The sequence below is a fragment of the Flavobacterium sp. KMS genome (assembly GCF_000813005.1).
Lineage (GTDB): Bacteria > Bacteroidota > Bacteroidia > Flavobacteriales > Flavobacteriaceae > Flavobacterium.
The window spans coordinates 115,344-159,998 of the sequence record NZ_JSYP01000008.1; the positions used below are offsets into that span (position 1 = coordinate 115,344).

Below are 44,655 nucleotides of genomic sequence, written 5' to 3' on the forward strand. Positions count from 1 at the left end.
AAATCAACATCTTTATACAATCTTGGTAAAAGGAATTTCATCCTTTAATGCTTTTAGAATAAAATTATCTTCTAGTCCGTTTACAATCCAGGTTTCGATATTTGCTGCTTTGGCGATTGCCGCTGCTTCAATTTTTGATTGCATTCCTCCTGTTCCGTGTGACGATTTAGATTCTCCTATTTCTTTTTCTAAAAGCCGCAGATCATTTACTAAAGTTATCGTTTCTGGCACTTCATTATGTATAGATTCTTTCGTGTAAATTCCGCTTGTATTTGTGGCAATTATCAAGATATCTACATTTAATAAAACTGCCGTTAATGCTGCTAATTTATCGTTATCTCCAAACTGAATTTCGTCGGTTGCAACGGTATCATTTTCGTTGATAATCGGAATGTAATTATTCTCGACCAAAACATTAATTGTGTTTACAATATTGATTTTGGATTGTTCTTTTTCGAAATCTGAATAGGATAACAAACATTGCGAAGTCAGCAATCCCAAATCACTGAAGTTCTCATGGAAAATCCGCATTAAATGAGGTTGTCCGATCGATGCCAAAGCTTGTTTTACAATAATCTCTTTGCCTTTGCTCTCTAATTTCACAAATTGTTTCGCCGCTGCAATAGCTCCGGAACTTACAATTACAAATTCGTATTTGTCATTTAAAGCAGCAATTTGCATTCCAATATCTTCAATCTTTCCTCTGGAAATATGATTGGTTTCTTTGGTTAGTGTATTGCTTCCTATTTTTAATAAAATCCTTTTTTTAGTCATTTTTTTTAAGTGGCTAAGGTTCTGAGTTACTATCCCGAAGCCTCGGGACTAAGTTTTTATATTGTAAACGTTTTACCGCAAAGGGCGCAAGGTTTTATATTCTGTTTGTGTTTACAAACGCTGAGTTCGCAAAGCTATATCTATAGTTAAATTCCAAATTTTAAAATCCAAATTCCAACAATCGAGAATCATTAATCTATCCCGAAGCCTCGGGACTTAAATTCTAAGAATCTAAGATAGTCTAACAATCTAAGAAGTCTAAATTACCTAATTTGCCCTTCTCCGTAAATATACCACTTATTGGTAACCAGATGTTGCAATCCGATTGGTCCTCGCTGATGTAATTTATCTGTGCTTATGGCTAATTCTCCGCCTAAACCAAGTTGTCCTCCATCGGTAAATCGAGTTGATGCATTATGATAAACTGCTGCCGCATCTATAGATTCCATAAATTCCTGAGCAACATCATTATTTCTTGTAATAATCGCAGCCGAATGTCCGCCACAATACTTATTTATTTTTGCAATAGCATCTTGTTCTGAATCGATTGTTCCTAATACAATTTTATAATCAAGAAACTCTTCATACCAAATATCTTCATCTTTCAAAACACTTGTATTCGCAAAAGATTCTAATGTTTTATCTACAATAATCTCAACTTTCGATTCGCCTAGTTCTTCTATTAAAATGGCTAGAAAACCTTCAAAATTTGGTAATCGTGAATCTACCAAAACTTTATCTACAGCATTACAAGCTGAGATTTTGGATGTTTTTGCATTCAGAATTACTTTTAGAGCAATATCTGTATTTGCTTCTTTATGAACGTAAACAAAATTATTTCCCCGTCCGCTTACGATTACGGGACAAGTAGCATGCGCTTTTACAAACTCTATTAATTTTTCGCCTCCACGTGGTACAATTAAATCTACTTTTTGTGTTGGTTTTTCTAAAAAAGCTTGTGTTTCTTCTCGAGTGAAACTTAGATATTCCACCCACTCTGTCGAAACATTATTTTCTGCTAAAGCCTGATGCCATAAACTCACAATCTTTAAATTAGATTTTAATGCTTCTTTTCCGCCTTTTAGCAAAATTTTATTTCCTGATTTAAAGGCAATTCCACCAGCTTCGATAGTTACATCGGGTCTTGATTCGTAAATAATCAATATCGTACCAAAAGCTGCTGTTTTATTACTGACTTTAATTCCGTTATCGTGTACAAAATGAAACCTTTCCACGCCAACTGGATCTTCCTGAGAAGCTAATTGATTCAATGATAAAATCATTTCGTCAATCTTGGCGTTATCTACTTTTAAACGTTCTTCCATTGCTAGATCTTCGCCATTGTAAGCGGCTAAATCAGCTTGATTCGTCAGAATAATTTGGTTTCTTTCCTCCTCGACAAGCTTTGCCATCGAGAGTAAAACCAAATTTCGCTTTTCAATTGATAAATGGTGGTTCATAATTTTTGTAGTTGGTTGTTTTTGGTTGTTTTCTAAAATCTAGTTTGTGTTGAGAGATATAAATCTGCGTATAAAACTCCATAATAAAATAAAATATTTACTACTATCCATACTCTCCTTTTTATACTATTATCCGAGGAAAAATAAATTCTTGAAATCTGCATTATCAATATTATAACAGAAGATAATCCAATTAAAAAATATACAAAAAAAAGAATTAGGTTTATCATTTCTATATGCTTCCAAATAACAAACAAACTTTGAAAGCTACTAATTAAAATCGCCCAAAAAATGATAATCAAATATGCTAATGATTGATATTTGAGAAACAAATCTGAAATCAAAAAATTATTGTTCATGTTCTTTAATTTTAAATCCATAAACTATTTTTTTTGGCTCATTTTCCTTTACTAAATTATATTTTTTAGCTAAAGCATTTTCTTCATTAGGCTGAACTTTATCTTCTTTCAATTTATAGGTGAATATTAAAGAATCATAACATTTACAACCTATTTCTTTCTCAATCAAAGGTGCGTATTTATTAATTTTTTCTTTAATAAAAGAATCACTTTTAATTTCTGAAAGTTCAATTTTAAAATTATCTAAAGAATCTAGCTTTAGATTCTCGCAATCTCTCAAATACCATAAACTAGGTTCATTATTATAAGTATCAATCTCTATGTCTTCTTGTTCATTGATTTCATTTTGCATTCTTCCTAAAACTTTTTCAAGTCCAGCAGAAGGAATATATTCAGGGGCTCTTCTCATTCCCCACGCAAATGGATTCAGAAAAAGCAACATTGGTAGTAAAACACTAATTACCAATACAACGCCCCAAATATTCTTTAATACTTTCATTTAATATTGAAGCTCTTCTAAACTTTCTTTTAATGCAACGATAAAGGTATCAATATCAGATTTCTTCACAGTTAATGGCGGCAAAATTCTCAATAGATTTTTGTTGTTGGCACTTCCTGTAAAAATGTGCTTTTCGGTAATTAATTTTTTACGAAGCGGACCAATTTCAAAATCGAATTCTACACCAAGCATTAATCCTTTTCCTTTTACTTGTTTAATTTGAGAAACTTGCTTGATTTGCTCAAAAAAGTAAGCAGAAACTTCGTTTACATTATCCTGTAATTTCAATTTTTCGATTACATCCAGAACCGCAATTCCTGCGGCACAAGACAAATGGCTTCCTCCAAAAGTAGTTCCTAATAATCCGAAACTAGCTTCAAATTCCGGCGAAATCAAAATGGCTCCAACTGGAAATCCATTCCCCATTCCTTTTGCAACCGAAATAATATCGGCTTTTATATTGTGATGTTGGTACGCAAAAAACTTTCCGCTTCTTCCATAACCAGATTGTACTTCGTCTAAAATTAAAACTGCACCGTATTTTTTACAAGCTTTTTCTAAAGCCTGAAAAAACTCAGTTGTTCCTTCATCTAAACCTCCTACTCCTTGAATTCCTTCAATAATTACACTCGAAACATCTCCTTTTGCTAGTTCAGCTTCTACTAATTCGATATTATTAAGAGGTAAAAAAGTAACAACTTGTTGTGCATTTATTGGAGCTACAATTTTTTTATTGTCTGTAACTGCAACTGCTGCCGAAGTTCTTCCGTGAAAAGAATTATCAAAAGCTACAACTCTTGATTTTCCGTTATGGAATGAAGCTAGTTTCAAAGCATTTTCATTCGCCTCAGCTCCTGAACTACATAAAAACAGTTCATAATCTTCTAATCCAGAAAGTTTCCCTAATTTTTCAGCTAATTCTACCTGCAAAGGATTCTGAATTGCATTGGAATAAAAACCTAAATTATCTAATTGATTTTTAAGTTTTGCTACATAATCTGGTTGTGTGTGTCCAATAGAAATTACCCCATGTCCACTATATAAATCTAAATACTCTACTCCGTTATTATCTGTAATAGTACAATCTAATGCTTTTACAGGTGTTATGTCATAAAGTGGGTATACGTTAAATAAGTTCATTCTTTTAATTATTTAAAGATTTAAAAATTGAATAATTTAAAGATTCTGCGAGATGAATTAATTAAAAAGATTAAACTTTGAAATAATTTTTTAATCTTTTAATTCTTAAATCTTTCAATTTCTTTAAAATCCGCTTGGTTTCAAATGTAAACCTGTCGTTTCTGGTAACCCAAACATTAAATTCATGTTTTGAATTGCTTGCCCAGAAGCTCCCTTGGTTAGGTTATCGATTATTGAAGTAATCAATATCCGGTTTCCACTTTTCGTTAAGCTTATAATACATTTGTTCGTTTGTACCACCTGTTTCATATTGATATTGGTAGTCGTTACGGTTACAAACGGTTCGTTTTTATAAAAATCTTCGTATTTCGTTACGATTTCATCTAAACTTTCTTCGACAGTTGTATATAAAGTTGCAAAAATTCCTCTTGCAAAATCTCCTCTGTTCGGAATAAACAACAATTCGTTTGAATAATCTGCCTGCAATTGATTTATACTTTGGTTTATCTCTCCCAAATGCTGATGATCAAATGCTTTGTAATGTGACATATTACTTAATCTCCAACTAAAGTGTGTCGTTTCTGAAGGATTTACTCCAGCTCCTGTACTTCCTGTTATTGCATTAATATGTACATCATTATTTAAAAGCTCATTCTTTGCCAATGGTAATAATGCCAGTTGAATTGCTGTTGCGAAACAACCTGGATTAGCAATAAATTGTGCTTTTTTGATAGCGGTTTTATTCAGTTCTGGTAAACCATAAATGAATTCCTTTCCATCAAAATTGGCATCTTTGTTTAATCTGAAATCATTTCCTAAATCAATAATTTTAGTATGACCCGCAAATTCATTTTCTTTAAGAAACGAAATCGATCTTCCGTGACCTAAACATAAAAATAACACATTTACGTCTGGATTAAGAACATCTGTAAAATCCATTTCGATATCTCCCAATAAATCGTGATGCGCTACATGAAGTGGCTTTCCAGCATTGGTTGTACTGTATACAAAATCGATGTTTACATTAGGATGATACATCAATATTCTTATCAATTCACCAGCTGTATAGCCTGAACCACCAATTATTCCAACATTAATCATAGTCTAAGTGATTTACAGATGAAAATATATTTTGAGCATTTCCTAAAATCTTAATAAACCCTTTAGCATCGTCTGATGTCCATGCATTATTCATTTCTCCGTATTGACCAAATCCTGTATTCATTAAATCATTATCTGATTCGATTCCGTCAAGCGAAAAATGATATGGTTTAAGCGAAACAGTTACAACTCCATTAACCGTTTTTTGCGTGTCTTGTAAAAATGTTTCGATGTTACGCATTACTGGATCTAAAAACTGACCTTCGTGAAATAACATTCCGTACCAGTTTCCTAATTGCTCTTTCCAATATTGTTGCCATTTACCAAGTGTATGTTTCTCTAATAAATGGTGTGCTTTGATGATAATTAACGGCGCAGCAGCTTCAAATCCTACTCTTCCTTTAATACCTATAATAGTATCACCTACGTGAATATCTCTACCAATTGCATATGCATTTGCTAATTTCTCTAGTGCTACAATATTATTTGATGGTTTATCTGTTTTACCATTTATTCCAACTAATTCTCCTTGCTCAAAATGTAAAGTCACTTTTTCTTCACCTTCTTTTTGCAATTGCGAAGGATATGCTTCACTAGGTAATGGTGTACCAGAAGTTAAAGTTTCTTTTCCTCCTACACTTGTTCCCCAAAGTCCTTTATTGATAGAATATTGTGCTTTTTCCCAAGAATAATGAACGCCATTTTTAGACAAATAATCTACTTCTTCTTGTCTTGACAATTTTAAATCTCTAATTGGAGTAATTATTTCAATCTCTGGAGCAATTGTCTGGAAAATTAAATCAAATCTAATTTGGTCATTTCCTGCTCCTGTACTTCCGTGTGCAATTGCCTCTGCTCCTACTTTCTTAGCATATTTTATTGCTTCAATAGCTTGAAAAACACGCTCAGCACTTACAGATAATGGATAGGTATTGTTTTTTAATACATTTCCAAAAATCAAATATTTTATAGCTTTATCATAATACTTATCTACGATGGTAAGATTTGCATGTTGTGCACTTCCTAATTCGTAAGCTCTTTCTTCAATAGCATTTAATTCTTCTTCATCGAAACCTCCTGTATTAATAAGTACAGTGTGGACTTCATATCCTTTTTCATTTTTTAAATATTTAAGGCAATACGAAGTATCTAATCCTCCGCTATAAGCTAATACAACTTTTTTCATAATTTTATTTTTTTAAGAAAAGGGCTTGTTTAATTGATTTTAATCTATTGAGTACTTTTACATTAAAAGGATGTTTTGGCGGATCCTTTTGTTTTTCTTTTGGATCATACAACATTCCTGTACATAAGCACATTTTATTTTCTTTACTTTTTAATATTTCATAATTCGTACAAGTTTTGCAACCTGCCCAAAAGCTTGGATCACTTGTAAGTTCTGAAAAAGGAACTGGTTTGTATCCTAAATCTGAATTAATTTTCATTACTGCCAAACCAGTTGTGATTCCAAATATTTTAGCATCTGGAAATTTTTCTAATGAGTAATCAAAAACCTTAGATTTAATTTTTTTGGCTAAACCTAAATTTCTGTAATCTGGATGTACTATCAAACCAGAATGAGCCACAAATTTGCCATGTTGCCAACTTTCGATATAGCAAAAACCTGCAAATTTACCATCTACCAAAGCAATCAATGCATCTCTGTTCTCCATTTTTTTCTGGATATATTCAGGAGTTCTTTTGGCAATTCCGGTACCTCTCAATAAGGCAGACGACTCTATAGTATCGCATATTTCTTGCGCATATTTATAATGTTCTTCTTGTGTTACAACAATAGAGATCTTCATTTCAATAGTTGAAGTTAGGGTTAAAAAATAAGACATGATTTTTCTTCTGAAACCCAAGAGTTGCTTCAGCAAAATTAAATAAAAAATACATAAAACCCTTAATATCAAAAAGATGACATTGAGATAATTTTAAATAAAATGTACTTGTAGGATGTGTTTGTCCAAAGGACAACTTAGGTAATTTCAAAACAAAAAAATGAATATAAATACATACGACGAAAAACTCTTGTGAATGCTATAGAGATAGCATCCGTACTTCGGGAGAAGTAACAGGCAAGTTTGTCCGTGAGATAGAAATTATATGTAAACTCATTTTATTCATTGGTGCAAATTTACATCTTTTTTTTAATTACAATACATTATTGATAATTTGTAACATTTTTTTAATATTATGTTGCTTTTATCCATTTATCTCATTTCTACACTTAAAAAATCAACTAAAAATTAAACTTTTAATAAAAAATCGGCTATCTGAGTTAAACTCAAATAGCCGATTTTGATTATTTATATCTTTATTGCTCTTTAAAAAAGCCTAAAAATTATAATTTTTATTGAATATTTATCTATTCAAATTATTCTTTCGTAAATTCTAATACTTGCGAATTTTCTAAAATTGTCATGTTTAATCCAGTTTTAGTAAATGCAAATCTTAATCCAGCTCTCACCGATTCAAAAGTATCTGCCGCATTCGCAACAGGCTGAACTGGAAATTTAGGATAATTAGGAAGCTCTACAGTTAAAGCACTATTTTTTTCGGTAAAAGTGATTTTTAAAGGTGTTTTTTTACTAGAATAAGTCCCTAAATAAGGGTCTAAAACAACATCTTTTTCTAATTTACCACTTCCTGCAGTCCATATGTTGTTTACCTCATTACTATCAGGAAAAACGTGATCAGGATCTATAGTAACACTTTCGATTTCTTCTGTTGAGTCAAACTTGAAAGACCATTCTACGTTTCTTTGCCAGATTTCAACTGGTAATTTCACTCTGGAAACTTTTCCGCTTTTAGTTTTCACATCAATTACAACAGGCATTACCATTTTTTCAAAGTTCTCAATAGTAATAATCACTCCTTTTGCAGGGTCATTTTTCACATATTTAATTGAGTTAATACCTTGGTCAAAACGCCAGTTGTTAACATACCAACCTCTCCAGAACCAGCTTAAATCTTCTCCTGCAACGTTTTCCATTGTTCTAAAGAAATCATCTGGTGTAGGGTGCTTATAAGCCCAACGATCTATATAAGTACGGAAAGCTGTGTCAAAACGCTCTTTTCCTAATACTTGTTCTCTTAAAATTACCAAACCTGAACTTGGTTTAAAATAACATAACATCCCAATATTTGCCTCTTTCATATTATCTGGAGAACTCATAATAGTTTCTAACTTAGGATTTGTAAATGCCTCAGCCATTTTATGCAAATCCTTAGGTGCATCTTTATATTCACCTTTATTAAATTCGGCAGAACTCAATGAATTAATAAATGTATTGAATCCTTCGTCCATCCATCCAAATAATCTTTCGTTTGAACCTACAATCATAGGAAACCAGATGTGTCCAAACTCATGATCTGTAACACCCCATAAATCTTCTCCTTTTGATTCCCAACTACAAAATACAATTCCTGGATATTCCATACCTCCCTCATTCCCTGCTACGTTTGTTGCAACTGGATAAGGATATTCAAACCATTTATTTGAGTAATTTTCAATTGCTCCTTTAGTATATTCTGTCGAACGTCCCCAAGCAGCATTTCCATCACTTTCAACAGGATATGCAGAAAGAGCCAATGATTTTTTCCCGCTAGGTAAATTAATCTTAGCACCATCTAAAATAAAAGCAGCTGAAGATGCCCAAGAGAAATCACGTGCATTTTTTATTTGATAATGCCATGTTTTTTCTCCATTTCCATTAGCTTTTGCTGCAGCAACTTCTTCAGCAGAGCGAATCATAACCGTTTTATCACTTAGTGCAGCATCTTTAAATCGTTTTTGTTGTTCTGCGGTATATACTTCTGGAGCATTTAATAATTCTCCAGAGGCAACTACAAAATGATTAGCAGGAACTGTCAACTTCACATCAAAATTACCATATTCTAAGTAAAATTCCGAAGCACCTAAATACGGATGTGTATTCCAGCCTCTTACGTCATCATACACGCACATACGCGGATACCATTGTGCTATTGTAAATATTTTACCGTTTTTAGTTTCAAGAACTCCTGTTCTATCTGATCCTTCATTAGGAGCTATATAAGAAAAATCAATTTTAATTTTAACGCTGCTTCCTTTTGAGGCTAACTCTTCTGGAAGAAAAATTTGCATTCTTGTATCGGTTACAACATATTTAGCATCAACTTCAACCGATTTTTTCTTACCAAGTATAGTAACTTTTACCGATTTAATTTTATTTCCACCATCAAAAACCTGTCCTTGAGCACCATTACGACTTCCTGTTAATGGCACTACAGCATTTCCTCGTGAATCTTCTTTGAATAGATTTTGATCCAAATTAAGCCAAACAAATGACATTTTATCTGGGCTATTGTTGGTATATGTAATCTCATCAGTACCAATAATTTCATTAGTAACCCCATTTAACTTCGCAGTTATCTTATAATCTGCTCTGTTTTGCCAGTACTCTGGACCAGGCTGACCACTTGCAGAACGGGTTGTTGTTCCGTTTTTAGAATAAAATAATGGAGAGAATGCATCATAATAATCATATTTAGAAATAGGATTAGTTGTCGCAGTAGGAACTTGTTGTGCCCAGGTGGCCGAAATTCCAAACAATAAAGCCATCATTAACAAGGCTTTTAAAGAGTGTTTTTTCATTTTTGTTGCTGTTTATCTAGCAAATTAATGAAAAAAAAAGCTATTTATGAATTAAATCCTACCGGTTAATACAATTTTATCAAAAAATATTTCATCAGCTTTTTTACCTATAAATTAAATTTATAAATATATTTACAACTCATTCTTAAACCATTCAAAAACTAAATTTTGACTACAATTATTTCAAATTCAAAACTTACTGCTTCTATTAAACATGCCGGAGCCGAATTATTTTCATTAAAAAATAACGATAATAAAGAATTTATTTGGGAAGGAAACCCAGATTTTTGGGGTAAACACTCCCCTGTCTTATTCCCAATTGTTGGTACCTTAAAAAACAATACTTACGTTATTAATGATACATCGTATCACTTGCCACGCCACGGTTTTGCAAGAGACATGGAGTTTAATCTAGTTTCTAAAACCGACGAAAGTGCCATTTTTTCGATTCAATCTAATGCAGAATCGTTGAAAGTATATCCGTTTGAATTTGAATTACAAATAATTTATACTCTGATAGATTCCCAATTAGACATCCAATATAAGGTAATCAATAAAGATGATTCTAAAATGCCTTTCTCTATCGGTGCACATCCTGCAATTGCGTTACCAGGAAATTTTGAGAATTACGCTTTAGAATTTGAGAAACAAGAGTCTCTAAAATATTCATTGCTCGAAAATGATTTGATATCCAATAAAACAAAGCAATTAGAAACGAAAGAAAATCAAATTGAGCTAAATTATCAACTATTTGAAAATGATGCTTTAATTTTTAAATCATTAGAATCTAACTCCCTAACAATTTTAGAAAACAATAAACCATATGTAAAAGTAGATTTTGCAGATTTTCCTAGTTTAGGTATTTGGACAAAAGAAAATGCTCCTTTTATTTGTATCGAACCTTGGTTTGGTTATTCTGATACTCCTGAAAACACAGGAAATCTTTTCGAAAAAGAAGGAATAGTAACTTTAGATGCAAATCAAACATTTAATTCTAAATTTAGTATCGAAATCCTATAATCTTATCTTGATATATTATGTTAACATTTAATTTTTCTCCATTTCCAGTACTCGAAACGGAACGCTTAATTATTAGAAGAGTAACCAATGAGGATGCAAACGAAATTATAGCACTTCGTTCTAATCCTGAAACTATGAAATACATTCCAAGGCCACTCACAAAAACTACTGAACAGGCATTAGAACATATAGCTCAAATTGATAGTACAATTGAAACTAACGAAGGAATCAATTGGGGAATAACACTAAAAGGCGATTCCAAAGTAGTTGGAATTATTGGCTATTATAGAATAAAACCAGAACATTATCGTGCCGAAATTGGCTATATGCTATTACCTGAACTTCACGGAAAAGGAATTATTCCTGAAGCAGTAAAAACAGTAATTGATTATGGTTTTAATGAAATGAAACTACACTCAATCGAAGCAGCCATTGACCCTGATAATTTTGCATCAGAAAGAGTATTACAAAAAATTGGTTTCGTAAAAGAAGGGCATTTTAAAGAAGTCGAATATTATGAAGGCAATTTTTTAGATAGCGTAATTTATTCGTTATTAAACAAAAAGTAATTCATAGCAATATCTTTTTTTATTGATTCTTGTTAAATTTTAACTTTATAACAATACAACATATTTCATTCCGTTATATTTGCACCCAAAACTAGCAACCCAAACTAACTTATTGCTAGTAATTACTAGATTTTATGAAAAATTTATTTGCCCTAATCGTTCTACTATTTTCAATTCAATCCCAAAGTCAAACTTATATTAAAGCAAATGCACTTACCGCTTTAGTAGCAATTCCAGATATTGCTGTAGAAACAAGCATTGGTGAGAAATTAACCCTGAATGTTGATTTAATGGCTTCTTTTTGGGAATCATTTGATGGAAAAAGCCCAATGAAATTTGTCACCTTTACTCCGGAAGTTCGTTACCATTTTAATGAGAAATTCAATGGTTTATACCTTGGTGGTCATATTGGAGGTGATATATATCAAATTCAAAAATGGAACTACTGGGATAGTAACAATTACGAAGATGGTTTTGGATACAGATTGGGAGCTACGCTAGGATATCAAAAGAAACTAAATGATAAATTCATGCTAGATTTTTTTGTTAGCGGAGGGTGGCACCAAGGTTTTTACAAAGGCCTTTATAATGACGGTACACCTGGTCGTTATGAAAAAGCCCATGATTACAACAAAAGTGGAGAATGGTTACCTTACGGTGGTGGTGTAATGATTTCGTATAAATTAAATTAATTTATACGGGAAATTTAGGAATTGATTTTATATATAAATCTTCTACCTTTTTTCTAGCCCAATCAGTTTTTCTTAAAAAAGTCAAACTAGATTTTATACTAGGATTTGAAGAAAAACATTTAATCGGAATTAATTCTCCCAAAGTATCAAATCCATAATACTCTACTAGTTTTTCTATTATTGTTTGAAGGGTGATTCCGTGTAGAGGATTTTTATCTTGATTTTGCATTTAATATTTTTTAAATAAATAATAAAAAGACCGTACTATGAAAAGTACGGTCTTTCTTTTTTACAAAATTACTAAATTGAAATTTAAATAATCTCCTAAATATTAGAATATGAATTTAAATCCGAAAGAAAGTGGAGAAGTTAAATTTGGATTACTTCCTCCTAATGCCCCATTATAATAAGAATCAACATTAGCCACATGTGCTAAACCAAAATTAGTTACAGTAGTTTTAGAACCATCTTTAGGATCTAAAGTCGTAGATGTAAAATTAGCTAAATCATAAGAAAACTCAACTGAGAAATATTTTGTCACGAAGAAATCAAATCCACCAGATAAAGACAAACCAAATTGATTTACTTTTAATTCACTTTCCTTTTCTTTTCCAGTGATTATTGGAGCTGCCAATTGTCCGAAGAAATATAAAGAACCAGCAACATTCCAATATTTTCTAGCTAAAGGCTGAATAACTATTAAATTAGAATTTGCAGCAGTTCCTTTATCTGAATCTGCTTTTATATTAATATATCCAAGCCCTGCTCCAACAGCTACAGATGGCGTAATAAATTTACCTACAACTGGCATTACTAATAAATTTGTGCTTTTTACATCGTCTGTTTTAGTTTGTTGGTAACCAAATTGCGATGTTACAAACCATGCACCTTTTAGACCTTGATTTGCTTCCTGAGCTTTTACCGTTAAGCCTACTAACACAATACTAACTAATGTTAAAATTTTTTTCATGTTTTTAAGTTTTTGTTATAAATTATTTAACAAACTTAAGCGTAAGGTTTTTCCTGAAGAATGATTAAAATCATAGGTTTAAAAAAATCTTTAATTATCTTTGATTTCATTAAAGTTTTTCTTTTTTATTCTACATTTGCAATCCTATGTTAAAAACTGTCAATATACTCAATAAGAGAGCCCGTTTCGATTACGAAATAATAGATACCTATACTGCTGGAATTGTTTTAGCGGGAACCGAAATCAAATCAATACGTCTTGGTAAAGCAAATATTACCGAGAGTTTTTGTGAATTTAGTGGTAATGAACTTTTTGCCATAAACACTTATATAGAAGAATACGCTTTTGGAAATCAATTCAATCATAAGTCAAGAAGCGAAAGAAAATTGCTTTTGAATAAAAAAGAATTGAAGAGTCTTCAGAAAAGTGTACAAGCAAAAGGACTAACAATCATCCCTTTGAAACTATTTACTAATGAAAAAGGATTAGCAAAACTGCAAATCGGACTTTGTAAAGGAAAGAAAAACTACGACAAACGCGAATCTTTAAAAGAACAAGATACCAAACGTGATTTAGATAGAATTAAAAAAGCTTTCTAATTTTTAATCCTCTTTTAATAAGAGTTATTTCTCGATTTTTATACTTATTTTTACTACAATAAATTCTAAATTTCAAGTTTATGAAAAGAATATTTGTTGTATTAACCGTCATCTTACTTTGTGGTTGCGGTACTAGTTCTACAATTGTTAGTAGTTGGAGAGATCCCAAAATAACAATTAGTTCTGAAAATTTCAAAAAAGTATTAGTCGTAGCTTTAGTCAAAGATGAAGAAACACGAAGAATTACGGAGAACAGAATTGCTGCCAGCAGCCCTATCTTCCATACTTCTTATCAATTCTTAAATCAGATTAATAATGATCTTACAAATGATCAGAAACTAAAAATATTAAACGACGAAAATTTTGATGGTGTAGTTACCATGCGCTTGGTAAGCAAAGAAAAACAAACTGATTATGTCCCAGGAATTGATACTAGTATTTATTACGGTGGCTATAATGGTTTATATGGAGGTGCTTTTGGTGGTTGGTACGGCATGTACGCAACTGATTTCTATTCTCCAGGCTATTATGTCGAAAACACATTTTATATTGTAGAAACCAACGTTTTCTCTTTAAAACACAATAAATTAATCTGGACAGGCACCACACAATCATCAGATATAACAGATATAGGTGCAACAGTAGATGATATCATGAGAACTGTAGTAAACGAAATGAAAAAAGACGGAACGCTTCCTAAAAAATAATTTCTTCTAAAATAAATCCTAAAATAGCATCGAATTAATTTGATGCTTTTTTTATTAAAAAAATAATGACTAAACTTGTCTTGACAATTAAAACCTGCTTTTTAAAATGAAAACGATTCTTAAAAATGCCAGAGAGAAAAAAGGATTTAAAACCCGAGAAGTAGCGCAGTTATTAGAAATTGACCAAGCTTTAATAAGTAAATTTGAAAGCGGTACCCGAAAACCCACAAGGGAACAAATCGTTAAACTTGCCTCATTGCTTGAAATTGATTTTGAAAACCTATTAATTCTTTGGCTAAAAGAAAAAATAATACACGAAATCGGCCAAGAAGAATTTGCACTTAAAGCACTACATCTTGCAGAAATCGAAATTCAAAATAACAAAAAAGTAGTTGCTTCGGTAATATTATCAACGCTACAGAACGTTTTGGATGAAATTGAAATTTTAAAAAAGAAAGTTCAATCGTTTCAGCAATTTGAACTACATCGAATTTCAAAAATTCTTGAGCTTGAATTTACATACGAAAGCAATCGTCTCAACGATAACTCATTAACATTACAAGAAACCAAAGCGGTAATTAATGAAGGGTTAACAATTGCAGGCAAAACCATGCGGGAACACCTAGAAGCTGTAAACCATCATGAAACCATTTCTTATATCAAAGATTTGACTCAAAAAAACAGCCCTGTTAACGAAAAAGAATTATTGAATATCCACAACTTGATTTCAAGAGGAATTAAACCTGACCATGCAGGAAAATATAAAAATGACGCCCTCATTATTCGCGAAATGACTTCCTTTTTTAGCTGGTTTGAAACGAATAAAAACAGCTTACATCCAATATTATTAGCTTCTGAGGTACACTTAAGAATTATAAAAATTACCCCATTTGAAAGTGGAAACACACAAATAGCTCATTTATTAATGAATTGGATATTAATACAAAATGGCTATGTCTTTGCAACAATACAAGGAGATACAGAACATAAAAACGAATACCTAAGCATTCTTGAGAAAAGTCAAAATCAAAATGATGAATCTATTTTTATAAACTATGTTGCACAAGTAGAAAAGAAAAATTTACAGCATGCCATCCAATTGGTTTCACAATAACAACATTGTTAAATTTTAAACATTTATTTTTTTACCATTAAGAGATTAAGAAAAATTAAGTTTAATCTAAAATAAAACTAAGATACTTAATCGAGAAATCATTTTAATCTGAAAAATTTGAGACATAAAAAAACCATTAAAAAATTTAAAGCTTTGTAAAACTTAATTTCTTAATGGTAAAATTCTTTACTTTTTGGCTAACAATACCAAAAATATTTTAGTTTTTATCTTCTAATAAAGGAACGAATCTAAATTCTCCAAACTCATGTTTTTCAAATTGTGTTTCGTTTTTACGAATTAACAACGTCATAATCTGAACGTCTTCTCCTAGCGGAATGACTAACCTTCCTCCTATTTTTAATTGTGCCATTAATGGTTGCGGAATAAATGGCGCTCCGGCAGTTACAATTATACTATCAAATGGTGCATAAGTAGGTAATCCTTTATAACCATCTCCAAAAGAAAGGTGTTTCGGACGAATTCCTAATTTAGGAAATAAAACAGATGTTGTTTTAAACAGTTCATTTTGTCTTTCGACACTAAATACCTTGGCACCCAACATATATAATACTGCAGTTTGATACCCTGACCCAGTACCAATTTCTAATACTTTATGGTCTTTTTTAACTTCTAAAAGCTGCGATTGAAACGCAACAGTGTAAGGTTGAGAAATAGTTTGCCCCGCACCAATCGGGAAAGCCTTGTCCTGATAAGCATAATCTTCAAAGCTAGAGTTCAAAAAAAGGTGTCTTGGAATTTTTTTTATCGCTTCCAAAACAGCTTTATCGGTAATTCCCTTTTGTTGTAAAGTGCTTACTAATTGATTCCGAAGTCCTTGATGTTTGGCAGTGTCTTTCAATGTTTATTATTTAATTTTTGGTAAAAATAAGAAAGTAAATAGTAATTCAAATATTGATTCTTAAATATTAAATTACTAAAACTTTAAAGCATTCACTTTCACTTTCAACAAATAAATTATATTTTTGTTAAAAATACATTCTCATGTTAAAAGTAGGAGTTTTAGGTGCTGGTCACTTAGGTAAAATACATTTACGTTTATTACAACAATCTGATAAATATGAATTAGTTGGTTTTTATGACCAAAATCAAGAAAACGCCGAGAAAATTTCCAAAGAATTCGGTTATAAAAATTTCAATACAATTGCCAAGTTAATACACGCTGTAGATGTAATTGATATTGTAACCCCAACATTATCTCATTATAAATGTGCTAAAGTTGCCATAAAATCAGGAAAACATATCTTTATCGAAAAACCTATTTCGAATACTGTTGAAGAAGCTGAAGAAATTATCGCTTTGGCAAAAGAATATAACGTAAAAGGTCAAGTAGGACATGTAGAACGCTTTAATCCAGCATTCATAGCGACAAAAAACATGATTGAAAATCCGATGTTTATAGAAACACATCGTTTGGCCGAATTTAATCCTCGTGGTACAGATGTTCCAGTAGTTTTAGATTTAATGATTCATGATATCGATGCCATTTTAAGCGTCGTAAAATCTAAAGTAAAAAGTATCAATGCTAGTGGAGTTTCAGTTATTAGCGACACTCCAGATATTGCCAATGCCCGAATTGAATTTGAAAACGGTTGTGTTGCCAACTTAACAGCAAGCAGAATTTCGATGAAAAACATGCGTAAAACACGTTTTTTCCAAAGAGATGCTTATATTTCAGTTGACTTTTTAGAAAAGAAGTGTGAAGTTGTTCGTATGAAAGATGCTCCTGAAGTTCCAGGTGATTTTGATATGATTTTGCAAAATGCTGAAGGTGTAAAAAAACAAATCTATTTTACAAATCCAGATGTAGAGCAAAACAACGCAATTCTTGATGAATTAGAATCTTTTGCAAATGCAATCAATACAAATACAGCTCCAGTGGTAACTCTTGGACAAGCAACAGATGCTTTAAGAGTAGCTTACCAAATTATTGACTGTTTTAACAAATAAAATAATCTTAAAAAAAGTTAGCCATAAATTCACGAATTAATTTGTGAGTTTATGGCTAAAATTATAAAATATAGTACTTAAATAATATGAAAACAATTGCTGTAATCGGTGCAGGAACAATGGGTAACGGAATCGCTCATACGTTTGCACAAAGTGGTTTTGTAGTAAAACTAATTGATGTTTCCGAAAAATCGTTGGATAAAGGAATGGCAACTATTGCCGCTAATTTAGACAGAATGCTTGCAAAAGGAAGTATTACTGAAGAAGAAAAAGCTAAAACAATAACTAATATTATTACCTATACCGATATTAAAGATGGTGTTGTAGGTGTTGATTTAGTTGTAGAAGCTGCAACAGAGAACATCGATTTAAAACTGAATATCTTTAAGCAATTAAACGAAGCTTGTTCGCATAATACAATTTTAGCGACCAATACTTCATCTATTTCTATAACACAAATCGGAGCTGTTGTAACTCATCCAGAGCGTGTTATCGGGATGCACTTTATGAATCCGGTGCCAATTATGAAATTGGTAGAAATCATTCGCGGTTATAATACTAGCGATGAAGTTACCAAAATCATCATGGAATTATCTGTAAAGCTAGGTAAAACTCCAGTTGAAGTAAACGATTATCCAGGTTTTGTGGCAAATAGAATTTTAATGCCTATGCTAAACGAAGCAATCGAAACGTTATATAACAAAGTGGCTGGCGTTTACGAAATAGACACAGTAATGAAACTAGGAATGGGACACCCGATGGGACCTCTTCAACTAGCCGATTTTATTGGTCTTGACGTGTGCTTAGCAATCTTAAATGTAATGTACGACGGTTTCAAAAATCCTAAATATGCACCATGTCCTTTATTGGTAAATATGGTTAGAGCTGGGAAATTAGGAGTGAAATCTGGCGAAGGATTCTATGATTATAGTGAAAGTAAAAAAGCAGAGAAAATCTCAAAGCAATTTATCATTTCATAAAAAACAAAAAGACAATGTCTATTAAAGTAAATCTAAGTACCATAAAAGCTTCTCTACCAGAACATGTAACATTAGTTGCGGTTTCTAAAACCAAACCTGTTGCCGATTTAATGGAAGCCTACGAAGCAGGTCAGCGTATTTTTGGAGAAAACAAAATCCAGGAAATGACAGACAAATGGGAAGAAATGCCAAAAGACATCCAATGGCACATGATTGGACACGTACAAACGAATAAAGTAAAATTTATGGCTCCGTTTGTAAGCTTGATTCATGGTGTTGATAGTTTAAAATTATTGCAGGAAATCAATAAACAAGCGTTAAAAAACAACCGAGTTATAGATTGCCTGCTTCAAATGCATATTGCCGAAGAAGAAACAAAATTTGGTCTTGACGAAAAAGAACTCACATCACTCCTAGCCTCAGAAGATTTTCATAATATGAAAAACATTCAAATTTTGGGTTTAATGGGAATGGCAACTTTTACAGAAAATCAAAACCAAATAAAAAAAGAATTCACACATTTAAAGTCTATTTTTGACTCTTTACAAGCTACAAAACCTGTAAACTGTAAACTGAATACTGTTTCGATGGGAATGTCCGGAGATTACCAACTTGCCATAGAATGTGGAAGTACCATGGTTAGAATTGGAAGTAGTATATTTGGAGGGAGATAAATTTCAAAAATCAATATCAATTGCAAAAAACAATACTTAATGGAAAAAATATTCAATTTTGAAGATAGGTTAGTTCGTTTTGCAGGAGAATGTATTTTCTTTACAAGGCAATTGGAGAGATTATTTGAAAACGAATACTATAAAAATCAATTAATCAGATCATCCGGAAGCGCTTCCTTAAATTTTGGAGAAGCTCAAGGTACAATTACTGATAAAGATTTTATTTTTAAAGTTTCATTAGTAGCAAAAGAGTTAAAAGAATCAAGAAACTCATTAAAAATTCTGAATTATATTAAAGAAGGTGATAACGATAAAAGAAATAAACTTCTAATTGAAGTAGAACAACTTATTGCAATTTCATCAAAAATGATAATAAATAAAAACAGTCAATAACAATCACAACGCCAATAGTAATTTTAAGAATTATTATTGACTTTGATATTGAAATTGATTTTTGAAATTGACATTGATAATGTACGCAATACTAGACATAGAAACAACTGGAGGACAGTTTAATGAAGAAGGAATTACCGAAATTGCCATCTATAAATTTGATGGTCATGAAGTAGTCGATCAATTCATTAGTCTGGTGAACCCGGAAATCCCCATTCAGCCATTTGTTGTAAAGCTTACAGGTATTAGTAATGCAATGTTACGTTCAGCACCAAAGTTTTTTGAAGTTGCTAAACGAATTATCGAAATCACTTCCGATTGCGTTATCGTAGCACACAATGCCTCTTTTGATTACAGAATCTTACGCACAGAATTTCGCCGTTTAGGATATGATTTCGAGGCCAAAACGCTTTGTACAGTCGAACTAGCCAAAAAATTAATTCCAGAACAACCTTCTTACAGCTTAGGAAAACTAGTTCGCGCACTAGGAATTCCAATGGCCGACAGACATCGTGCCAATGGTGATGCAATGGCAACAGTAAAGTTGTTCAAAATGCTTCTGGAAAAAGATACCGAAAAAACAATCATAAAAGACTTCATAAAACTAGAAGTCGAAAAAGGAATTGCGCCAAAATTATTAGATATTGTAGCGCAAGCACCTACAAAAACAGGTGTATACTACATTCATAACGAAAGTGGGAATTTAATATACATTGGTAAAAGCCGAAACATAAAAAAACGCATCAATCAGCATTTTACAGGAACAAATACCAAAAGCAAAAAAATCCAAGCCGAAGTATTTACAGTAACTTATGATGAAACAGGAAGCGAACTTATTGCGCTTTTAAAAGAAAGTGAAGAAATAAAAGTCAATAAACCCAAATACAATCGTTCGCAGAAAAAAACTATTTTTCCGCTTTCATTATACGCCGAAAAAGACAAAAACGGTTATCTAAACTTAAAACTTCAGAAAACCGACGGACGCAAAAAAGAAATCACCTCTTACGGAAGTTTACAAGAAGGAAAAAACGCTTTGTTTTTCATCACCGATAAATACAAATTGTGCCAAAAACTGACTGGTTTATATCTCACTAAGAAAGAATGTTTTCAATATAAAATAAAAGAATGCGACGGTGCCTGTATCGGAGAAATCACTCCCGAAGAATATAATGCAAGAGTTCAAAACTTTATTACCGATTATAGTTTCGAAAACAAAAACATGATTTTAGTAGACCGTGGGCGAACTATAAACGAGCGCAGTGCAGTATTAATAGAAAATGGTGTTTATAAAGGCTATGCTTTTTACGATTTAAACTATCAGATTACCAACATCGAAATCCTGAAAAACATCATAATTCCGATGCAAAACAATCGTGATGCCAAAAGCATAATTCAGAATTACATGAGAAAAAGCAAATCATTAAAAGTAATTCATTTTTAATACATATTAACTTTCAGTATCTTCGCAGATATGTCAAGAATAAAATCCAAATACGACCTTTTTAGGCAAAAAACCCAAATCATCCTTTATGGTACCAATACCGTTTTAGGGCGCTTGTTCGATTTGGTACTTCTAGGACTTATTTTACTAAGCGTATTATTGGTTATGATGGATACCGTAGAAGGAATCAATCAAAGATACCATACACAACTTCTTATTTGCGAATGGATAATCACCGTATTCTTTACCATAGAGTTCATTCTACGTATTATTTCGATACAAAAACCCATAAAATATGTTTTTAGCTTTTATGGAATCATCGATTTAATGGCGATATTACCCATGTATTTATCTATATTTTTTCCTGCTACAAATGTTTTAACAATTGTGAGGGTGCTACGTTTCTTCCGATTGTTTAAGATTTTACATATCCCACAAATCTCACAGCAATCCATACAGCTTCGCGAAGCAATGGAAGCCAGTAAAGAAAAAATCCTTGTATTCATCTATTTTGTAGTTATTAGTGCAGTAATTATTGGCTCATTAATGTACGTAGTCGAAGGCAAAGAAAGCGGCTTTACCAGCATCCCAATGGGTATTTACTGGGCAATTGTAACTCTAACAACCGTTGGTTATGGTGATATCTCGCCTGCATCGCCAATAGGACAATTTTTAGCCTCATTGGTTATGATTATGGGTTACGGAATCATTGCCGTTCCTACTGGAATCGTAACAGCCGAATTTGCCAAAAGCAGCCTGAAAAGCAACTCTATCAGTACAAAAAAGAAATGTCTAAAATGCAATTCCCAAGTTCATTTTGATAATGCAAAATATTGCTATGAATGTGGCGAAACATTACCCGATAATTAATTTATGAAGCCATTTCCAGCTGTGTACTACAACTCCTCCTTACATTCGTAATTTTTTTAAGGCATAAAAGGAGCTTCATAAAGTCGCTCTTTTATACCAAAAAAAATAAACAAATCTAAGTCCGGGGTTTACGTTTCCATCTGGGCTAAAAAATATGAAATACTTAATCACCATCGTCGGACCAACAGCTATAGGTAAAACTGCCTTAAGTATTGCTTTGGCACAACATTTTAAGTGCGAGATAATATCGTGCGATAGCCGTCAGTTTTTCAAAGAAATGACAATTGGTACAGCCGTACCCAATCAAGACGAACTACAGGCCGCTAAACATCATTTTATCCAGAACATATCTATTTTCGAAAACTATACGGTAGGCGATTACGAAAAAGAAGCCATAACCAAGTTAGAAGAACTATTCCAACACAATGATTACGTAATTCTTGTAGGTGGCTCCGGATTATATGTAGATGCTGTATTAAAAGGGTTTGATGAATTTCCTGAAATCGATACAACAATTCGCGAAAAAGTAGCACTAGAATATGAACAAAACGGAATTTTGTATCTACAAGAGCAATTAAAAAGACTAGATACTGCTTATTACGATAAACTAACTATTGAAAATCCTCAGACATTACAAAATCCGCAACGAATGATGCGCTTTGTCGAAGTTTGTTTAGGAACAGGAAAGCCATATTCATCGTTTTTAAATCAGAAAAAGAATAATCGAAATTTCACTCCTGTCTTAATTGGTTTAGAAGCTGACAGAGCTGTAATTTACGACCGAATAAACCAACGTGTTGACATAATGCTTAACCAAGGTTTACTAGAAGAAGCACAAAGCCTTTATCCTAACAAAGCGTTAAATGCACTACAAACGGTCGGATATCGAGAATTATTTAGTTATTTTGATGAAGAATTTACGTTGCCCTTTGCAATCGAAGAAATCAAGAAAAACACCCGACGCTTTGCAAAACGTCAGTTAACTTGGTTCAAACGCAATGAAAACACAAAATGGTTTGATTATCTCACTCCAAAAAATGAGGTAATAAACTTCATCGAAGAAAGTATAAAAAAATAAGATAAAGGACTCATGCCAATCTCACCAAATTTCACGTCTGTATTAAGCAAAGACTGGGAAATCAATTTTACACAATGTACGCCAAATGGATATTTAAAATATACCGATATGTGCAATCTTTTACAACTAACAGCCGCAGCCCACTCAGAAGTTGGAGGAATTAGTTTTACAGATATGCAGGAATTCGATCAAGCTTGGGTTTTAAGCCGCATGCGTGTAGAAGTTACTGCTTTGCCTAAATGGCAAGATGTAGTAACGGTAAAAACATGGATTAACAGTCTGGAGAATTCCCGTTCTGTTCGTGCATTAGAAATGTATGTAAACGGCAAAAAAATAATTGGTAGCGAGACATTCTGGGCAGTTTTTAATACAAAAGCACGTCGCCCTGAAGGATTAGCACTTCCTTATGACCATTTTGAGTTATATCCAGATAACAGAGCTACAAAAGAAGGTTTCTCTAAAATTAATATCAATCCAGAAAAAGAATCAGTTTTTGAAAAAACTGTTTATCTATCCGATTTAGATATAGTAAACCATGCCAATAATGTAAAATACTTAGAATGGTGTTTGGATCACGTTGACCCAAAACATATTCTGAATCAGGAAATCGAAAGTTTCGAAATGAATTTCCTAAAAGAATTATCCTTAAATGATGCTGTTGTAATACACGAAAGTGAAACTGAAGACAACTCAACTTTTAGTATTACAAAAGGCGATAAATCTTGCTTCGCATTACAACTTAACTGGAAGAAATAAGGTTTTCAGAACTAACATTTTAATATCCTGCAAGATTAAAAACCTTGCAGGATTATCAATCAAAACATTCATATTCTATTTTAAATAAACATCTCTTAACCCTGATTGTAGTGAAAAGCATTTTGAAATAAAAAAAACATTTCCTGAATAAAAACAGCGACCAGCGGAAGCTCGTTTTTAATCATAGGAAATGCCTTTTTTATGAAAAATCTTGTAACGGAAAGCAGGAAATAGTTACAAAAAAAAAGCTCCGATTTCTCGAAGCTTTTTTTTTATGCAGTTACTTTGTTTTTAACAACTAGTCTAAAACCTTCACCGTGGATGTTAAGAATTTCAACATCTTCGTCTGGTTTAAGATACTTTCTAAGTTTGGCGATATAAACGTCCATACTTCTTGAAGTAAAGTAATTATCATCTCTCCAAATTTTTGTTAATGCTAATTCTCTTGGCATTAAATCATTTTCATGAAGGATTAACATTTTCAATAATTCGTTTTCTTTTGGAGATAACTTTATTGGCTCTTCATTTTCAAAAGTTAAAAATCTAAGTTTTGAATTTAAATGAAATTTACCAATGTTAAACTCAAACTGAACTTGCTCAGCTTTAGTATCAGAAGATTTTCTTTGAATAATCGCTTTGATTTTCATTAATAATACTTCTGAATCAAATGGCTTGTTCAAATAATCATCTGCTCCTGCTTTGTACCCTTTTAACACATCCTCTTTCATAGATTTTGCTGTTAAAAAGATAATAGGCACTTCGCTATTTTTCTCTCTGATTTCTTTTGCTAATGTATATCCGTCCTTATATGGCATCATGACATCAAGAATACATAAGTCGTATACGTCTTTCTTGAATTTCTCGAAGCCTTCCATTCCGTTTTTTGCCAATGTAACTTCAAAGTCATTTAGCATTAAATAGTCTTTAAGAACTGCACCAAAATTAAGGTCATCTTCTACTAAAAGAATTCTTTTATTGATATTTTCCATATTTTAATTTATTAGTGGTATTTTTATTATAAAGGTACTACCTTTCCCTTTTTCACTTTCTACATAGACTTGACCATTATGGTCTTCTACTATCCTTTTTACATATGATAAGCCCAATCCGTGGCCTTTAACATTATGTAAATCTCCCGTGTGTTCTCTGTAAAATTTCTCAAAAACTCTTTTTTGAGCCACTTTACTCATTCCTAATCCATTATCTTTTACTTTTATAAGAATCATATCTTTAATGTTCTCTGTAAAAATTTCTATTTTAGGAATACCTGGCGAATACTTTATAGCATTCTCTAAGATATTAACTAAGACGTTGGTAAAATGTACTTCATTAATTAATGCTGTCGCTCTGGCTGCATCGTAATGATTTGTAATAGTACCTTGTCTATCCTCAAGAATCAAACTTACATGCTCAATTGCATCATCGATAATCCCATGGATTTCGGTCGGTTCTTTGTTGATATCCAATTCACTTTTCTCTAATTTAGAGATTCGTAATACATTCTCAACCTGAGCGTGCATTCGTTTATTCTCGTCCCGTATCATCTGAAGGTACCTAAAGACCTTCTCTTTATCTTCGATTATTTTAGGATTTTTAATGGCATCCAAAGCCAGATTTATTGTTGCAATTGGAGTTTTAAACTCATGCGTCATATTGTTTATAAAATCTGTTTTAATTTCAGATATATGTTTCTGACGTATTAACTGATTCAATGCACTTGTATATGCAATTATAATAATAAGCGTAAATATGATTGACAATATGGTTATACTTACTAACTCTGATAGTAAAAATTTCTTCTTGTGAGGAAATGTTACCGATAACTCATATTTGTTATTCCCTTCATTATCTGCAAAAATTGGTATCGAGTAGGTTGATTCTTTATCATATTTAAACCCATCCGATTTAATTTTGGTAGCAATACCGCTACTATAAATTCCAAACTCAAATTTTGTTTTTACACCGTACTCTTCTAATTCTTTTTTCAGAAGCTTTTGTAGCTTCTCTTTGGTGATTCTTTCGTTAATTGGCATTGCCGAAGCAATGTCTTTAAAGAATATCTCAAATTGTGCGTTATCTAAAACATCCAGATTTCCTGATTTCTCAATCTTTACATCTGGTATTATGCTTTGTTGCAACGAATTATCTATACTGTTATTATTATAAACTTCGGTTGTACGCTTAGAATTAAAATTCTTAAACCTTTCGCTACTAAATTTCTTATCAAAGAACGAGCCATTTATATTATAATCTTCTGATATAATACTATTTGAATATACAATTGTTTTATTTGTTCTAGGATTTTTTTGAACGTAATAAAATTCTAACAAATCATTTTTTTGTGGTACTTTACCTGTACTATCTTTATAATGATTGTATTTATCATAAAAACTATAGGCTTCTTGCTGTTGTAGCTTATCGGCTACATTTCCAATAACTTGTTTAACATGAAACTTAAACTGTTCGTCATTATTTTTAAACGAAGAAGTAAACCAATATACCTGAACAAGAATTATCCCTATTAAGGATAAGCTCATCAATAAAACAAGAATTCTAAAAAACAATTTATTCATCGAAACAAAATTAATATTTTAACAATATACTAAATAATACATTAACCAAATATTAACATTTAAGAGTGATTTTGTTTAATATCTAAAATTTTAAGAATTTTAACAACTTCTTGCTTAGCAATTTTAAGATTCAAATTATGAATAATATAATTACTATTAGCAAAACGCTGTTCATCGTTCCATTGCATATTCATCCTTTTTAAAACATGTTCGCGAGTAGTTTTATCGCGATTCATTACCCTCTCAATTCTGGTTTCCTGGGGTGCGGTAACCGTAATTATAATGTCACATTCTTTATAACGTCCGCTTTCAAACAAAATTGCTGCTTCGTAAATTATATAGGGCTCTTTTTTATGCTTTAGTAACCAATTCTCAAAATCCATTTTTACAGCAGGATGTACAATTGCATTGAGTAATGCTAATTTATCTGCATTATTAAAAACAATATCAGCCAATTTGGCTCTATTTAATGTATTATTATCAAAAATTTCAGCACCAAAAGTTTCATGAATAGCGGCAATTATTTCATCGGATTGCATGACTTTTTTAGCCTCATCATCGGCAATATAAACAGGAATTCCCATTTCATTAAAATACCCTGCTATGGTAGTTTTACCACTACCAATACCTCCTGTTAAGCCTATTACTTTTGTCATATTAAATCTTAAAAAATAATCCCGGAAATGCTTCTTGTGGTTTTTTCTTTAAGATTATTATCTTAATAAATGATTCTAAAAACCCAATTCCGTAACCATAAAATTGCTTCCAAACTGCAATAACTGATAAAAATCCAATTTTTAAACTCTTATTTTGAATTGTCGATACTATAAAAATTATGACAAAATAAACAAAATACAACTGTAATAATATATCAATATTGAAAAACAGCAATATAATAACCGCCAAAACAAGTCCCAAAATAAAACAAGTTGGAAAGAAAAAAGTAAGTTTATTATATTGGGGATACCAACTATTAAGTATTGGTCTGGCTTTTCCAAATTTATTTACCTGAATCGAAAATTTATCCCAATCGATTCTTCGTTTATGATATACATAAGCTCTAGAGAAAAGTCTGGTTTCGAAACCTAAATTCCATAAACGTATAGACAAATCAGGGTCTTCGCCAGGGTGAATGTTACCAAATCCTTTTGATGCTTCAAATCCTTTTCTAGATAACCCCATATTAAAGCTACGCGGCTGGAACTTGCCTATTTTCTCTGAGCCTCCTCTTATCCCTCCTGTTGTAAGGAAAGATGTCATGGCAAAATTAATTGCTTTCTGAATATTCGAAAAACTAGCCAATGCTTTATCCGGACCACCAAAACAATCTACATAATCTTCTCTTAGTGCTTTATCAACTTCTGATAAATAATCAGGTGGGATAATACAATCTGAATCAAAAATGATAAAGTAATCTCCTAATGCTTTACGCATTCCAAAATTTCTGGAATCTCCAGGTCCTGAATTTTCTTTAAAATAATAGGAAATATTTAATTTTCCTTGATATTTCTGAACTATGTCATCGCATGGCAATGTTGAACCATCTTCTACAAGTACGATTTCAAAAGGCTCTTTATATTCAGATAATAATAAGCTTTCTAATAGCTCATCAACTTCGTCAGGACGATTATACACTGGTATAATTAAAGAAAACACCATAATTAGGTATGCGGTATTAAGGTAGTATTTGTTTTAACTGTAAAATTTTAACAAAGGTAAGTTATATCCATAAAAAAACCACCAACTTTGGGTTGATGGTTTTAAATAATTATATAAATTCAGTTGGATTATTTGATACTTTCTATCCCAACTACTTCGTTTGTGTCTGCTTTGTAATCTACTCCTTCAAATTCAAATCCGAATAAGTTTAAGAAGTCGTTTCTGTATCCAGCCAAATCTCCAATTGCCGGCAATGTTTCTGTAGTTGCTTCCAACCATAACTTAGCTACTTTTTCCTGAACATCTTCACGCATTTCCCAATCATCGATACGGATTCTTCCTTTTTCGTCTGTAGGAATTGGTTTTCCTGTATATAATCTATCTTGGAACAAACGCTGAATTTGCTCGATACATCCTTCATGAAGACCTTCGGCTTTCATAATTTTGTACAATAATGAGATATATAAAGGAATAACTGGAATTGCTGAACTTGCTTGTGTAACTAATGCTTTATTTACTGAAACGTATGCTTTTCCGTCTAAATCTTTTAAGCTATCTGTAATAGCAAATGCTGTAGCTTCTAAATCATCTTTAGCACGACCGATAGTTCCTTTACGGTAAACCGCCTCTGTTAAAGATGGCCCAATATAAGAATAAGCAACTGTTGTAGCTCCAGGAGCTAATAGGTTTTCTTTTTTCAATGCATCCATCCACATTGACCAATCTTCACCGCCCATTACTGCAACAGTGTTAGCAATCTCTTCTTCTGTACATGGCTCGATAGAAACCTCTGTTACATTTCCTGTATGAAAATCAACAGTTTTATTAGTAAACGTACTTCCGATTGGTTTTAAAACTGAACGATGCAATACTCCTGTAACAGGGTGCAAACGAACTGGAGAAGCTAAGCTATAAATAACTAAATCAATCTGACCTAAATCAGCTTTAATCAAGTCTAATGTTTGTTGTTTTACTTCGTTAGAAAAAGCATCACCATTGATACTTTTTGCATATAATCCTGCTTTGTGAGCTTCTGCTTCAAAAGCTGCTGAGTTATACCATCCTGGAGAAGCTGTTTTTCCTTCAACTGGTGGTTTTTCAAAAAACACTCCAATTGTAGCGGCATTAGATCCAAATGCACTTGTAATTCTAGAAGCCAATCCAAAACCTGTTGATGCTCCAATTACTAATACTTTTTTAGCACCTTCAATTGGTCCTTTAGATTTTATATATTCTATTTGATTTTTTACATTTTGTTCGCATCCTTTTGGGTGTGATGTCAAACAAATGAATCCTCTCATTCTTGGTTCTATAATCATAATTTTGGAACTGTTTTTTATTTTTATTTTATAAAATGATGGTATTTAACTACCGTTTTTTACTTGGCAAGACCGTTTATTTTGATTGACAAATATAATCCATTTTTTTAGTTAAGCAAGGCTTTAGCATGATTTAAAGCCGAATCTGAAACGACTGAACCTGACAACATTTGAGCTATTTCCATTACTCGTTCTTCTTGCGACAGAAGCTTTAATTCTGATTGTGTATCATCATCTACTGTTGACTTAAATACTTTAAAATGAGATTCTCCCTTTGCCGCTATCTGCGGTAAATGAGTTATTGCAAAGATTTGCATTTGCTGACTCATCTCTTTCATTATCTCTCCCATTCTAACAGCAATTTCTCCTGAAACTCCTGTATCGATTTCATCAAAAATTAATGTTGGCAATTTAGAGTATTGTGCCAAAATTGCTTTTACTGCAAGCATTATACGTGACATTTCCCCTCCTGAAGCAACTTTTTTAAGTAACCCAAAATCGGTTCCTTTGTTTGCAGAAAATAAAAACTGAAGTTCATCTTTTCCGTTCGGGAAATATGTTTCCCCATAATTAATATCAATTTTAAAACGAACATTTGGCATTCCTAATGTTTCTAAAATTGTTATTAATTTATCTGACAATAATGGTATTGCAGCAATTCTGTTTTCATGAATTTTATTTGCAAAAGCATCCAACTCCATTGTTTTTTGCTCAATCGAAGTGGTTAATTTTGCTATTTCTTCTTCGATATTACCTAATTCCAGAACTGAATTTTCTAGTTTAGTTTGAATTTCAATTAAATCATCAACCGAAGCAACTTGATGCTTTTTTTGTAAATTATAAATAACCTGCAATTTCTGACTGATAAAATCAAGCTGAGCCGGATCGTTCAGCAATTTCTCTGATGCTTTTTGCAATTCACCCGAAACGTCATCAAACTCTATTGCCAGACTCGTTATTCTTTCAAATAAAGCTCCATATTCCGTCGAGAAAGTAGCAATTTTATGTAAAGAAGCTTTTATTTCATTAAGATTCTGGATTACTCCAAATTGTTCTTCATTGGCTATAGCCAAAGATTTATCTAATGATTCTTTGATAATCTCAACATTGTTAAGTTTTTCAAATTCTTCTTCCAGCTCTTCTTGTTGTCCTGATTTTAATTGTGCAGCAACTAATTCATTTAAAAGAAAGGTATTGTATTCTTGCTCTTTAGCCGATTCGCTTTGTTTTTTAAGAAGGGAATTCAGCTTTGTTTTATCTGACTTATATTTTTTTAAAACATTTTGATAATCTGTAATAACACCAAAATTATCAGCAATTGCATCAATAATCTGAAATTGTACGCTCTCTTCTGAAAGTTCCTGGGTTTGCTGTTGTGAATGAATATCTATTAAATACAAACTCAACTCTTGCAATTCCTGAAGATTTACAGGACTATCATTTATAAAAGCACGTGATTTTCCCGAAGGCAAAATTTCGCGTCTTATTATAGTATCTTCTTCATAATCTAAATCATTAGCTTCAAAAAAAGCTTCCAGATTGTATTTAGAAATTTTAAAATGTGCTTCGATTACACATTTTTCTTCTTTATTTTTCAATGAAGTCAAATCGGCTCTTTTACCTAAAACTAAGCCTAATGCACCCAATATTATCGACTTTCCCGCTCCTGTTTCACCAGTAATTATAGAAAAGCCTTTTGAAAAATCAATTGATAATTTTTCAATCAGTGCATAATTTTTTATTGACAATGAAGTAATCATATCTCTTTTTTGTAATATAAGTTTTGGAAATAAGCAATTTTAATAGAATGCTTAAAATTTAATCTGCGACCATTTAGCAGAGTTCATTGGCGAAACTCTATTTAAATTCTCTACTAAATCTGCTATAGGAACACTTGGCCCTCCTGTAAATATAGATACAATTTCATCTGATTTAGCATCAAAAAAGACACGCGTTAAAAAAGCATTTGGTTTCGTTGCATTTAGTTTCCCTATAAGCGATAACGAAGTTTTAATTTTTTCTTTGGCTAGCTTTAAATCCTGATTCATTACATCTAAACCTGTATGATACCCATAAACACATTGTCTCAAGTCATTATATGTTGGAGAAAGCATATCGTTAATTAAGAAATAACGATTTTGTACTCCATCAGCCTGACTCCAGCCTTTATATCCTCCTTGTTGAGCTACATTGGCAATACTTTGAGCAGTCTCGAAAAAAGGATTTCCTAATGCTGGCATAAAAGTATCAGCATCCATTCCTAAAATCATGTAGCTATAAAAAGTCATTATAGAAACAAGATTTGATTCGAAAACATTTGGATTGTATAATAAATTTTCAAATTCAGTATATCTAAAACTTAAATCCTTATCATTAAAATTGAATACTGGAGATGAGTAAGTAGAATTATAAATTAATCGAGAGGATTGTATTTGTATTGTACCCGAAAACTGATCTGAGTTATTTGATGTAATTGTAATATACATCGAACAGTTTATTTTTTCATTTTGCTTTAGCAAACTCCCTGTCCAATCTGTATTGTTTACAAATTCACTCAATGCTGTCTGCAATGTTTTAAAAACTTGCTGATTGGCATTAGGAAGCATTTGTGAGTTTACGGTTACCGTACAATTTAACTGTTGCGCCTGCGTAAGGCCAAAAGTTAAAAACAACAAAAAAGTAAGTATTTTATTCATGAAAATGCTTTATCACCTTATTTAAAATATCAATTGCAACTGCTTCTTTGGATTTTAATTCCATTGGTTCGATGGCAAAAGCCCTATCAATAAAGGTTACTTTGTTAGTTCCCCCACCAAAACCTGCTCCTTTATCCTGTAACGAATTTAGAACTATCAAATCTAAGTTTTTTTTCTGAATTTTCAGCTTTGCATTCTCAATTTCATTTTCAGTTTCTAAAGCGAATCCAATCAAAAATTGTTTTTTCTTTATTTCCCCTAATGACAATAAGATATCTTTTGTTTTTTCCAGCTCAATTGTAAAATCTTCTGAAGCTTTCTTTATTTTTTGCGATGCAACTATTTTCGGTCTATAATCCGCAACTGCTGCTGCTGCAATTGCAACATCTACATCTGAGAAATATTCATGACATGCATCATACATTTCTTGTGCTGATGTTACCGAAATTACTTTTACTGATGTGTTTGTAACTTTACAATTTGTAGGTCCCGCAACAAGAATAACCGAAGCTCCTAAGTTTGCTGCTTCTGATGCAATATCAAACCCCATTTTTCCTGAGGAATGGTTTCCTATAAAACGTACTGGATCTATTGCTTCGTATGTTGGACCAGCTGTGATTAAAAACTTTTTCCCTTTAAGAGGTAATTTACTTTCTAAATCAGCTTCTAAAAATGCAATTATATTTTCTGGTTCTGCCATACGACCTTCTCCAGACAAACCACTAGCCAACTCTCCGCTTTCAGCAGGAATAATACTGTTTCCAAACTGTTTTAATAACGAAAAACTCGCTAACGTCGAGGGATGTTTATACATATCCAAATCCATTGCTGGTGCAAAGTAAATTGGACATTTTGCCGATAAATAAGCTGCTATCAATAGATTATCACAAGTACCGTTTGCCATTTTTGACATTGTATTTGCGGTAGCTGGAGCAATAATCATCAAATCAGCCCAAAGTCCTAATTCGACATGATTGTTCCATTTTTCATTTTCATCTTCTTGATTAAAGAAAGAAGAATGTACAGGATTTTTTGATAAGGTTGATAACGTAAGTGGCGTTACAAAATCCTTAGAAGCAGGTGTCATGATTACTTGAATCTCGGCACCTGCTTTTATAAAAAGTCGTACTAATGATGCTGTTTTATAGGCTGCAATTCCACCAGAAACTCCTAGTAAAATTTTCTTACCGTTTAAAACTGACATGGTACTGTATTATTTATTTGAATTTCTGTGGTATGTTTTACCGTCTAACCACTCTTGAACTGCTAAAGCGTGTGGTTTAGGCAATTTTTCGTAAAATTTAGAAACTTCGATTTGTTCTTTGTTTTCGAAAACTTCTTCAAGACTGTCATTATAGGTAGCAAATTCTTCTAACTTTTCAGTCAATTCCTTTTTAATTTCAGAATTAATTTGATTTGCTCTTTTAGCCATAATAGTTATTGCCTCATACACATTACCTGTAGGCTCTTCAATAACCGTTTTATTGTAGGTAATTGTATTTACTGGAGCATTCGTCTTTTTTAAATCCATGACTTTATTTTATTTAGTAAAATTTTGTAACTCTTTTTCAACTCTCTCATTCATCTCATCAGCTTTCACTTTGTAATGAGTATCACTTTTATATTTCATTAAATTAGAATATGCAGTTTTAGCCACTTTTAAACGGTCTTCCATTTTTGCTGAAATACTGTTAATTGCTAACTGATATGCTGAATCAAATTTATAATACAATGCATCTTCTTTGAATTCTGTTCCAGGATACTCTCCAACAAAATTATCAAATGCTACTATCGCCGATTTAAAATCTGAGATAGTATTATATCCTTTTGCATTTTCATATGCTTTTTTCTCCAATTTAGTAGTTAATGCTTTAAGACTTGCATTTGCCTCTACTATATATTGTGAATTTGGATAATTATCTATAAAAGCCTGTAACTTATCGATAGCTTTATTAGTATCTGTTTGATCTAAACTATATACTGGTGACAACATCGAATAACTTTTTGCTCCTAAATAAGCTGCTTCTTCTACTTTTTCACTTCTTGGATATCCAGAAACAAAACTCTCGAATTGATATCCAGCTAAATAATACTGTTTTGTTTTATAATAAGATTGAGAAAACATATAAAATAATTTCTCTGCCTGAGGCTTTCCTCTATATGATGCTGCAAGTTGCTCAAACAAACGAATTGCTTTAGTATACTTTCCGGCATCGTACATTTTTGTTGCAATTTCAAATTTTGCTGCTACATCATCATTTTTTAGTGCTTTTTGATAATCACTACAAGAACAAAAAAGAACAACTACAAACAATACAGATATTATTTTTTTCATTTTTTTACTTTTATTATGATTCCCAGGATGTTTATATCCAAGTAAAACCACACCGAAGTTTCGGTGGCAAATTTAGTTATTAATTTAGCTACTACAAAATATTTTTTGGTATAATAAAATACCTCGTTTTTTATTTTTATTTAATGCTTTTTTTAACAAATTCATCAATGCGATTTGCAAGTGATTCATCGGCTGCAACAAGCGGTAATCTTACAACATTCTCAGCAATACCAAGTGATTTAAACACTTGTTTTATTCCTGCTGGATTCCCTTGCTCAAAAATCATATCAATACAATCTGATAAAAAGTATTGTGTTTTAAATGCTTCATTTACTTTTCTATTCAATCCTAAACGAATCATTTCTGAAAATTCTTTTGGAAAACCTTGTCCAATAACTGATATAACACCTGAACCTCCTGCCAAAATTATTGGCAAAGCAATCATATCATCTCCCGATATAACGAGAAAATCACTTGGTTTATTTTTAAGCAATTGCATTGCTTGTACCAAATCTCCTGCAGCTTCTTTTATTGCAACTACATTTGCAAAATCATTTGCTAAACGTATAACTGTTGATGGCAACATATTACTAGATGTTCTTCCTGGAACATTATATAATATTACTGGTATTGGTGATGCTTCGGCAATAGCTTTAAAATGCTGATAAATTCCCTCTTGCGTAGGTCTGTTATAATAAGGTGATACTGATAATATAGCTTCAAAAGCTGAAAAATCTCTAGTTTTTAATTCTTCAACAATTTGCATTGTATTATTTCCTCCTACTCCTAATACTAAAGGTAATCTTCCTTTATTTGCATTAATAACTGTAGTGATAACAAGTTCCTTTTCGTCTTGAGTTAATGTTGCGTTTTCTGCAGTTGTACCCATAACTACAAGATATTCAACTCCTCCATCTACAGAAAAATTAACTATTCTTTGTAATGCTTCTGTATCAATTGAAAAATCTTCTTTAAAAGGAGTTACTAGTGCAACGCCTGTTCCTATTAATGATTGCATATTAGATTGTATTTGGTTTAATGTTTTTTAAATATTTAAATAATTCATTCACGAAAATTTTATATTCCCGAACGTTGGTATCAATCATCAATCGATTTAATCTTTTATCAATTGATGCAAAACCAACTTTGAACCTGGCATTCGAATTTTGTGTTACAAGCATCAGCATTACTTTTTCGATATCATAATAACTTATTAATAAATCGAATTTTTCGTTTACAAAGTCTTTTAAAAATCCTTCGGCAATCTTTCCATTCCAATTAAGATGATCAATCCCAAAAGTTGGACAAGAATACGTCTCTTTTTTATTGAATTTGTCTTTATAAACAATAATTTTGATGTTCTTTTTCTCAATTCCTTTTGATACCAATTCGGCTAGTAAAGCTTCTTTTTCTGAAAAATGACTTTCATCTATAAGTAAACCAACCTTTTGTATATCATTAGTAAATGCACCGTTTTTTACATTATTAAGATTTTTCTTTAACGATTTTTTTACAAAAAAAACCTTTGTATAATTTAAAAACATAGTACTTTTACTAGATTACAAAATTAATTATTTAAGTCGCATTTAAGATGGTAAAACTAAAAAAGTATAACGGATTTTTAAAACTTTTTGTTATATTCTTAACACTTTTTTTTGGAGTTTCTTGTAGCAAACAAACTTATCAAGTTTCAAAAATTGAAGGTAAACTAATTCCTATTACAAGTACTCAAAATCAAACTCCCGAGATTGAGAATTTTATTAAGCCTTACAGAGAGCACATTAATAAAGATTTAGATAGTGTGCTTGCTTATTGTCCTCAAACACTGGATAAAAGTACTGGTAAATGGCAAACAACTATTGGTAACTTAATGGCTGATGTATGCCTGCAAAGAGGGAATTTAGTTTTTAAAGCCAGAGAGAAAAAAGATCTTGATATTTGTTTTCTTAATCATGGTGGGATTCGAGCAATTCTTCCTAAAGGGAATGTTACTGCCAGAAATGCATTTGAAATTATGCCTTTTGAAAACAGTCTAGTTGTTATGGCTCTAAAAGGAGAACAGATTCTGGAAATGGTTACCTATTTTATTGGTGAAAAGAAACCTCATCCTCTTTCTGGGATGACTTTTACTATAACTAAGAATAATACTGCTACGAATGTTTTAGTTCAGGGTAAACCTGTTGAAAAAGACAAAATTTATTATGTTGCCACAAATGATTACTTAGCAAATGGTGGTGACAATATGAACTTCTTTAAAAAGAGTGTTCAGAAATATGATTTAAATTACAAACTACGAGACATTCTTATTGATTATTTTAAATCTGTTGATACAATTCCGGTTCCTAATGATGTCCGAGTAACACAAGAATAAGATAATCAATTAAAAAAATATTTAAGAACTTTGGGTTCAAGCGTTTTACCGCAAAATAAATTAAAATGAAAAGAAGAGATTTTATTGAAAAAACCGCTGCTAGTACAGCATTATTGAGTTTGGGTTTATCTATGAGCAGTTTTACATCATCAAATGTAAAACACATAACTATATTACATACCAATGATGTTCACAGTCATATTGACCCTTTTCCTGCTGATGATCCTCGTAATGCAAACATGGGTGGTGTATCTAGACGTGCTGCTTTGATTGATGTAATTCGTAAAGAAAATCCAAACGTTCTTTTATTGGATGCCGGAGATATTTTTCAGGGAACTCCTTACTTTAATTATTATGGTGGTGAACTGGAGTTTAAACTAATGAGTATGATGAAATATGATGCGTCTACAATTGGTAATCATGATTTTGATAATGGTTTAGATGGATTATATGCACAAATGCCTCATGCTAAATTTGAGTTTATCTCTTCTAACTATGATTTTAAAAATACTGTAATGGACGGGCTTGTAAAACCGTACAAGATTTTTAATAAAGATGGTATAAAAATAGGTGTATTTGGTTTAGGAATTCAACTTGATGGATTGGTAGATAAATTAATGTATAAGGAAACTGTTTACAATGATCCTGTAGAAACAGCTACTGATATGGTTCGAATTCTTAAAAAAGAACAAAAATGTGATTTAGTAATTTGTCTATCTCATTTGGGTTATAAATATCGTGATGATGCTGCTAAAATCTGTGATTTAAAACTAGCTGAACTAACTCAGGATATCGATTTGATTATTGGTGGACACACGCATACTTTTCTTGATAAGCCTACTGTTGTAAAAAATAAAGCTGGTGAAGATGTCTTAGTTAATCAGGTAGGATGTTACGGGATTAATTTAGGAAGAATTGACTTTTATCTTAATAATGATAAAACAAAATCGGCTCAAGGAAAATCTATTATTGTCTAACCCGAATATTTTCGATTCTTTTTTGGATAAAATATTTTACCATAAAATAATAGGACAACATTTGGGTCGTATCTCTTATTAAGGCCAATACTACTGAATGATCAAAGGATTGGTTAAAAATAAAAAAGATGTCTGAGAAGATAAAGCAAGTTGTCATCAACGTTACTAAAAGGGTGAGATACGTACCTTTGGTTATATAACTAATAAATGAGACACAGCCCAACACACTCAATACGATACCGTATATGGTATAAATAAAATGGTTCTGACCTACTTTCTCGTATTGTAACCCGAGAACAGATACTAAAAGGTATATAATAAACAAAACGACTATTGCTACTGGCAAATAGTCGTTTTTTCTTAATTTTATTTTTCGATAATCTTCTATTATTAATCTTAGCAATAACAAATAGACTAATAAAAAAGAGAAGAGTGAACCCAACTCTGAAGCCTCTACCTCCATTAAATTAAATACTTCTCCAATAAAACAAAGTGCAAAAATAAATCCCTGAATTATACTTATCTTATAATTGGTTGTAATAAGATAATATATAAATATTGAAGGCACTACTATTGCCTTTGCGTACATACCAATAAAATCTTGCTCTAAGAAATCAAAGATAATTGTTAATGTTAATGCTAAGAAGTAAAGAATTAATGACGGTGTGTTAGCTTTCATTTAATTTGGTTATAAAATCATCTTCTGAAATTATAGGGATATTCAATTTATTAGCTTTTTCTAATTTAGCTGGCCCCATATTTTCACCGGCAACAACAAAATCAGTTTTGGCAGAAATTGAACTTCCTACTTTACCTCCATTATCTTCGATAGTTTTTTTGATATCATCTCTTGAAAATTTAGAGAAAACACCCGAAACTACAAAAGTTTTTCCTTCAAATTTGGTAGTTGCATTTGGATTGATTTTTTCGACAATCTCAAATTGCACTCCGTAACTTTTTAAGCGTTCAATGATTCTCTTATTTTCATCGTTCTCAAAAAATTCTATCACGCTTTTTGCAATACGCTCTCCTATTTCATCTACCAAAACTAAATCCATTAAAGTGGCTTGGCTCAATGCGTCAATATTTTTGTAATGTTTAGCCAATTTTTTGGCTACTGTTTCTCCTACAAATCGGATTCCGAGTGCAAACAAAACACTCTCGAATGGGATTTTTTTAGAATTCTCTACTCCTTTTACAAGGTTTTCTGCCGATTTTTGAGCCATTCTATCTAAAGGCAAAATCTGCTCTACAGTTAACTCATATAAATCGGCGTAATTATGAACTAATCCATTATTAAAAAGTAACGCTACGGTTTCTCCTCCAAGTCCTTCAATATCCATTGCTTTTCTTGAAATATAATGCTGGATTCTACCTATAATCTGTGGTGGACATCCGTAAAAATTAGGGCAATAATGATTTGCTTCTCCTTCTGACCTAACTAACTCTGTATTACATTCTGGACAATGTGTAATGTATTTTGTAGATTCTGCATCTGCTGGACGTTGTGTTAAATCGACTGCGATGATTTTCGGAATGATTTCCCCTCCTTTTTCTACAAAAACGGTATCATTTATTCTAATGTCTAATTTTTCTATTTGGTCGGCATTATGCAAAGAAGCTCGTTTTACAATTGTTCCTGCCAATTGTACTGGCTCTAGATTTGCAACTGGCGTAATTGCCCCTGTTCTTCCTACTTGGTACGAAATCGAGTTTAATTTGGTCGAAACCTGCTCTGATTTAAATTTATATGCAATTGCCCAACGAGGTGATTTAGATGTATAACCTAACTCTTCCTGGTGCTGAATACTATTTACTTTTATTACTACTCCATCGGTTTCATAAGGTAACTCATGACGATGCACATCCCAATAATCTATAAAGTCAAATACTTCTTGTAAATTGTTAGCCAGTTTAGCTTCGACAGGTACTTTAAATCCCCATTTTCTTGCTAGTTCTAGTCCTTCATACTGTGAGGAGAAAGGTAAATTATTACCCGTTACAAAATAAAGTAAGCACTCTAATGGTCTTTTGGCAACCTCAGCGCTATCTTGTAATTTTAAACTTCCTGAAGCTGTGTTTCTTGGGTTTGAATAGGGTGTTTCTCCTATTTCGATTAAATCCTGATTCATTTTTTCGAATCCTGCAAATGGCAAAATTATTTCGCCACGAATTGCAAAAACTGGTGGATAATTTCCTTTTAGTTGTAACGGAATCGATTTTATGGTTTTGATATTATTGGTTACATCATCTCCCTGAAATCCATCACCTCGAGTAACTGCACGTTTTAATTTTCCGTTTTCGTAAGTAATACTTATCGAAGCTCCATCATATTTTAATTCGCAAGTATATTGTAAATCAACGTTTCCTAATACTTTTTGAACTCTGGTTTCCCAATCGACCAAATCTTCTTTTGAATATGAATTATCTAATGAATACATACGATATTCATGAGCTACTGTCTGGAAATTTTTGGTTACTGTTCCTCCTACTCGTTGAGTTGGTGAATTTTCATCAAAAAATTCTGGATGCTGATCTTCTAATTCCTGAAGTTGCTTTAATTTCAAATCAAATTCATAATCTGATATTGTAGCATTATCAAGTACATAATAATTGTAATTATGCACGTTTAGTTCATCTCTTAAAGCTTGTATGGAATCCTGAATATTCATATTTTATTATAATTCGATTGTCTTTTATTATCCTAAAAAAGTTTGTCTAAAATAGACATTCAAAAGTATAATTAAAAACAAAAAAACCACTCTTTTAAGAATGGTTTTCACAAAGTTTTTTGAACATTATTTTTCTATTACAATAAAATCTGAACGTCTGTTAGCAAGATGCTCTTGTTCAGTACATTTTACACCATTACTACATTTATTCACCAATCGGCTTTCTCCATAACCTATTGCACTTGCAATTCTTGAAGCTTCAATACCTTTAGAAAGAATGTAAGTTTGAGTAGATTTTGCTCTGGCATCCGAAAGCTTCATATTATAAGCGTCTTTACCTCTGGAATCTGTATGTGACTCGATTTTAATTTTAATCTTAGGGAATTTTTGCATCACAAATACAACTTTATCCAATTCGGCTGCGGCTTGAGGATTGATATTTGATTTATCATAATCGAAGAAAATAGGATTGATATCTACTTTTTCTACTCCATCTTTTTTAACTACTAAATCATCATAATTACTAAGATAGAAATTAACGTCTTTTATCTCGGCATTGTTATCTTTTGTAGTTTCTATAAATTTTTCGTCTCCGCTAAAATTTGGCTTATTGGCCGTCATTTTTATTCGTTTATTACACGGAACTTCTAATTTATAATTTCCATCTGCATCGGTTTTGGTTTCGGTAATAACGGCATCATAAACATCATATGCTATAATAAATGTATCGCTTAAACCTTTCTTGGTTTTGGTATTTATTGCCTGACCAGAAACGAGTTGATTACAGATAGGTTTTCCTTTGGTAAAATAATAAATATCATCATCTCCTTTTCCTTGTGCACGATTTGATGATACATAACCGTAATTTTCTTTGGGATCTATTACAAATGAAAAATCATCTTTATTACTATTTATTGGTGCACCTAAATTTCTAGGAGCAGAAAAATTTAATTCTCCCGATAGTTTACTTTCATATACATCTAAATCGCCTAAACCATAATGTCCATCTGATGAAAAATAAAGTACTCCATTTCTATATGAAGGAAAAACATCATTACCAAGTGTATTAATTGTTGGTCCTAAATTTTGTGGTGAACTCATTGTACCATCATCGGCTATCTTTACAACGTACAAATCGGTTTCTCCATAACCTCCTGGCATATCCGAAGCAAAGAATAACATTTTGCCATCATCACTTAAATATGGATGCCCTACTGAGTATTTATCACTATCAAAAAATACTTTTTCGGTTTTAACTAATTTGTTATCTTCTATTGTTCCTTTTATAATCTGGAAGTTATTGGTTCTGGATTCATCTATTACCAATTTATTCTTTTTAAGAATATTGGTTGTGTAATACATGGTTTTCCAATCTGGGCTAAAGGTTACTGTTGCCTCATGATACTTGGACATTACATTAGGTATAAAAAGTACTTCATTGAATAAACTCCCATCAATCGCACTTCTTTCGGCTACATATAAATTCAAGAATGGTTGTTTGTTCCAATTGTATAATTTTTTATCAAAATTACCTGTATCTCTTGCCGATGTAAATACTACTTTATCTCCATAAAAAGTTGCTCCAAAATCAGATTTATCGGTATTAATAGCAATATTTTTTAAAGTATAAAGTGATTTTGCTTTTGATAAACTATCTAATAATTTCTTTTGATAGATATATCTGTCTATCTCTTTTTGATCTCCTTTTTTATTTAAGTATTCTTTGGTTACTTTATCCGCATTATCATAATCCATAACTCCTTTCATGGATTGAATGTATCTTAGATAATAAATATCGGATAGGTTATCTCCTTGAACTTCATATAGCTTTTGATACCATTTTAAAGCATTTCGATTATCGGAAATAAAATAATACGAGTCGGCTGCATTCTTTAAAGTTTGAACCGATGGTTTATCTATTTTTTGCAAACACTCTTCGTATGCTTTTGCAGCATCTGTATAGGAGTAATTTTTAAATAAAGCGTCGGCTTTTTTTAAGTTTGTTTGCGCCAAAATTGATACAAAGCTAAATAGCAAACTAAGTATATAGAATTTTTTCATAGGTCAGGTTTTTAAAAGAATCTTGGAGATTTAATTTTACTTGGATCTTTATGAAATTGATAACGCAATATGAATTCATGGGAACCATCGTTGTATTTATTCAAATTGGTTACGGTATAATCATATGAGTATCCGATGTAAAAACTTGGCGAAATTTGAAATCCTGCCAATGCACTAACCGAATCATCAAAGCGGTAGGATACTCCTAGCACTACTTTTTCCTGAAGCATAAAATTGGCAGAAACATCTACAGACATTGGTGCTCCACTTACCAGTTTGGCTAAAAATGCAGGTTTAAATTTTAAACTTGGACTCAAATCAAATACATATCCTCCCATAAAATAATAATGCAATCTATCATAATCTATCGATTCTTGTATATCATTATAATAATCACTTCTTATAAAGCTAGGTACGGATGCTCCTGCATACCACCTGTCGGTGTAGTAATATACCCCTGCTCCTATTGAAGGTTTAATAACATTATTTATATTAGTATTTAACAATGCATCATTGCCATCATAGTATCGGCCTTTTGACCAGTCTATGTTCATCATTCGCATTCCTGCTTTTAACCCAAATGCTAATCTTTTTTCATACCCTAATGGTATGGAATATGAAAAATTACCATCTAGATACAGCTCATTTGATGGTCCTAGTTTATCATTGACAACACTTAGTCCCAAACCTATTTTTTCATTTCTTAATGGTGCTTGTACAGAAAGCGATTGTGTTTGTGGCGCACCATCTATACCAACCCATTGTGATCGATGTAATAATACTGCCTCCAAGTATCCTGTAGAACCCGCATAAGCTGGATTAATAACCATTGTGTTGTACATATACTGTGTATATTCAGGATCTTGTTGCGCATTAGCAAAGAACGATACAAACCCGCAAAATATTAAAAAATAGGACTCTATAAATTTTACACTTAGTTTCATACTATAACTATTTAGTCAGTTAATTTAATTTGATGATTTATGTTAACAGGGGGTTATCTAATAATAGATAACCAACCTGTTTTAACTACTCCATCTGCACCAATATCCAGAACATAATAATATGTTCCCGCTGGTAATTTATCTCCTTTGTTAATTGCTCCCGAAACATTTGCTATTCCGTCCCAATCGTTATTATAATGGTCTTGTTTATAAACTAATGATCCGTATCTGTTATAAACATTTAAACTATTGTTTGGATAATTTTCAATACAATCTATTTTGAAAACATCATTTGCACCATCATTATTAGGAGTAAATTCATTATAAACCACTAAACATACAGGAGTTACAGAAGCTTCACCGTGATTATTTGTTGTGTCAGAATCTATTGGATTTGAAACAACAACCGTGGCTACATTTAGGTAATTTCCTGTTGGTAATACTTGAACTACTACAGTAAGTACTGCGCTTTCATTAGCATTTAATACTGGAATATTCCATGCTCCAGTTATATTGCTATATGTTCCAGTAGTAGTTTGTGCGCTTATAAAATCATATCCTGTTGGCAAAATTTCACTAACTATTGTATCTATAAAGTCTCCTGATCCTACATTATTTACTGTTACAGTAAAAGTAACTTTATCATTAATGTTAGGAGTTGGATTATCTACCGTTTTGCTCATTGTTATATCTGAACAAGTTGCAACTGCAAGGGTTAGTAATTTACTATTTGTCTCATTACATTGATTAGAATAAGAAACACTTACACTTGCTGGTCCTATTGCTGGCCATGAAACTGTTACAAAATTATCGGTAGCTAGACCTCCAGCTGTAATAGTACCACCTCCTGTGATTGTCCAATTATAATTTGACATTCCGCTTGCAGTTGTATACATAATCTCATCAAAAACGCAAGGAGCTGCTTTGCTTGGAGTTATTGTAACCGGATCATTACCTGTAAAGTTGACCTGTACACTTAATCTCAAACTACTTTCACAACCTGTGGTCGCATCTTTTAAAGCTGCATAATACGTACCTGCAACTAGCAACGTTCCTGGCGCTAATGGAGTTCCTCCTGTTGCAACATTGTACCAAACTACACCAGTTTCATTTACCTGAAGACTTGCTACTGTTGGTGCATTTGTCAAACAGAAACTTTGAGTTGCGTTATTTGTAGTTGGCGTTGCAGGATCGGTTACTGTTACTGTTACTAATAAACGAACTGAACTCTCACAATTAGTT

General features: G+C 31.9%; 44 protein-coding genes. 16 read left to right on the plus strand and 28 right to left on the minus strand.

Annotated features, from left to right (window positions below; all coding sequences use genetic code 11):
- Nucleotides 1-12: 12 nt before the first annotated feature.
- The 8 genes from proB to OA93_RS10050 form a co-directional block, all read right to left on the minus strand.
- On the minus strand, nt 13-774 hold the full coding sequence (gene proB, locus OA93_RS10010; RefSeq protein ID WP_039113045.1) for a glutamate 5-kinase: 762 nt from the start codon (nt 772-774) through the stop codon (nt 13-15).
- A 263-nt stretch (nt 775-1,037) separates the two neighbouring features.
- Entirely contained in the window at nt 1,038-2,234 is a 1,197-nt protein-coding gene (locus tag OA93_RS10015; protein WP_039113046.1) for a glutamate-5-semialdehyde dehydrogenase, read from the minus strand.
- Between the two features lie 348 nt (nt 2,235-2,582).
- A complete protein-coding gene (locus tag OA93_RS10025; RefSeq protein WP_039113048.1) occupies nt 2,583-3,092 on the minus strand; it encodes a hypothetical protein in 510 nt (169 codons plus the stop codon).
- Entirely contained in the window at nt 3,093-4,232 is a 1,140-nt protein-coding gene (locus tag OA93_RS10030) for an aminotransferase class III-fold pyridoxal phosphate-dependent enzyme (RefSeq protein ID WP_039113049.1), read from the minus strand.
- Between the two features lie 123 nt (nt 4,233-4,355).
- Entirely contained in the window at nt 4,356-5,333 is a 978-nt protein-coding gene (argC, locus tag OA93_RS10035; RefSeq protein ID WP_039113050.1) for an N-acetyl-gamma-glutamyl-phosphate reductase, read from the minus strand.
- The gene (locus OA93_RS10040) at nt 5,326-6,519 is read right to left on the minus strand and encodes an argininosuccinate synthase domain-containing protein (protein ID WP_039113051.1); all 1,194 of its coding nucleotides are present in this window, start codon (nt 6,517-6,519) and stop codon (nt 5,326-5,328) included. The genes argC and OA93_RS10040 overlap by 8 nt, the downstream gene beginning before the upstream one ends.
- 4 nt (nt 6,520-6,523) lie before the next feature.
- Complete coding sequence (locus tag OA93_RS10045) at nt 6,524-7,141, minus strand: GNAT family N-acetyltransferase (RefSeq protein WP_039113092.1); 618 nt, start codon at nt 7,139-7,141, stop codon at nt 6,524-6,526.
- A gap of 572 nt (nt 7,142-7,713) precedes the next feature.
- Complete coding sequence (locus OA93_RS10050) at nt 7,714-9,975, minus strand: M1 family metallopeptidase (RefSeq protein WP_039113052.1); 2,262 nt, start codon at nt 9,973-9,975, stop codon at nt 7,714-7,716.
- A gap of 168 nt (nt 9,976-10,143) precedes the next feature.
- On the opposite strand from OA93_RS10050, the gene OA93_RS10055 reads away from it, so the two are divergent.
- From OA93_RS10055 to OA93_RS10065, 3 genes are all read left to right on the plus strand, one after another.
- On the plus strand, nt 10,144-10,995 hold the full coding sequence (locus OA93_RS10055) for an aldose 1-epimerase family protein (RefSeq protein WP_039113053.1): 852 nt from the start codon (nt 10,144-10,146) through the stop codon (nt 10,993-10,995).
- Nucleotides 10,996-11,012: 17 nt separating this feature from the next.
- Entirely contained in the window at nt 11,013-11,564 is a 552-nt protein-coding gene (locus OA93_RS10060; RefSeq protein ID WP_039113054.1) for a GNAT family N-acetyltransferase, read from the plus strand.
- A gap of 134 nt (nt 11,565-11,698) precedes the next feature.
- Nucleotides 11,699-12,256, plus strand: a complete 558-nt coding sequence (locus OA93_RS10065; RefSeq protein WP_039113055.1) for a DUF3575 domain-containing protein — start codon at nt 11,699-11,701, stop codon at nt 12,254-12,256.
- 1 nt (nt 12,257) lies between these two features.
- Here OA93_RS10065 and OA93_RS10070 read toward each other — a convergent pair whose 3' ends face one another.
- Complete coding sequence (locus tag OA93_RS10070; RefSeq protein WP_039113056.1) at nt 12,258-12,485, minus strand: VF530 family protein; 228 nt, start codon at nt 12,483-12,485, stop codon at nt 12,258-12,260.
- A 102-nt stretch (nt 12,486-12,587) separates the two neighbouring features.
- The gene (locus OA93_RS10075) at nt 12,588-13,226 is read right to left on the minus strand and encodes an outer membrane beta-barrel protein (RefSeq protein WP_039113057.1); all 639 of its coding nucleotides are present in this window, start codon (nt 13,224-13,226) and stop codon (nt 12,588-12,590) included.
- Between the two features lie 146 nt (nt 13,227-13,372).
- Here OA93_RS10075 and smpB point away from each other — a divergent pair, with 146 nt between their 5' ends.
- The 3 genes from smpB to OA93_RS10090 all read left to right on the plus strand — a co-directional run bounded on the left by smpB (nt 13,373) and on the right by OA93_RS10090 (nt 15,646).
- On the plus strand, nt 13,373-13,825 hold the full coding sequence (smpB, locus tag OA93_RS10080) for an SsrA-binding protein SmpB (RefSeq protein ID WP_039113058.1): 453 nt from the start codon (nt 13,373-13,375) through the stop codon (nt 13,823-13,825).
- Nucleotides 13,826-13,905: 80 nt separating this feature from the next.
- On the plus strand, nt 13,906-14,532 hold the full coding sequence (locus OA93_RS10085) for a hypothetical protein (protein WP_039113059.1): 627 nt from the start codon (nt 13,906-13,908) through the stop codon (nt 14,530-14,532).
- A gap of 106 nt (nt 14,533-14,638) precedes the next feature.
- On the plus strand, nt 14,639-15,646 hold the full coding sequence (locus tag OA93_RS10090; protein ID WP_039113060.1) for a helix-turn-helix domain-containing protein: 1,008 nt from the start codon (nt 14,639-14,641) through the stop codon (nt 15,644-15,646).
- A 217-nt stretch (nt 15,647-15,863) separates the two neighbouring features.
- On the opposite strand, the gene OA93_RS10095 is transcribed toward OA93_RS10090, so the two are convergent.
- Nucleotides 15,864-16,505: a protein-L-isoaspartate(D-aspartate) O-methyltransferase gene (locus tag OA93_RS10095; RefSeq protein ID WP_035620917.1), complete on the minus strand. Its 642-nt coding sequence runs from the start codon at nt 16,503-16,505 to the stop codon at nt 15,864-15,866.
- A 143-nt stretch (nt 16,506-16,648) separates the two neighbouring features.
- On the opposite strand from OA93_RS10095, the gene OA93_RS10100 reads away from it, so the two are divergent.
- The 8 genes from OA93_RS10100 (at nt 16,649) to OA93_RS10135 (ending at nt 23,806) form a co-directional block, all read left to right on the plus strand.
- A complete protein-coding gene (locus OA93_RS10100; RefSeq protein ID WP_039113061.1) occupies nt 16,649-17,614 on the plus strand; it encodes a Gfo/Idh/MocA family oxidoreductase in 966 nt (321 codons plus the stop codon).
- A gap of 86 nt (nt 17,615-17,700) precedes the next feature.
- Nucleotides 17,701-18,594 carry a 3-hydroxyacyl-CoA dehydrogenase NAD-binding domain-containing protein gene (locus OA93_RS10105; RefSeq protein WP_039113062.1) on the plus strand — a complete coding sequence of 298 codons (894 nt, stop codon included), beginning with the start codon at nt 17,701-17,703 and terminating at the stop codon, nt 18,592-18,594.
- Nucleotides 18,595-18,608: 14 nt separating this feature from the next.
- Nucleotides 18,609-19,268 (plus strand): YggS family pyridoxal phosphate-dependent enzyme, encoded by a 660-nt coding sequence (locus OA93_RS10110; protein WP_039113063.1) that lies wholly within the window; start codon nt 18,609-18,611, stop codon nt 19,266-19,268.
- Nucleotides 19,269-19,307: 39 nt separating this feature from the next.
- Complete coding sequence (locus OA93_RS10115) at nt 19,308-19,661, plus strand: four helix bundle protein (RefSeq protein ID WP_039113064.1); 354 nt, start codon at nt 19,308-19,310, stop codon at nt 19,659-19,661.
- Between the two features lie 79 nt (nt 19,662-19,740).
- Nucleotides 19,741-21,102: an exonuclease domain-containing protein gene (locus OA93_RS10120; protein WP_039113065.1), complete on the plus strand. Its 1,362-nt coding sequence runs from the start codon at nt 19,741-19,743 to the stop codon at nt 21,100-21,102.
- A gap of 30 nt (nt 21,103-21,132) precedes the next feature.
- Nucleotides 21,133-21,972, plus strand: a complete 840-nt coding sequence (locus OA93_RS10125) for an ion transporter (protein ID WP_039113066.1) — start codon at nt 21,133-21,135, stop codon at nt 21,970-21,972.
- A gap of 154 nt (nt 21,973-22,126) precedes the next feature.
- Nucleotides 22,127-23,050, plus strand: a complete 924-nt coding sequence (gene miaA / locus OA93_RS10130) for a tRNA (adenosine(37)-N6)-dimethylallyltransferase MiaA (protein ID WP_039113067.1) — start codon at nt 22,127-22,129, stop codon at nt 23,048-23,050.
- A 12-nt stretch (nt 23,051-23,062) separates the two neighbouring features.
- On the plus strand, nt 23,063-23,806 hold the full coding sequence (locus OA93_RS10135; protein WP_039113068.1) for an acyl-ACP thioesterase domain-containing protein: 744 nt from the start codon (nt 23,063-23,065) through the stop codon (nt 23,804-23,806).
- 272 nt (nt 23,807-24,078) lie between these two features.
- Here OA93_RS10135 and OA93_RS10140 read toward each other — a convergent pair whose 3' ends face one another.
- From OA93_RS10140 to OA93_RS10195, 12 genes are all read right to left on the minus strand, one after another.
- Nucleotides 24,079-24,795: a response regulator transcription factor gene (locus tag OA93_RS10140; RefSeq protein ID WP_035620894.1), complete on the minus strand. Its 717-nt coding sequence runs from the start codon at nt 24,793-24,795 to the stop codon at nt 24,079-24,081.
- Nucleotides 24,796-24,798: 3 nt separating this feature from the next.
- Nucleotides 24,799-26,379 carry a HAMP domain-containing sensor histidine kinase gene (locus OA93_RS10145; RefSeq protein ID WP_035620893.1) on the minus strand — a complete coding sequence of 527 codons (1,581 nt, stop codon included), beginning with the start codon at nt 26,377-26,379 and terminating at the stop codon, nt 24,799-24,801.
- 59 nt (nt 26,380-26,438) lie between these two features.
- Nucleotides 26,439-27,035 (minus strand): dephospho-CoA kinase, encoded by a 597-nt coding sequence (gene coaE / locus OA93_RS10150; protein ID WP_039113069.1) that lies wholly within the window; start codon nt 27,033-27,035, stop codon nt 26,439-26,441.
- A 1-nt stretch (nt 27,036) separates the two neighbouring features.
- Nucleotides 27,037-28,038, minus strand: a complete 1,002-nt coding sequence (locus tag OA93_RS10155; protein ID WP_039113070.1) for a glycosyltransferase — start codon at nt 28,036-28,038, stop codon at nt 27,037-27,039.
- Nucleotides 28,039-28,166: 128 nt separating this feature from the next.
- Nucleotides 28,167-29,357, minus strand: coding sequence for an enoyl-ACP reductase FabV (gene fabV, locus OA93_RS10160; protein ID WP_039113071.1), 1,191 nt, complete (start codon nt 29,355-29,357; stop codon nt 28,167-28,169).
- 107 nt (nt 29,358-29,464) lie between these two features.
- Nucleotides 29,465-31,117 carry a DNA repair protein RecN gene (gene recN / locus OA93_RS10165; protein WP_039113072.1) on the minus strand — a complete coding sequence of 551 codons (1,653 nt, stop codon included), beginning with the start codon at nt 31,115-31,117 and terminating at the stop codon, nt 29,465-29,467.
- Nucleotides 31,118-31,168: 51 nt separating this feature from the next.
- On the minus strand, nt 31,169-32,053 hold the full coding sequence (locus tag OA93_RS10170) for a DUF4835 family protein (protein ID WP_039113073.1): 885 nt from the start codon (nt 32,051-32,053) through the stop codon (nt 31,169-31,171).
- The gene (gene coaBC / locus OA93_RS10175; RefSeq protein WP_039113074.1) at nt 32,046-33,257 is read right to left on the minus strand and encodes a bifunctional phosphopantothenoylcysteine decarboxylase/phosphopantothenate--cysteine ligase CoaBC; all 1,212 of its coding nucleotides are present in this window, start codon (nt 33,255-33,257) and stop codon (nt 32,046-32,048) included. Before coaBC ends, OA93_RS10170 begins: the two co-directional genes overlap by 8 nt.
- A 9-nt stretch (nt 33,258-33,266) precedes the next feature.
- On the minus strand, nt 33,267-33,584 hold the full coding sequence (locus OA93_RS10180; RefSeq protein WP_012025451.1) for a DNA-directed RNA polymerase subunit omega: 318 nt from the start codon (nt 33,582-33,584) through the stop codon (nt 33,267-33,269).
- Nucleotides 33,585-33,593: 9 nt separating this feature from the next.
- Nucleotides 33,594-34,388, minus strand: coding sequence for an outer membrane protein assembly factor BamD (gene bamD, locus OA93_RS10185; protein WP_039113093.1), 795 nt, complete (start codon nt 34,386-34,388; stop codon nt 33,594-33,596).
- Nucleotides 34,389-34,524: 136 nt separating this feature from the next.
- Complete coding sequence (gene dapA, locus OA93_RS10190) at nt 34,525-35,406, minus strand: 4-hydroxy-tetrahydrodipicolinate synthase (protein WP_039113075.1); 882 nt, start codon at nt 35,404-35,406, stop codon at nt 34,525-34,527.
- Between the two features lies 1 nt (nt 35,407).
- Nucleotides 35,408-35,932 (minus strand): hypothetical protein, encoded by a 525-nt coding sequence (locus tag OA93_RS10195; protein ID WP_039113076.1) that lies wholly within the window; start codon nt 35,930-35,932, stop codon nt 35,408-35,410.
- A 47-nt stretch (nt 35,933-35,979) separates the two neighbouring features.
- Between OA93_RS10195 and OA93_RS10200 the strand changes: the two genes are divergently transcribed.
- Nucleotides 35,980-36,759: a 5'-nucleotidase gene (locus tag OA93_RS10200; RefSeq protein WP_039113077.1), complete on the plus strand. Its 780-nt coding sequence runs from the start codon at nt 35,980-35,982 to the stop codon at nt 36,757-36,759.
- Between the two features lie 65 nt (nt 36,760-36,824).
- On the plus strand, nt 36,825-37,736 hold the full coding sequence (locus OA93_RS10205; protein WP_039113078.1) for a metallophosphatase: 912 nt from the start codon (nt 36,825-36,827) through the stop codon (nt 37,734-37,736).
- Here the strand turns inward: OA93_RS10205 and OA93_RS10210 are convergent.
- The 5 genes from OA93_RS10210 to OA93_RS24090 form a co-directional block, all read right to left on the minus strand.
- Nucleotides 37,726-38,415 carry a lysoplasmalogenase family protein gene (locus OA93_RS10210; protein ID WP_039113079.1) on the minus strand — a complete coding sequence of 230 codons (690 nt, stop codon included), beginning with the start codon at nt 38,413-38,415 and terminating at the stop codon, nt 37,726-37,728. The two genes, OA93_RS10205 and OA93_RS10210, sit on opposite strands and share 11 nt — an antisense overlap.
- Nucleotides 38,405-40,408 carry an NAD-dependent DNA ligase LigA gene (ligA, locus tag OA93_RS10215; RefSeq protein WP_039113080.1) on the minus strand — a complete coding sequence of 668 codons (2,004 nt, stop codon included), beginning with the start codon at nt 40,406-40,408 and terminating at the stop codon, nt 38,405-38,407. Before ligA ends, OA93_RS10210 begins: the two co-directional genes overlap by 11 nt.
- Before the next feature lie 126 nt (nt 40,409-40,534).
- Entirely contained in the window at nt 40,535-42,469 is a 1,935-nt protein-coding gene (locus OA93_RS10220) for an OmpA family protein (RefSeq protein ID WP_039113081.1), read from the minus strand.
- Between the two features lie 11 nt (nt 42,470-42,480).
- The gene (locus tag OA93_RS10225; RefSeq protein ID WP_039113082.1) at nt 42,481-43,413 is read right to left on the minus strand and encodes a type IX secretion system membrane protein PorP/SprF; all 933 of its coding nucleotides are present in this window, start codon (nt 43,411-43,413) and stop codon (nt 42,481-42,483) included.
- 53 nt (nt 43,414-43,466) lie between these two features.
- The coding region (locus OA93_RS24090) for a gliding motility-associated C-terminal domain-containing protein (RefSeq protein ID WP_117615817.1) at nt 43,467-44,655 on the minus strand (1,189 nt) is incomplete at its 5' end.

What these genes read in the sequence shown, in the direction of transcription:
- OA93_RS10200 (WP_039113077.1), top strand. Translation starts at nt 35,980, where the DNA reads ATGGTAAAACTAAAAAAGTATAACGGATTTTTAAAACTTTTTGTTATA.
- OA93_RS10125 (WP_039113066.1), top strand. Translation starts at nt 21,133, where the DNA reads ATGTCAAGAATAAAATCCAAATACGACCTTTTTAGGCAAAAAACCCAA.
- OA93_RS10205 (WP_039113078.1), top strand. Translation starts at nt 36,825, where the DNA reads ATGAAAAGAAGAGATTTTATTGAAAAAACCGCTGCTAGTACAGCATTA.
- OA93_RS10220 (WP_039113081.1), bottom strand. Translation starts at nt 42,469, where the DNA reads ATGAAAAAATTCTATATACTTAGTTTGCTATTTAGCTTTGTATCAATT.
- OA93_RS10050 (WP_039113052.1), bottom strand. Translation starts at nt 9,975, where the DNA reads ATGAAAAAACACTCTTTAAAAGCCTTGTTAATGATGGCTTTATTGTTT.
- OA93_RS10170 (WP_039113073.1), bottom strand. Translation starts at nt 32,053, where the DNA reads ATGAATAAAATACTTACTTTTTTGTTGTTTTTAACTTTTGGCCTTACG.
- OA93_RS10180 (WP_012025451.1), bottom strand. Translation starts at nt 33,584, where the DNA reads ATGGATTTAAAAAAGACGAATGCTCCAGTAAATACAATTACCTACAAT.
- ligA (WP_039113080.1), bottom strand. Translation starts at nt 40,408, where the DNA reads ATGAATATTCAGGATTCCATACAAGCTTTAAGAGATGAACTAAACGTG.
- OA93_RS10135 (WP_039113068.1), top strand. Translation starts at nt 23,063, where the DNA reads ATGCCAATCTCACCAAATTTCACGTCTGTATTAAGCAAAGACTGGGAA.
- proB (WP_039113045.1), bottom strand. Translation starts at nt 774, where the DNA reads ATGACTAAAAAAAGGATTTTATTAAAAATAGGAAGCAATACACTAACC.
- argC (WP_039113050.1), bottom strand. Translation starts at nt 5,333, where the DNA reads ATGATTAATGTTGGAATAATTGGTGGTTCAGGCTATACAGCTGGTGAA.
- OA93_RS10040 (WP_039113051.1), bottom strand. Translation starts at nt 6,519, where the DNA reads ATGAAAAAAGTTGTATTAGCTTATAGCGGAGGATTAGATACTTCGTAT.
- OA93_RS10070 (WP_039113056.1), bottom strand. Translation starts at nt 12,485, where the DNA reads ATGCAAAATCAAGATAAAAATCCTCTACACGGAATCACCCTTCAAACA.
- coaE (WP_039113069.1), bottom strand. Translation starts at nt 27,035, where the DNA reads ATGACAAAAGTAATAGGCTTAACAGGAGGTATTGGTAGTGGTAAAACT.
- fabV (WP_039113071.1), bottom strand. Translation starts at nt 29,357, where the DNA reads ATGATTATAGAACCAAGAATGAGAGGATTCATTTGTTTGACATCACAC.
- OA93_RS10110 (WP_039113063.1), top strand. Translation starts at nt 18,609, where the DNA reads ATGTCTATTAAAGTAAATCTAAGTACCATAAAAGCTTCTCTACCAGAA.
- OA93_RS10210 (WP_039113079.1), bottom strand. Translation starts at nt 38,415, where the DNA reads ATGAAAGCTAACACACCGTCATTAATTCTTTACTTCTTAGCATTAACA.
- OA93_RS10195 (WP_039113076.1), bottom strand. Translation starts at nt 35,932, where the DNA reads ATGTTTTTAAATTATACAAAGGTTTTTTTTGTAAAAAAATCGTTAAAG.
- miaA (WP_039113067.1), top strand. Translation starts at nt 22,127, where the DNA reads ATGAAATACTTAATCACCATCGTCGGACCAACAGCTATAGGTAAAACT.
- OA93_RS10030 (WP_039113049.1), bottom strand. Translation starts at nt 4,232, where the DNA reads ATGAACTTATTTAACGTATACCCACTTTATGACATAACACCTGTAAAA.
- coaBC (WP_039113074.1), bottom strand. Translation starts at nt 33,257, where the DNA reads ATGTCAGTTTTAAACGGTAAGAAAATTTTACTAGGAGTTTCTGGTGGA.
- OA93_RS10060 (WP_039113054.1), top strand. Translation starts at nt 11,013, where the DNA reads ATGTTAACATTTAATTTTTCTCCATTTCCAGTACTCGAAACGGAACGC.
- OA93_RS10045 (WP_039113092.1), bottom strand. Translation starts at nt 7,141, where the DNA reads ATGAAGATCTCTATTGTTGTAACACAAGAAGAACATTATAAATATGCG.
- OA93_RS10100 (WP_039113061.1), top strand. Translation starts at nt 16,649, where the DNA reads ATGTTAAAAGTAGGAGTTTTAGGTGCTGGTCACTTAGGTAAAATACAT.
- recN (WP_039113072.1), bottom strand. Translation starts at nt 31,117, where the DNA reads ATGATTACTTCATTGTCAATAAAAAATTATGCACTGATTGAAAAATTA.
- OA93_RS10115 (WP_039113064.1), top strand. Translation starts at nt 19,308, where the DNA reads ATGGAAAAAATATTCAATTTTGAAGATAGGTTAGTTCGTTTTGCAGGA.
- OA93_RS10120 (WP_039113065.1), top strand. Translation starts at nt 19,741, where the DNA reads ATGTACGCAATACTAGACATAGAAACAACTGGAGGACAGTTTAATGAA.
- bamD (WP_039113093.1), bottom strand. Translation starts at nt 34,388, where the DNA reads ATGAAAAAAATAATATCTGTATTGTTTGTAGTTGTTCTTTTTTGTTCT.
- OA93_RS10075 (WP_039113057.1), bottom strand. Translation starts at nt 13,226, where the DNA reads ATGAAAAAAATTTTAACATTAGTTAGTATTGTGTTAGTAGGCTTAACG.
- OA93_RS10225 (WP_039113082.1), bottom strand. Translation starts at nt 43,413, where the DNA reads ATGAAACTAAGTGTAAAATTTATAGAGTCCTATTTTTTAATATTTTGC.
- smpB (WP_039113058.1), top strand. Translation starts at nt 13,373, where the DNA reads ATGTTAAAAACTGTCAATATACTCAATAAGAGAGCCCGTTTCGATTAC.
- OA93_RS10155 (WP_039113070.1), bottom strand. Translation starts at nt 28,038, where the DNA reads ATGGTGTTTTCTTTAATTATACCAGTGTATAATCGTCCTGACGAAGTT.
- OA93_RS10090 (WP_039113060.1), top strand. Translation starts at nt 14,639, where the DNA reads ATGAAAACGATTCTTAAAAATGCCAGAGAGAAAAAAGGATTTAAAACC.
- dapA (WP_039113075.1), bottom strand. Translation starts at nt 35,406, where the DNA reads ATGCAATCATTAATAGGAACAGGCGTTGCACTAGTAACTCCTTTTAAA.
- OA93_RS10065 (WP_039113055.1), top strand. Translation starts at nt 11,699, where the DNA reads ATGAAAAATTTATTTGCCCTAATCGTTCTACTATTTTCAATTCAATCC.
- OA93_RS10085 (WP_039113059.1), top strand. Translation starts at nt 13,906, where the DNA reads ATGAAAAGAATATTTGTTGTATTAACCGTCATCTTACTTTGTGGTTGC.
- OA93_RS10015 (WP_039113046.1), bottom strand. Translation starts at nt 2,234, where the DNA reads ATGAACCACCATTTATCAATTGAAAAGCGAAATTTGGTTTTACTCTCG.
- OA93_RS10025 (WP_039113048.1), bottom strand. Translation starts at nt 3,092, where the DNA reads ATGAAAGTATTAAAGAATATTTGGGGCGTTGTATTGGTAATTAGTGTT.
- OA93_RS10140 (WP_035620894.1), bottom strand. Translation starts at nt 24,795, where the DNA reads ATGGAAAATATCAATAAAAGAATTCTTTTAGTAGAAGATGACCTTAAT.
- OA93_RS10105 (WP_039113062.1), top strand. Translation starts at nt 17,701, where the DNA reads ATGAAAACAATTGCTGTAATCGGTGCAGGAACAATGGGTAACGGAATC.
- OA93_RS10145 (WP_035620893.1), bottom strand. Translation starts at nt 26,379, where the DNA reads ATGAATAAATTGTTTTTTAGAATTCTTGTTTTATTGATGAGCTTATCC.